Here is a 57,671-nt window from a genome sequence, read left to right as displayed (position 1 = left end):
AAGGATCATCGTCTTGTCGAACTCACTGTAAGACAGTTGTTCCTTTTTGGAAAGAGAAGTGTTCGAATAGTTCTCAGCGATAACCCGACTATGCTTCTCCTGGAGGAATTCACCATTCAATTCATGTGCAGATCTGTTATGTTTGGTTTGAAAATTGTAAACCACCAGAGGCTCAATCAATGTATGCAATTCGTTGTGCAGCTTACTTATGTCACTGGTCATCACATGTTGAAACAATGCAGGCAGAGATTGCGTGAACTGTTGTACCTGGGCAAGATGAGAAGGGCTATCACTGAGATCTGAATAGAGTCGAAGGAGTATCATCCCATTAATTACATCCTGGGAATTACCCTTCAGTCTGCTCTTTAATTCATCCAGAATTTCCTTTTCGCCAGCAAACCGATTGATTTTCTCCAAACGGTACAACAACCCGCCCATACGATCATCGTTTTTGCTCTTTCCACTCAGTCCATAAGCTTCCGAGTCGTTTCCGAGACACAGGGTAAAGCCATCGGTTCTCCACGAATTCCTTCTGGAATAATTGGATTCCATATGAATTACAATGGCTCCCGCCCGAAAAAAGATGTCTCCGTCATCTTTTTTGGCAATTTTCATAAGTACATCTATCGTCTGATAGGCATAATGGCTGGAACCTCCCAACATATCTGGGAACTTGTCCGTCGTTCCCATCACATAATCGATGATTTCCGAACTACGGTCCGTTTTCAACGAATATTCGTTAGAACACACCTCTGCAAATTTCTCCACCAAAGCCTCTACTGCGCGGTCTGCGGTAAGCATTACATATTCCTCCTTGACTATGAGTTTAATTATGATCTTGTATATAACCAATCAATTAATCCAGCATGATGCATCATTCGATTCACCTCGCTGTTTAAGTAATAATTTCGCCAATCCAATCCGCTAACTCATTGGGCGTAATCGCAGCTACATGCGCACCCATATTGGATAACGTCTGCGCAGCATGTTTGTTGTACACGGTATCCCCGTTAAAATCGAGTGCGGTCAGCACAAGCAGCTTGCAGCCTGTATCCAGAATATCCTTACATGCCTTGTACATGTGCTGGATAGGGTAACCCTCTTCCAAATCACTAACAAGAATGTATATCGTTTTCCCAGGATTTTCGATTAACGTCTCACCATAACGGAGTGCCTTGGTAATATGCGTTCCCCCGCCAAGCTGCACGTTCATGAGCACATCTACCGGATCTTCCAGCCTGTCACTCAAATCGACAACCTGTGTGTCAAAAATAAATAATTTCGTGCGAAGTGCATTCAGGCGATAAAAAATGCTGGCCATCACCGAACTGTATATCACTGAATCCAACATACTTCCGCTCTCATCCACACCAATGATAATGTCCCACTTGTTATGAGACTGGATATTCCCGTCAAAATAAAGACGTTCAATGACAAATCTGCGATTGTTTTTGTCATAGTTCTTCAAGTTCTTGGTAATGGTCTGCTTGAAATTCAGATTACGCAAGGAGCGCACCGAACTGGATGCATAGCGGCTGCGTTTGCCCATAATGCTCGCTCTGGTCTGAGATTCTAATTTGCGTCGCAGCTCTTCAACCACGACTCGTACGATTTCCTTGGCGCTCTTTAACACGTCGCCTTTCATTCGCCCTTTGAATTGCATAATATTCTTGAGCAGGTTCATATTGGGTTCGAGTGACTCCAGCAGCTTTTTGTCTGTTAACAATTCCGTAAGGCCATAACGGTCAAGCGCCTGCTTCTCCAGAATTTCCACCGTTGGTTTGGGGAACAATTCCCTGACTTTATGCAACCATTTGGGAACGGTCAGCTCCGAAGGACCTCGTCCTCCCCCTTTTCTGTAACCCTGCTCTTCACCGTATTCGCGATTATACAGATATCCCAAAATCTCATCGACTTCGGTATATTTAAAATCATCAGGGGAGTAATCTTCTGTATTGGACAGCCCTTCTTCAGCGGATTCACCCAGAATAAGGCGCCAACGGTTTAAGGTTTCCGCCCGGTTAAGCTTTGCACTGTCATTCACAATTTTCTTGGTTGTATCCAGCTCATTCAGATCAGCTTCCATGCGTCAAACTCCTTCCGAAGGGCTTCATCCCATGTTTTTGTCTGAATCAGCAGTCGCTCGTCAACGGGAGGCCATAACATCTCTTCGGCCTCTGTCTGATGCAGGTTCGCGACCCGATCCGCAATTAGGCCAGTCTCCATCGGTGTAAAGTAGGTAAACGCCAAGCGAAGTTCAGGGATCATGCGAATAAACTCTTCATAATCAAGTTGCTCGATCATATAGTCCAACTCTGATAAAAGCTGATTTTCATACAGAAAAGCGTCCCGCGCTACAGAGAACACTCCCTGTAAATAAAGTGCAGTCTGCCGGGTCTGTTCCTGGGATCCCCGGATATACCCGCGTGCCCGATCCACAATCTCCTCCTTATGCCTGTCTCCAAGTCCTGAAGATATGGCAATACATACCCCCTCCAGCTGTGCTGGGAGTTGGCTGTCTGACAGCAGTTCATCCAGGTGTGCCCGGAAGGTATCATCCCGAAAATGCTCTTCGGATGACTCTGCCAGCATGGCAAGCAGCTTCAGTCCCTGAACAATCGCTTCATGTTCATCCGGATTCGTTCTTGAGAGCTGCATCAGTTTGTCAACGGCATTGTTATAGGCTTCGGATACGAGGTTAAGGAGCTGCTGTTCTTCAGACAACCCAAGAAGTCTGCGATGCTGCTGAATTCGATTCAAAATATGAAGACTTCCACACAACGACAGGAAATTCCCGTCCTTTCGGAGCGCAGACTTCACTTGGTCATACAGCGTCATTGCTGTATCCTGCAGGCCCATGAGCAGAGCTTGAAGCATCGATTTGGCCAAGTCACCACTGTGATGATCCGGTATTCCCTGCATTTCTTCTTCCATCTTGCGCGTAGCGGCTTCCCAAATTGTGCCTCCATAGAGTGAATTCTCGATTAATCGAGCCTCAATTCTGGAGGAATAGGTATAGATCCATGTCTCCCGAACAAGATTCATGTCACGCTGTGCAATCCAATCCGGTCCCGATTGCCTCTTCGCAAAGTCCGGAACGAGATAAACCATAGATTGAAACAATTGACTTTGCCGACGATGATCTGGTTTGGCATATAGATCAAGTACTTTCTTATGCTGGCCTGTAGTACGAATTTGAAGTTTTGACTCAGTACAACGTTCTTTGAAATCTTCAACGATTGGAATACTGAATGGGTTAGGAGCTACTTTCCCTATGACATCTCCGGTTAGCAATTTGTGCAATTCTTGCAGCGGTTTATCTGAAGCTAATGTAAGTTCCCCCTTAACAAAGGAAGAAAGGGTTGCATCCATTAGCTCATAGACACCGCCTTCCCTTTTCCCCCTCAGTCCTGCGAGGCCCTGAACCATGCTATACGCCTCAATGGCGTCGCTGGTTGATACATGTTCATGCGCTTCCCTCAGCTTGCGGGTTACTCGGGATAACAAGTCCAAAGCGGTCAAATTATATACAGAGCTCTTTTGCCGAATCAGCTGGGTCCAGATTTGTTCGTAATAATTCACGTAAGGCATTCCGCTTGCATACCCATTCAGTCGATCAGCTTCGGCAAACGTGTAGACCATGGGATACATCTGCTGGTGCACCGACTTCTGATGCCCAACTTGAGCCTCCATCGCCACCCCTTCTGAGTCCGTTTCATGATTGTCTAGCGTCAGCAGTCCATACGTATGAAATCCGCCGGTGATAACAAGCACACGGTCATGTTCCTGTCGGGCTTGCTCAATCCGTCTCTTCATGTGTGCTTCTCTTGCCAGATCTCCTGTACTATGCAATCGCTCCGCTGAATAACACATCCGTGACAAGGTGCAATACGTGAATACATCCAGTACAAACGCCTGTGTTGACTTCTCCAGACCACCAATTTCAAATACGCTCTCCCACAATTCATCGAAACTTCGACAGTTTGTCTTTTGACATAAACGGTGGATAAACTCAGACCCTGCAAGCAATGTCTCGTCTTGAATGGAAATCTCCCGCTGTTCTGGCTTGTTGGGCTTAGAGAAATGATGGTAGTCCAGGTCGATAAATGTTGCAGGGATGTTCAGCCGAGCTGCTTCTTTGAGAGCCACATATTCAGGAGAGTAACGAAGCATCGGATAATAACAGGCCGCTCTCTCATCTTCACTCTCATAGGTGTAGTAAAGACTAACAGGAGGTATGGTCGCCTCGTCAGCCAAAACTTGAAGCAAAGGATTTCCGCTCTCAGGTCCTTCGATAAGAATGATGTTGGGTTTGTATTCTTCAATTAATCGCAGCAAATGATAGGAACAGGCTGGGCTATGATGACGTATGGGAAAATAAATTGTGCCGTTGTTCAGGTTATACACCCGGGACTCAAATAGCGTCTGTAACTGGGCAACATCCAGATCAGCCATTCCTGTTAACCGATCCATTTCTTCTCCTCGTAGTAATCCTTCCAGATCCCCTCTTCTCTGGAACGCTCCTTCACAACCTTGGAGAAGTAGGTTTTGAGAATGGACAGATCCTTGTCGCTTTCTTTTGCTATAGTACCCAGCATGTTTTGCACCAGCCGATCCAACGCGATTCCCTTGTCTTCGTAATAATACGAAGTCATTGCACTCTGTACATATACAGATACGGCTTCAGCTGTACTCATGGACGCTTGGGGAGTATCCAGCTTGTAACCTTCCCGCGTCATTCCGGTGCGAAGTTCCATAAATGTCGTGGCCAGCAATTCAACCACGTCCGAATTAATTTCGGTGTCTATTCCGCTATGTAATAAAAGACTGCGCGCTTGGGATTCAATAATTTTGGCTTCCATTTTCACGCTGCTAATCGGTTTGATCGTCTCAAAATTGAAACGGCGCTTCAGGGCACCACTCATTTCATTTACACCCTTGTCGCGAATGTTGGCTGTTGCGATCACGTTAAACCCTGGTTTGGCAAACAGCACACCGCCGTCCAGTTCAGGAATACTCATCACCTTGTCACTCAGAATACTGATCAGGCTATCCTGTGCTTCAGCAGGACAACGAGTAATCTCCTCAAAACGGGTAAGAATCCCCTTCTTCATTCCGTTATACAACGGTGAGGGAACAAGTGCCGCTTCGGATGGGCCTTTATCCAGCAGCATGGCATAATTCCATGAATATTTGATCATGTCTTCGGTTGTACCTGCCGTACCTTGAATCGTGTTCAGACTGGTTCCGGAAATGGCTGCGGTCAGCAATTCACTGAGCATGGTCTTGGCTGTCCCGGGTTCCCCTACCAGCATCAATCCCCGGTTGCCTGCCAGTGTCACCACTGCGCGTTCAATTAGAACATCGTTGCCATAAAATTTCCTCGTTATCGCGACCTCTTCTCCGTCCAATATGGCGGGCCTATCCCTGCCGATGATAAAATCACGCACATACGTTGGGGACAATAGCCAGTGTGGCGGACGCTTTCTCGTATCTTCCTCTCGCAGTGCCCTTAATTCAGCCTCATATAATGTCTCGGCAGGTGGCTTAAGTATCTCCATCGTCAAGGTTTCTCCTCTCATACAAACAGATCGTATGTTCTTATTAGTGCTATTTTATCACAGGGGCCTTTCAACGAACGAAGAAATCGATAAAAATGGTTGAAACGTCCTTCTTATCAGCATTCTTCATAAGTCCGTGGACATGGTTCATAGCACAATTGTGAATTACTTATATCATTGCATCATGACGACTGGATTCAAAACTAATTTGAATCCACGTTGTAGTTGAAGAAAACTTCATATTATAGGCCATACGTCCCTATGTATCATTAACCGATCCCTAATATGGTTCAAGCAGATTAAGTCCAATCTCACAAAAATACAGCCAAGCAGTCTGTGTGTCCAATCACTATTGATTGTATCTCTGTTTCCATGGGCTATTCTATTTGAAATATGTAGCCTTTCATACCATATTTGTTAGTCAAAAACAAGGTTTCAATCGCTCCAATATTGAATATATAGATGGTGCAGGCTTTTCGTATGAAGCCACCGAAATTAACATATGATCCCTTAGATAAGATGCGTAACATTACGAGCTGTTGATGAGAGGAGATTAACCATTTGAGTACAAATGAGACTTCAAAGCCTGAGTTTTTCACCCGAGAATTTACACAGAATCCTTACCCGGTATATGAAAAGCTGAGACAAAATGATCCCATTCACAGAGTCCTGTTCCCTCATGGTGATTTCGGTTGGATTATTACCCAATATGAGGATGCGGTCGAGGTGTTGAAAGATAATCGCTTCAGCAAGGATGTCATTAAACGTTACGGACCGGATCAAGATAATATTTTTGTGCATAACATGCTTTTTTCCGATCCGCCCGATCATCGTAGGTTGCGTGGACTTGTACAGAAGGCCTTCACTCCAAGGCTGATTGAGGGCATGAGAAGCCATATTCAGGATATTGCTGACGATCTTCTGGATAATCTTAAATCCCAGGACAAGATGAATCTGATCGATGAGTTCGCTTTTCCGTTACCGATTATTGTAATCAGCGAAATTCTCGGTGTACCTCTTGAAGATCAGGACAAATTTCGTCTGTGGTCGAATTCCATCATCGACGCGACAAGCGAGGAAAATTCCGAAGTGTTTGAGAAGCATGCCAAAGAGTTCATTGATTACCTGAATGCCTGGTTTGCCAAAGTACGTGAGCAGCCGGGCGACGATCTGATCAGCCAGCTCGTTGTGGCAGAAGAATCAGGTGAACAGCTTACTGAAAAGGAACTGCTTGGTGTTGTCGCTCTGCTAATCATCGCCGGACATGAAACAACCGTTAATTTGATTGGTAATGGTGTACTTGCCCTACTGGAGCACCCCGAGCAACGCGAGCTCTTGATCAAGCAGCCCGAGTTAATCCATAAGGCTGTTGAAGAAATGCTGCGCTATAACGGTCCAGTTGAATTCAGTACGTCCCGCTGGGCATCAGAAGACATTGAATTTCATGGACATCACATAGCTGAAGGTGAGCTTGTTATTGTTGCGCTGGATTCAGCCAATCGGGACGAAGCGAAATTTAAGGATGCGGATGTGTTTGACATCACTCGTGAGAAGAGCGCCCATTTGGCATTTGGCAAAGGCATTCATCTCTGTCTGGGAGCCCCCCTCGCGCGACTGGAAGGTGAGATTGCCATTAACACGTTAATTCGCCGCTTTCCCGATATGCAGCTTCAGGCGGATGTTAATGAACTTGAATGGAGACCTGGCATGATTGTTCGCGGTGTTAAGGAAATACCGGTACAGCTTAAATAGAAATGTATTTGGAGCAAGGAAAGCGAGGCACCTGGCTGTATGGAAATAAACACCATTGTTTTAGTCGTTTTTTTACTTCTTATTCTCATCTTATTGGTTCGCGTCATCAGCCTGCAGACCCAGCTGAATGAATTGAAAAGGGATGTTGAGCGTCTGGAGAATGGTTCAGGCAGTACCGTACATTCCCATCTCAGTTATAATGCTTCTTCTGTGAATGTGTCTCCACCTCCACTGTCACAGGCTGATCTGACTGAACTTGATAAAGAGTTGCAGGCACTTGCACAACAGGGCAAGAAAATAATTGCAATCAAAAAGGCTCGTGAAGCCAGAAACCTGTCGTTGAAAGATGCCAAGGAATACGTCGAGTCTCTTGAACGACTATAAGTAGTGAGATTAGATAGATTTCCCGACTTTCTGCAAAGATTGTTGCTTTCAGTTGATACGTTTCTGACTGAAAGCAATAATTTTCGTGGGGAGTTTACTTTTCGTCAAAGGCATGATAAAGTTATTTCAATATTTATAGAAATAAGAAATAAAGATGAAAGGACCGATTCTGATGGTACCCCATTCAATTGAAACTGAACAGGCTGTCAAAATTCATAAAGCTTTGGGCGAACAAACGCGTTATAAAATCATTCAGATCCTTTCGGGTGAAAGCAACCTGTGTCCTGCTGATCTGGAAAATCGCCTTGTAACAGTAGCGCTCTCCACTTTATCTCATCACCTGAAGCAACTATCCGATTGTGGTTTGTTGACATCACAAAAGAAAGGCACGTATATTTATTACAGCTTGAATACGGATACTGTACTGAGATTCGCTCCTTATCTGTTGACGAGATAAAATTTTTGCTTTATATTTCTATAATTCTAGAAATATAAATACAGAAATAACAATCATACATTGTGTTTTCGAATTGGACCGCAGAGACTCACCGTAGTCGAATACTATCCTTTCGCCAAAACATTCCGGTACATTTGATGGATTAAATACACTACCTTACTTCATTGGTGTATTAGTAATTTTGTTTTCACATTCTCTCGTCTTTATTTCTATATTTCTAAAAATATAATAATTATAATTGGAAAGAGGTTATATGCTCATGTCTAACACATGGAAAATCTATGTTCTCGCCTTGGTCAGTTTTCTTGTAGGGACCTCCGAATATGTTATTGCGGGCATTCTGGACAGGATCTCTGACACCATGAATATATCATTAATTGCTGCAGGACAGCTGATTACGATCTTTTCACTCGTTTACGCGCTCGGTACGCCCATCATTATCGCATTAACATCTCGAATGGACCGACGCAAACTGCTGCTCTACTTCCTTGGACTTTTTGTCATAGGTAACGTCTTGGCCTACCTGCTGCCCGGATATGGACTGTTCATCGCCGCACGAGTCTTGATGGCTCTTGGAGCCGGCGTCGTCGTTGTGACATCCTTGACCGTCGCTGCCAAAATAGCGGCTGTGGGCAAACAGGCCAGCTCCATCGCAACGGTCATTACCGGATTTACAGCGTCCTTGATCGTGGGAGTTCCACTGGGAAGAATGGTTGCTGCAGCTTGGGATTGGAAACTTATTTTTGCAGGTATCGCGATTCTGGGTGTCATGGCCATGATGGTTATTTCAATTACGATCCCGCCGTCTGAAGGCGAAGCACCGGTTCCTTTGAAAAAACAATTAGCCCTGCTTAAGCAACCTCGTATCGGATTTGCGCTGCTTGTCAGCTTTTTCTGGTTAGGAGGCTATTCCATTGCCTATACCTACATTTCACCTTACCTGGTATCTGTTGCGGGCATGAGCGAAACGTTGTTAAGTTCCGCTTTGCTGGCTTTTGGTATCGCAAGTCTGATTGGTTCCAAATCTGGAGGGTACGGCGCCGATCGTATGGGAGTAAAGCGAACACTCATCCTGGGAATGGCTTTGCATGTCGTAAGTTTGCTTATGCTGAATGTCACGGCTCATTCTGGCGTGGCCATCTTCATTGTACTGATTCTGTGGTCCTTTTCCGCCTGGTCTTCCGGTCCAACACAGCAATATAATCTGGTGACGATGGCTCCGGAATCGTCCGGGATTATGCTGAGTCTGAACAGTTCGGTTATGCAACTCGCGATGGCTGCCGGTGCCGGTATTGGAGGAATCGCCGTAAGTGCAGTTTCGTTGTCATCCATCACCTGGATTGGAGCTGTAGGGGTGGTGATTGCCATGATTATTATCATTCTTGCCTACCGTCCGGCGAGTGTCCGTGCAGCACAGACCGATTCTTCCAATGTGGCATGATGTAGCTGAGCTCTAGAATAACAATGGTAACACGCAAAAAGAGAGGCACTGTTGACATTACAGTAGCCTCTCTTTCTTATTCATTTTGATGGATGTCTTATTGTGCGGTTACAGCAAAATTCATCACATACTAAACATCTCAGAAAGGAGAACTCCTTAATAAAAGGGTGAACGTTCCCCTTCTTTTTGGATAGTTCAACATGGTGCGTTAATGCTAAGACGAACGTAAGACTTATCTAAGCAAATTGGTTTTTGCCAGCTCGATCAGCTCATCTCCACGTCCATTCAACACCGCCTTCATCATCCATAAGGTGAAGCCTTCGGCCTGTTTTATATTAATCTTCGGAGGCAGGGACAACTCCTGCCGGTTCACCACAACATCAATCAGAACAGGACCATCATGCTGCAATGCACGCTCTACAGCCCCTTCCAGATCAGCCGGATCTTCAACCCGTATTCCCTCCAGACCCATCGCTTGAGCTACCATGGCAAAGTTCGGATTCACAAGCTCGGTACCCGATTCAAGTAATCCGGCAGCTTTCATCTCCAGTTCAACAAAACTGAGTGCTCCATTGTTAAACACGACAACTTTAATGGGGAGATTATGCTGTTTAAGCGTCAGAAGATCACCCATCAGCATGGCGATGCCGCCATCACCGGACAAGGATATGACTTGTCTCCCCGGATCAGACACCTGCGCTCCAATCGCCTGCGGAAGAGCATTCGCCATGGTGCCATGACTGAATGAACCCAACAATCGGCGATTGCGACTCATTTCAATGTAGCGAGCCGCCCATACGGTAGGTGTACCTACATCGCATGTGAAGATCGCATTATCTGCTGCAGCATCGCTGATGACCTTGGTTAAATACTGAGGATGAATTGGCGTTTTTCCGGGTTTCCCAACGGCGAGTTCATCCAATTCTTTGCGAACTTTCTCGTAACGTTCCACACTTTTATGCAAATGTTTGTCACTATGCTCTTCTGTCAGATAAGGTAATAATGTTTCAATGGTGGCCTTCACGTCACCGCACACTCCATAATCCAGCTTTGTACGGCGACCAAGGTGTGAAGACTGAATATCCACTTGAAGCACAACCGCATCTTCCGGGAAGAATTGACGGTATGGAAAATCTGTTCCCAGCATCAAAAGCACATCACAGTCCATCATGGCATGATAACCGGAGGAATACCCGATTAATCCCGTGAGGCCCACCGAATACGGGTTATCGTACTCCAGATACTCCTTGCCTCGCAGTGCAATAACCATAGGGGATTTCAAGCGATCACAGAGCTGCATGAGAGGTTCACGCGCACCAGCGCAACCTGCCCCGCACAGCAAAGTGATTTTTTTGCCTTGATTCAAAAACTCCGCCAGTTTCTGCAGTTCAGGCTCAGACGGATGTACAACAGGGTGTGTGGGATGATATACATGCTCCGGTACAGGCAGATCAGCCGCTTCTAAAGCCGCTACATCCCCTGGTAATATAATGACGGATACGCCTGAACGCGCAACTGCGGTCTGCATCGCCATTGTAAAGGAACGTGGCATCTGTTTGGCTGTTGTAATGACCTCGCAATAATGACTGCATTCCTGAAATAAATACTCTGGATGAGTCGCCTGAAAATACTCACTCCCGATTTCATCACTCGGAATATGAGCAGCGATGGCAAGTACCGGCACTCGGTTCCGATGACAGTCATACAAACCATTAATCAAGTGCATGTTTCCCGGACCGCTACTGCCCGCACATACTGCGATACTTCCGCTCACTTGGGCATCTGCCCCGGCCGCAAAAGCAGCCACCTCCTCATGGCGTACATGAATCCATTCAATTTTACCCGAACGACGGATGGAATCGAGTACCGCATTCAAGGAGTCTCCAACGATACCATAGATGCGTTTGATGCCTGCGTTCAATAGTGCTTCGACCAGAACGTCTGCAATTGTTTTTTTCATAAAAGGTCGGTCTCCTTTATTCGCTTATTTTGAGTTATGTTTCCACCGCGTTAAACTACCTATTCTTTTACCCCAATCTTTTGAAATTAGAAACAAAATCATATGTATTTATGGATATATACAAAAATCCGCTTGTCATGGACTGACAAACGGATTTTTGTCTGCTATGGTATACAAAGCGGTTCATTGCATACTTAGTAATTCTTTCACATCAATAAATCAACATTAAATGGCAGGCATCACATTGCCACCACTGACCGGGATATAAGCTCCTGTAATAAATGAGGAAAGGTCGGATGCCAGAAATGCTACAGCATTGGCAATTTCCTGATCTTCTCCCCTGCGTTTTAACGGCACCGTTTGAATATAACCCTCATCATGTGCCGACTCACTGTTGCGGTCGCGCTCACTGATCGTCCATCCAGGCGCAACCTGGTTGACCGTAATCTGATATTCGCCTACCTCTTTCGCCAGCACACGGTACAAACCGTCCATGCCGCGTTTTCCCGCCGTATATGCAGACTGGGTAGCAAAATTCTGCATCGCACATTCCGTATTGATACCAATGAATCGACCAGCTCTGGCTTCTTTCATATAAGGGATGAACGCTTTGGCAAGATATACACTCTGCATCACACATGATTCGAACTGGCTTATATAATCGTCCGGTGATTGTTCCAGCACCGTTGTCCAGGCATATTGGATGACTGCATTGGCAACTACGATATCTACATCTCCGAGGCTGGATTGAATTTCATCCCGCATCCGAAATGCCGTATCCTGCTTCGTAATATCGCCCTGAACAATGACCGTTTTCCGACCGATGGCTTCGATCTCATCTTGAAGCTCTCTTGCCTTCGTTTCATTATTTATGTAATGCAGCGCGAGATTTGCACCACAGTCTGCCAACGTACGAGCGATGACCCTTCCTAATTGACCAGTTGCTCCAGTCACCAGGGCCGTTTTACCTGTAAGATCCAATTTCATAGGGATAGATCCCCTCCTTTGAGTCACATATGGTGTAGTAACGAAATTTAGCAATGAAGAAAGAAGGATTCCACAAATAATATGAAGCAAGCAATGCTCGAAAACGATTTCGAAGTTCATGCTATTTTTTTGTTTATTCAATATGATTCATGTTCATTATTTCCCGTGCTGAACGAGATCGATTTCCTGGAAGCGACTAACTTCCTTTTCCCACCGTTCTTCCACATATTTGCGATGAACCGGGTGATCATTATATGCATCATACGCAGCCTGATCTGCAAATACCATTGAAAAACTGTAGTCAAACTCATTTTTTTCGCTTACCTGACGTAGGACCTGGAATTGCTCCACACCTGGAATATTGGCCAGGGCATCCGCACTTTCTTTTAGAAATGCCTCTGCTTCAGGGGTATCTTTGCCTGCGTAAAGTGTAAACGTTACCATATGATTGATGCTACTCATCTCTATTTCCTCCTCAAGTATGATCTCACTCTGTTTCCTAGTGTACCTCCGTTTGATATGTAAGCGCAATAATTGTATGCAATTATTTATTTATCGTTGCCGATCAGGACAGGACATACATCCCATGCAAGCTAAGATATGGTCAGGACACAAAGAAACCCCGAGGACAAATCCCCGAGGTTTCTTCGCAATCTATGGACAGACTAGTTTTTGATGTTGTATTTACGGTTAAAGCGATCAACACGACCACCGATGTCCACGTTTCTTTGTTTACCTGTGAAGAATGGGTGGGATGCGGAGCTAGTGTCCACACGGATTACTGGGTAAGAGTTGCCATCTTCCCATTCCATTGTTTCGTTCGAGAATTTAGTCGAAGAACTCAGGAATTTGAAATCAGCACTTGCATCGAAGAAAATTACTGTTTGTGTCTTTGGATGGATATCAGCTTTTGGCATAATCTATTTACACTCCTTTAATATGGGTACTTCTTAGAATAGAACTAAATTTTATTATACTCTTTTTTTGGACGAAGTACCAGTCGGAATTGAACAAACGATAATTTTTTTTACAATTCACTGCGATCTGCACTGTTTTTTAGAGTTCAAGTTAAGCCCTTCTCCAGTACATTCAGCATATATTCCAACGCTTCAAGTTCATCTCTTCCCCGTGTCTGCAATCTCACCACACTGCCATGTCGAATGGGAAGAAGCGCCATTCCGAGCAGGCTTTTGACATCTACACGCTGCTCGTGGTCAGCATCCGTAAATGACAATGAAATATCCGAGGAAAAACGCGACGCTTGAGAAGATACAGACATCAGATCATCCCGGTGGAAATCAGAGTGAATCATAAATTCATGTGTTCTCACAACCTTCAGTTCCTTTCGCTACATTGCTATTTAACAAAATGGGTGTGTAAGATTTTATATATTAAAATCTTCAAGCATTACACCACGTTATAGAAGCTTGTTTAATCCTTTTATGGCGAAAAATACAAAAAAAAGAAACCCTAAACATTAGGGCTCCTTCAAATAGATTCATTTGCCGTTCGGATACACCATTACTTTCAGACTGCCACTCTTGTTGTGCAATGCCCGTTCCATGGCTTGTTGGGTTTCCTCAAGGGAATAACGGTCTGTAATCAGGGACATCACATCATGCTGACCTGAGCTCAGAAACTTAATTCCCGCAGGATAGGTGTTGGCATAACGGAAGATACCGTATATATCCACCTCATTGTCTGCGATAAAAGGAACATTCAGAGCAATCTCGTCCTGTGCGGGCAGTCCTACAATGGCAAGCTTGCCTCCTCGGCGGAGCGAATACAATGCAGACTGAAGCGCCTTCGGATTCCCCGCAGTTTCCCACGCCGTATCTACACCGACGCCGTTCGTTAACTCACGGATCACTGCCTGCGCATCCTCGTTACGTACATTAATGGTATGGGTGGCACCCATACGACGAGCAGCTTCCAACCGCACTTCCTCCAAATCTGTGACAATGATGCGTTCCACACCAAACGATTTGGCAGCTGCAACAGCCATCAGTCCAACAGGTCCCATGCCCATAATGGCAAGTGTCGTTCCCGGAGCCAGTTTACTGCGTCTTGCAGCATGAATGCCAACCGAGAAAGGTTCGTTCATGGCTGCCTCTTCAAAAGACAGATGATCCGGGATTGGGAACACCATATCCTCACGAATGGTCATGTACTGCACAAATGCCCCATCCACCGGAGGCGTCGCCAGAAATTGCACATCGGGACACAGATTATATCGACCTTCTTTACATGCTGTGCATCGTCCGCAGGTTACCCCAGGCTCAATGGCTACCCGGTCCCCTTCTTTCAGCCGTGATACTTTCGAGCCAACAGACGCTACAATACCTGCACATTCATGTCCGAGTATAATCGGTTTCTCAACCACAAATCGGCCAATTCTGCCATGTTCAAAATAATGCACATCCGATCCGCAGACGCCAACGGCCATAACCTGAATGAGCACCTCGTCTTCAGCCGGCTGTGGTACATCTTGTTCCTCAATAATGATGTTCCCAGGCTCTGTCATGACAGCAGCTTTCATGGTCTCGGGTAATTGATGATGTCCCATATGTTCCCTCCTTCTCGTGTATGCTAACGTTGTTCTTTCCTCCGAAGGTGATAAAGGTGAACGCTCCACTTCCTCAGATTTGTTCTGGCTCGCCGTTATCGTGTAAATGTTTAGTTCAACTTATATCACTCTCGTATCCAGATTAATATATCGTTCTTCCTTGTTCTTCCGCAATACCGCTTTTGCGATAGAAATACGTATTGATCATGTCACGCCATTCCTTGGCATGCTCCGCCTGCCCTGCCTGTAACTTAGCTACCTTATCAAAAACAGTCGGATCAATCTTGCCTTCCAGCTGTCTCCAGTTTTCTGCTAAAGATGCTGCCTGCTCTGCTCCAGCAAAATGTGTATCATAAATATGCTGAATGACCGTTTTGCCAGAATGCAGGACATGGGTATACGGGACATGATGGAAAAATAACAATAGCTCGTCTGGACAGGAATCTACGGATTCATATCTTTCGGCATTTTCCCGGTGGTATTGGGATGTATATCCCGTTCCACTGCTCACCGTCCGGTCCACACCAATGCCGTCACAATCGGCAAAGTGATACGTTCCCCATTTGGAATATTCATAGCCATCGACATTGGGTCCATAATGATGCTCCGGATTAACCATCCAGCCTACACCGAGCGGAGCCGTATAATTTTCATAGATTTCCAACGAATTCAAAAGCATACCATAGATTAGACGAACGACCTCTTCGTCATGTCCGAAGGTAAGTCTCACCCACTCTTCCGCGATCTCTTCCGATGACAACTCCGGATTCCAGGCAAGTCTTCCATATCCGTATAGATTCGCTTGAGCGAGCGGATGTCCCGTCCAGCAAGCGTCTGCACCGATATTGGAGACTGCGGCAAAGCCGCTATAGGGTCTGTTGTACAGAGAGCCGTCTGCAATACGTTTGATTTCAGAACCTGGCCCCTTGGCAAACGTATCAAAATCTAATACTTCTTTCCACTGTGGAATCAGATAACACAGATGCCGCTGCTGGCCCGTATACTCCTGCGTAATCTGAAATTCCAATACCTGATTTGTTTGCTCCATGGCCCCGAACAGCGGGGATACGGCCTCCCGAACCTGAAAGTCCATTGGTCCATTCTTGATCTGCAAAATGACGTTGTCTGCAAAGCGGCCATCCAGTGGCTTAAAGTGGTCATATGCCGCCCGCGCGCGATCCGTGGAACGGTCACGCCAGTCTTGTTTGCAGTTATAGACGAAGCAGCGCCAAATCACCAGTCCACCAAACGGGCGAAGTGCTTCGGCCAACATGTTCGCGCCATCCGCATGGTCCCTGTTATACGTAAAGGGTCCAGGCCGATTTTCCGAATCTGCTTTGATCAGATAGCCACCAAAATCCGGGATTGCCGCATAGACCTTCGCTGTCTGAATGTTCCACCATTCACGCACCTGCTCATCCAGAGGATCTGCCGTAAGCAATCCACCAATCTCTATCGGACTTGCGTAGTTTGCGCTCAGGAACAATCGGATGCCGTACGCTCTGAATTCTGCAGCAACCTTCGCAACATCGCCCAGAAAACGTTCTGTCAGGAACAGGCTCTCACACTGATGCACGTTTACGTTATTGATCGAAATGGCGTTAAGGCCTGTGGAAGCAAGCAATCTGGCATAATCCCGGATACGCCCGAGATCACGAGTGAATTCTCCATTTTCATAGAAAATGGACTTCCCGGCATAACCACGTTCAATGCTGCCATCCACGTTATCCCACTGATTGATCATGCGTAATGCATTAACGGGCTGCTCCGCAATGTAGCTTAATCTTCCCTCTGCAGGATGCACACCGTTAGAACTTTCTTGATCCAGGACAAGCTCCCTTAACAGATGAAATGTACCATACAGCACACCTTGAGGAGTTTCAGAACCAATAAACAGTCTCCCCTGCTCCTTATCTTCGCGAATGAGATAGCCTTCATCGTGTACAGCAGAGCGTTCTATGTCGCTGAAGGCCTGAGCTACAGCTTCTGAACCTGTCCAGGTCCCAAGCCATACCCCATGCGCCTCCTGACCGGTTAGATCCGACTCACTCGCTTGGCTGGCAGCTGAATGACTAACTTTTGGCTTGATGTCAAACAGCTTTTCCAATCCCTGAGTCAGTTCAGCTATTGCTGTTGATATCATTTCCTGATCTTCCGCCACCGACACGTTATGGCTCCAGACTGGAGCTGCCTTTCTGGCAGCTCCCTTCACCCCGGATTGACCTTGAAGATATCCAAGCCACGCATCATACTGCGGGCCGGAGATATTGGATTGAACGGTTGTGTTGCTCATTGTACAGCCTCCTTACTGGCATAGATCTGCTCCAGACGATTACTTTTGCCTTCGAGCAGCCATAGAATCGATGTTACACCGCGTGGGTAATACTTGCTTCCGACCGCCACACCTGCCAGGATCTGGTCACTCCAGCACCAGTAGGATTCCTCTGAATGCAACAGCCAGTTTACATGAGCAGCGTCAGAAGCTTTTCCTGTTTCATCCCATTCCACGCCCAGCAGTTCTCGTGCAATGAACTGGGACAGATATATTTTGCTGAGCCATGAGTTATTACTTGTTGAGGACAGCTTCCAACCACCATCTTCAAACAGACAAGTACCAGGTACAAGAACGGTTTTAAAGTGGGTTCGAAGCGCTCGCAGGTAAGGACCGAAACGGCCATTTATATCCAGCGCGCTTTCACAGCCTGTGAAGTATGGGAACACCAAGCCTTCAATGGCCGGAATGATGCGGGAATCATTATTTTCGGCAATAACTGCCGGAATGTAGCCACCGTCGGTTAACTGAGCTGCAATACTGGTTGCACAGCGATCCGCCTGACGTCCTGCGTGATGCGACAACTCAGCCAGTTTCTCCGCAGCAAACAGCTTCTCCAGTGCAACATAGACGGCCCAGCATTTGCCTGCCAGATAGATGTTATTCCGAGATTGTCCAAGCGATACATCCAGACTGTCATAGGTGGTAATTTCGGCTCCACCCTTGGTACGACTGCTATCCAGACCCATCAGGCCATTGCGTTGTTGTTCATCCGGATGATCCCGGTTCAACATGCTTTCAAAGCAATCACGAATGACGGGCAGCATCTCTTTAACAAACTCCCGATCCTGCGTCTGTTCAATATATACAGTCGCACAGCAAAGCCAGTTTACGAGTTCCTCGTGGCTCATTTGGGAGAAGCAGTCATCAATGCCCACCAGTTCATACGCCGAGTGTCCCGGACGCGAGAATACATTGGCTACGCCGATATCATGCGTGAACGTAATGCCACCCAGATATTCCTTCTCTTCGCCAGGGAATCGCACTTGATCCGTATAACTGTAACGCTTCACAAACCACTCCAGCTCATTACGCACAGTCCAAGGATTTAAGGCAAGTTCAAAATACAACTGATCTGCGGTCAGATCGAGTGTGTTCATCATCCGGTATTCACCTTCATTTACGATCCAGAACGGCTCGCCGTCCGCATCCAGCAGTTGTGTACTTGCATAGTAGCTGTGAATGGAATGGGCAAGCATAAATGACTGATCTTCACTCAATGCAGATACACCTAAACGTTGCTCAACTTCCTTACAGGAATCAGTCAACTCACTGAAACGGTCGAGCGCATATTTCCCGGCTTCCAGGATATCCGCAAAATAACGGGTATACCAATACGTTGTATCCATACCCGAAGTTACGATCCCGCCACGATAAAAACATACGGAAAATTGGTATGTACGCTTCTCTCCGGCTGGAACGTTCATCAACAACGCAGCTGTTTCGCCCAGTCCGAAAGCCAGATTCTCACGATGTTTCTCCTGTAATATCTTCTCCAGCGTGAAACCTCGAGCAGGCCATAGTCCCTCATCCGCAGACAGAATGGCGGTTAGGCGTCCTTGACCAACACCCGTTAAGGCTCCACCCTCTGGTCCTCCGATGATACGCATGGCAGAGTAAGGATCATTCCCCTGATAGCCAAAATAGGCTTTACGCGATTGCTGTCCTTGCGTGTTATCAATCGTCACCTCGACCAGCACTGCAGGTACAAGCGCATCCATTAACGCTTCGCGATCGCCGCTAAGCGGATCGGGTACAGGACGCACAGGTGAGTAAATACGGAAAGTCAGATCACCCGCTGTCCACGTATCTGTTCCCGAAGTGAATTCACGGGTAATATCTTCATCACGAAACGCTGAAATCAGCGGACGCGACGTTTGCGCTCCAACTCCCACTGGCGTGCTCGCTCCACTTTCCAACGAGGCCGACGAGGCCAGATCTGAATCCGAATTCTCCACTTTTTCAACATCGTACCGAACGCTCGCATCCTCAACGGCTTCGAAAAATGGTAAAGCTTCGTAGTTGTCACTGTCGCGAGATTGTAAACCGATATATACATTCTGATCTGCTGGCTTGCCAAGCTCCAGGCCTAGTCCGCCTTTGGCTCCTTTGTATCCAAGCGTAAAACTGGCAAAAGCCCCGATCGGTGAGTGATGGGCATTATAAAAGATAGATTTGGATGTGCTCATGAACGATGACCCCTCTCAAAATGGTTTGCATACGTTTTCATTAGCCCCATCCTACCATGGGCATTCCACGATAGACCATGGTCAAATCAATCGGATATTTACCCAAATCAAGCTAATAGACTATAATACAATAAAGCGGTTACATCTGTTTCGATTTTATCATATCTCCATCACTCCGTTCAGGAGCAACTATAGATTATTGAGGGGGTCTTCCATGTCATCCACCTATTTGCCTCCCGCCTTGGGAGAGAGTGTACATGAGGTATTTTACCCGGATGTACAAACAACGGTGAATTTGTTCGCTATTCATTTGCGAAGTGTCGGGGGGGACTGGGACTATCCAGCCCATGAACATCCGCAATATGAGCTGAATTATGTAACGGAAGGCGAACAACACATGACTGTGAATGGCAAGCTGTATATTCAAAAGGCTGGCGAATTGCTCCTGATTCCTCCAGGAAGCATTCATTCCAGCCTGAGCCATAATGGTAAGGGGTTTACGTATTTTTGCATGCATTTTGATATTGATGATCAGTTATTTCTCTCTTTGCTTGCACGAATCAAGCAGGTTTTGTTCGATGCAGATAGTCCAGTTACCCGCCAGATCGAGCCTGTACTTCGAAAATTGATGTCTTCTGCGGACAATCGGGCGGCGAGTACGATGGTACAGCGCATGCAGCTGCAATCGGCGGTATTTGAATTGTTCGGCCATTTATGGGAGGCCGTCTCTCAGGAAGCCGCTCAATTGTTCACGGACGGATATGAGAAAATCGAGCTGGCCCATCAAATTCGTAATCGGCTGCAAGGCCTGGTAAGTCAGCAGTTCAAGCAAGGACGTGAGTCAGACAGCCATTATGGCATTGATGATATTGCAGCCGAGCTGGGCATCAGTTCCTCACATTGTAACCGTGTATTTCGGCAGGTGTATGGTCAGTCTCCACGTGTATATTTATCTGAAATGGTTCTGCATGAAGCCAAAGTTCTGCTGGGTAATCCCAAGTTGTCGGTTCACAACATTGCTGCCATGCTTGGTTACAAGGATATTGCCCATTTCAGTCGTCAATTCAAGCGCTGGTCAGGTATTTCTCCTACACGCTATAGACAGGAGCAACCTGCTCCTGAATGAGTATCATTCATTGAACATCATTCTAGTATGGCATTTAATTTGTGTAAGATTAAAATGTCGGTTCTTTTATTTTAATAGACGTTTAATCGTCTTCAGCTTGTTATCGTAAGGCGGATATAAAATCGACAAGTTCAACCTGGTGCTCTTTTTGAGCACACTTTTCATATGAGAGAAGGTCTCCAGGCTGTAACGCCCATGATAAGAGCCAAGACCTGAATGTCCTACCCCTCCAAACGGCAGTCGCGGGTTGGCCACGTGGGTAATCGTATCGTTAATACAGCCGCCTCCAAAAGAAACCTCACGCATCACTTTATCCTGTAACTGGGTATCGGATGTAAAGAGGTAGAGCGCCAGCGGTTTCGGCCGCTTCACAATACCTGCAATCGCCTCATCAATATGGGTATAACTGATAATCGGCAGGATGGGACCAAAGATCTCGTCCTCCATCGTGGCCGCTTCCCACGATTCGGCATCAATAAACGTCGGTTCAATAAAGCGATCTTCCTCATCGGATTGACCACCAAAGATGATATGATCCTGATCGCGTTCAATAAGGGTCGTGAGACGTTTGAAATGGGCCTTGTTGACGATTCGCCCATAGTCTCGATTGTGCTGGATATCTGTTCCAAAGAACGACTTCACCGCTGCTTTCATTTCGGCAATCAATGGATCTTTCACCTGTTCATGTACAAGCAGATAATCTGGTGCGATGCAGGTCTGACCCGTATTGAGGAGCTTCCCCCATATAATTCGCTGTGCAGCGACTCTTAGATCTGCATGCTTATCCACGATAACCGGACTTTTACCGCCAAGCTCCAGTGTAACTGGAACGAGATTTTTGGCAGCAGCCTCCATGACGATTTTGCCCACTGGCACACTTCCAGTAAAAAAGATGTAGTCAAATGGGGCGTTAATAAGCGCGGTGGTTGTGTCTCTGGCTCCTTCAAGTACTTGAACGTAAGCTGGTTCGAACACGGAGGTAATCATCTCGCGAATAACAGCGGAGACGGCCGGTGTGTTCTCAGATGCTTTGAGGACTGCCGTATTGCCTGCTGCTAACGCGCCAACCAGTGGTTCAATTAACAGCTGGAATGGATAGTTAAAAGGTCCAATAATCAATACGGCACCATAAGGCTCAGGCATAATATAACTTTTGGAACCGATAAGCGCGAATTGGGTTCTAACTTTCACCGGCTTGACCCATTTCTTCACTTGCCGAATGGTGTGCGTGATACTATCCAGCATAAATCCGATCTCTGTCGTATACGATTCGAACTCACTCTTGCCCAAATCCTGATATAGCGCCTCAGTTAATCGGATCTCATACTTCTGAATCGCCTGTTTTAACCGGGTTAAATGTGCAATGCGAGCCTCGGCCGAACGGGTAGCCCCTGAGCGGAAAAATTCCCGCTGCTGTTGTAAAATTTCCTCGACTTCATGTTCGCTTAATTCCTGCATGACACTCATATAATCCTACTCCTCTTTCGAGTTAATGATGATTCGTTTAAACATACGAACGTAAAGCCCACATGCCTAGGCATGTTAACGTTTCTTGCTATAAGCACTCCTCTTCCAACGCTCCAACCAGTTCCTTCAATAGTTCCACCGAGGACCTTAATGAAGCGGAGTAATATCGCTGTGTCCCCTTTTGTTCCACAGAGATGAGCCCTTTCTCAAGCAACAGCTTGAGATGGTGGGATATAGCAGGCCGGGATAGGCTGAACTGTTCTGTAATTTCATTCACCGTCATGCTGCCCTTCTCGCTGAGAGCAAGTAAAATGGCCTGACGATGGTTGTCGCTTAATACCTGGAATAAGGGAATGCAGGTTTGAAAAATAGATAATGCTTTTTGTCCCATGGTTTCACCTCTAATAAGTTCTAAAGATATTATGTTTGTAGCGTCTATTCGTTTAAACATTTAAACCTAATAACTATATTTTACTCCTCGAACCTGCGAACAACAAGCCATGCCCGATAAATTATATGATAAGTTAGATAAAAGCGCTTCCATACTACCATACAAGTATGGTAGTATGTCTTTGAAGGAGTTGAATTTATGGAATATCCCCCAAGGTCTTCATCCAAAGCCGATTTATTATCATCCTTAATAAGCCCGTCTTCTCTGAACAAGCAGACATTCTCTTCGCGTGATGCGGTCTATACGACGTTGAAGCAGTTGATTTTGAGCTTGAAGCTGCCTCCCGGTACCGCCATCTCCGAGAAGGAGATTTCGCTTGAGTTCAATGTGAGTCGGACCCCTGTTCGAGAAAGTTTTGTCCGATTATCACAGGAAGGTCTGCTGGAAGTATATCCGCAGCGGGGTACCTATGTATCTCTGATTCAAGTGGATCTCGTGGAAGAAGCACGATTCATGCGTGAACAGCTTGAGCGTGCCGTCATACGGCTGGCCTGTGTGCAATTTCCGGATGAACACATGAAGATATTGGAACAGAACCTTGCACAGCAGCAGGAATGCATACTTGAACCGGATGATGATCGAATGTTCGGATTGGATGAGGAATTCCATAGTACTCTCTTTGCAGGCTGCAACAAAAGTAATACCTGGTCCGTGATCCAGCATATGAACGTGCATCTGAACCGGAGCCGGATGCTCCGCCTGTCTTCGGACCATCATTGGGATCACTTGCTTGAGCAGCATCGATCCATGGTTCAGGCGATACAACAGCACGATGCCCATACGGCGGAGCACATTATGCAGGAACATCTGCATTTAACCGTCACGGATCTGGCTGTCCTGCGGGATACATACCCTTCCTATTTTCAATAATGATGGATATACCTGTTCTTTAAACTAATCTTGATGAGGTGAATGTGATGAGAATGGTTTTTCGATGGTTTGGAGAAGGCAATGATACCGTAACACTTGACCACATCCGGCAGATTCCCGGTGTCGAAGGCATTGTATGGGCACTGCACGATGTTCCGGCAGGTGAGGAATGGCCCATGGACAAAATTCTGGCAGTCAAAGCCGCTGCGGATAAGGCCGGGTTACATCTGGATGTCGTTGAGAGTGTTAATATTCATGAAGATATCAAACTCGGTCTGCCTACACGTGATCAATATATTGAGAATTACAAAAAAACGATGGAAAAACTCGCCCAGGTAGGTGTTAAAGTCATCTGTTACAACTTCATGCCGATCTTCGATTGGCTGCGTACCGATATGCATAAGGAGATGGACGACGGCTCTACTGCCCTCTTCTACGAGCATAAGAAACTCGCCGATATTGAGCCTCTTGAACTGGTACGCCGGATTACCGAGAATTCAGCTTTAACCATGCCTGGCTGGGAACCGGAACGATTGCAGTATTTAACAGGTCTGTTCGAAGCCTACAAGGATGTAACAGAGGAAAATATGTGGGAACACGCCCGTTATTTCCTGCAGGAGATCATTCCTACTGCTGAGCGATTAGGTATTCGAATGGCTATTCATCCGGATGATCCGCCATGGCCGATCTTTGGTCTGCCCAAGATTATTACGAGCCAAGACAATATTCGCAGATATCTGAACCTGTATGATAGCCCTTATAATAGTGTGACTCTGTGCAGCGGTTCGCTTGGAGCCAATCCGAATAATGATATTATCGGCATGATCCACGAGTTCAAGGACCGTATCCCTTTTGCCCATATCCGTAATGTTAGAATCTATGATAATGGTGACTTTATCGAGACCTCTCACCGCAGTCAGGATGGAAGTGTCGATATCGCAGGTGTTGTGGAGGCCTATCATGATACTGGATTTGAAGGTTATGCACGACCTGACCACGGGCGTCATCTCTGGGGTGAACAATGCAGACCGGGTTATGGACTCTATGATCGGGCTCTGGGAATTATGTATCTGTGGGGCGTCTGGGATTCCCTGCAAAGGAGGTCAAAAGCATGAATGACTTTGCCAAAGAAAGATCAACCCGTTTGGAAGGCAGAACAGCCGTAATTACAGGCGGAGCAGGTGTTTTGTGCCGTTCTATGGCTGAAGAGCTTGCGTGGCATGGCGCAAGTGTAGCCATTCTGAACCGGACCGTATCCAAAGGGGAAGAAGTCGTTGCGGCAATCGAGGCTCAAGGCGGGAAAGCGATCGCTGTAGCTTGTGATGTAACCCAGGCCGATAGTGTTATAGCGGCAGCAGCTGTTGTACAGGAGAAGCTAGGCCCTTGCGATATCCTTATTAACGGCGCAGGTGGCAACCATGCCAGCGCCAATACCACGAATGAAATTTTCAGACAGGAAGATTTGGAGCAGCCGGATATCACTACTTTTTTTGATGTAAGTGTCGAGGGATTCCGTCAGGTGATGGATCTGAATTTTGTCGGGTCGCTCATCCCTACTCAGATTTTCGCAAGACAAATGATTGAACGTGATGTTCCAGCTACCGTCATTAATATTTCATCCATGAGTGCCCCCTCGCCCATGACTAAAGTTCCTGCGTACAGTGCAGCGAAAGCCGCGATTAACAACTTCACGCAATGGCTGGCGGTACATCTGGCAGAATCGGGAATCCGGGTAAATGCCATTGCACCAGGGTTCTTCCTGACTGAGCAGAATCGTAATCTGCTGCTTAAGCCCGACGGCTCGCCGACAGAGCGTTCAAGCAAGATCATTGCACACACGCCTATGCGGCGTTTCGGCAAACCGGAAGATTTGCTGGGTACGCTGATGTGGCTGGCTGATGAACGGCAATCCGGTTTTGTTACAGGTACGGTTATACCTGTGGATGGCGGGTTCATGGCCTATTCCGGTGTATGACCTCTGTTCTATTTCATGAATCATTTAAATCAAATCTATGTACCTCATCATCATCCGAAGCCTGGGTTACTATCCAGGTTTCGTTTTTTTTGCGTTCAAGAATAAGAATATCCAGCCTAGGAAAAGCTTGTATTAGTCCGCTAAACCGGAGTGTACATGAAAGATTGGACTCCAGCGTCAAGATTTCACATATCGTATGGCGAAGTGAAGGAAGGTGATACATTCATGATGGAAGAAACATGGGTTGTTGCTGTACGGTCTATTATCGCCTTTTTGACCCTGATCATCTATACAAGGGTGCTGGGCAAACAGCAAATGGGCAACTTGACGTATTTTGATTACATTAACGGCATTACGATCGGTTCCCTTGCAGGTACATTTGCGACGGATCTATCTTCCAAAGCGTGGATTCATTTTGTAGCCTTGACCATTTTCACAATCATCACGATCGTCTTTCAGTATATTACGCTGAAAAATCGTACGATCTCCAAACTGATGGACTCTGATCCTACACTGGTCATCCAGAACGGTAAAATTCTTGAACAGAACCTGCATAAAATGCGTGTGAAATTCGACGAATTGACCATGATGCTGCGACAAAAGGATGTATTCGACATCACTACGCTGGATTATGCCATTCTTGAACCGGACGGCAGTCTCTCTGTGGTGTTGAAACCGGAAAACCAACCGGTAACGGCAAAAGATATGCATATGCATCCTGCCAAGCGCAAGCTGATGACCGAGATTATCATTGACGGCGTCCTGATTAAGCAAAATCTGAAGGAACGAAACAAGGATACCAACTGGCTCAGTGAGCAGCTTAAGAAGCAAAAAGTAACAATACAGGATATTGCTTTTGCCGCCATATTGCCTAACGATAAATTGTATATTGATCTGTTCGAGGATAAGATCACCGATAAAATCGATATGGGCGATTATGAGGGGCCTTTCTAACCCTTTACATGAAGGAGGCGGTTGAATGAAAACGCGTTTCTGGTTGCTGTATGTGCTTCCGATCTGCCTCTTGCTTGTGTTCACAGCGATTATGGTTAGCGGGACCTTTCTCAAGAAGCCCTTTGGCGCTGATGATCGCTTGCTTGAGTCTATACACAAACTGGAAAAGCAGGTCGAAGGCAAACAATGGACGGAAGCCAAATCTCAAGTTAATTATGCAATGAATGCCTGGGAAAAAATCGTCAATCGCATCCAGTTCAGTGTGGAGCGTGAGACGATCTACGATATTCTCGGTACCCTGGCAAGGATCAAAGGCGGCGTTGCTGCAGAAGATGATAAGGCGATCATGGAAGAAATTTATTACTTTTATGTGCTATGGGACAATCTTGGAGATTGACCCGAAGACACGCAAGAAGGCACTCTCCTTTTATGAAAAAGGAAGTGCCTTCTCTGTTTTCTATACGTTACGCCCACGTAATCCACGAGATTTTGACGGCCTTGTCGTGCTTTCTTTTCGGAAAAAGAGCGTAAGTGCTCCCTTCGCACACCACAGTGCAAACAGTGCAAATAACGTTCCCCAGAATAGCGCTGGGAGGAATGTTTGCTGAGCCAGATTGGCTGCATCCCCTGCCCGGGACGGCTGTGTCCAAGACATTAGCCCAACGTACATGGCACTAACTACGGACTCTTCCAGTGTAAGAAAAGCCAGTAACAAATAATAGAATTTTGCGATTCTGGCGCCAAAAATCATAATCACAACATTCAGGGCACTAAAACCTGTAAGCCAGAGCATGCCGAATTCTCCCCTTACATAGAAGAGAAGCGACACAAGAGCTACACCAGTCATGATTCCGAGTCCCCACATGTGCCGTCCTTTCCGGTATAGATAGAATAACAGCCAGGCAAAGAGAGATGCCGTGACATAACCCGCCAAGGAAACTAATATAGATCTTCCTGGTGTCAACATGGATGAATATGTAACGCCGCTGTGATCAGCGTATAATTCAATACGCAATACTTTGCCGGATAACAACAGTGTTACCAGTGCATGGCCAAATTCGTGAATCATCGTATCCAGGTTGCGGAACAATGAAGAAAACGGGATAAAGCGGGTCAGTATTGCTGAACCCACCAGAAACAGTATGGTTTTGAGCCATTTATTCAATCCGGTCCTACCTCCCTGCCTCCGAGTAAAAATGCCTATCACTATACTACGTGACTACGCTGTAATCGTTTCGATCCATGAAATGTGCGGCGCAATATTGCATCCACCAGCAGAAACTCCGGTTATGACCGATGAAAAAAGAAGACAAATCATAACGCCCCGTTCCTGTCTCCAGTGTGACCAGTAATCTGTTGCGCATCTGTGTCAGGGCATAAGTCACAAATCGATCGGCTGCCTCATTTTGTACAAGTGTAACATAGGCATAAAGAGAATGATCCACCGGTTCATCGAGTGGGCTTACACCAGCACAAGAAAACTCGGTACGTACACCTGCTCTGTGAAGCAAAGTCAAGGCATCGACAAGCTCAGCATCCACTTCAACATCGTTCCAAATCTCCGTTCTCTTCGCTGCTACCGTCTGCTTCTCGCGTTCCGTCCACTGCATTAACTCCAGTTTGCGTCTTCTCCATAGATGGGCAGGCTGCTGGCTTAACAGCACTTCCTGTTCTTCATTTAAATCCATAAGCGTGTCCTCCCGTTCCCTCCGTAATCTCCGGTCACCTTGAACAACGAAAAGAGCACATCCCTGTGCTCTCTGCGTGGCAAAAGGCAAAGGAATGGCACAGCCATTCCTCAGCATGTTGTATTATTGTACCTTTTTCGATGACAGGCATCAAATGGATTATCTTATTCGTAAATTCCGCTTGTTAATGAAGTATAAAGTACTATTCATTCAGTGCCAGTTTCAACGCCTCCAAATTCTGTCGCATTACACCGATGTAGTCCATTCCTGCAGCGATTTCCTCTTCCGTCAACCCTTCGATCGGGTTCAACACAGCCGTTTTGGCCCCTACTTCACTGGCGATGGTCTCTGACACTTTGGATGAAACCAACGTTTCGAAGAAAATCGTCTTCACCTGATGCTCCTTTGCAAAATCAATAACGGCTGCCATTTGCGCTGCGGAAGGCTCTTGTTCAGGGGACAGACCGGCAATCGGTACTTGCTGCAGACCATATTCCTGTGCAAGATAGCCGAATGCAGCATGTTGTGTGATGAAATCTTTCCGTTTGCTGTCCACTACAGCCGTTTTGAAATCCTGATCCAGTGCCTCCAGTTTGGCAACGTAGGCGTCGGCATTTTGCTTGAATTGCTCAGCATGTTCCGGTGCAGCCTGTGCCAGTCCAGCCTCGATATTACGTACTTCCTTCACGGCCAGTGCAGGTGACAGCCATACGTGGGGATCAAGTCCGCCGTGATCGTGGTCATGTGTATGTCCTTCTTCTGCCTCGGCGGCATGATCGTGATCATGCTCCTCTGTCGTGGCTTCATCCGCATGGTCATGCGTGTCCGTTGTATCGGCATGTTCGTGTTCATGCTCATCTTCTTCTGAACCTTCCAGCAGATCGATCCCATGGCTCGCTTCCACTTGAATGAGTTTGGCATTGGTCAGACTATCCGTAACTTGATCGATCCAGGATTCCATACCCGCCCCATTATAGACAAGTACATCCGCTTTCTCGATGCTCGCAATATCCTGTGGTGTTGGCTCCCAATCATGCGGCTCCATACCCGCAGGAACGAGTGTATGAACATTGGCCAGATCGCCAGCCACATTTTTGGTGAACTCATACATCGGATAGAAGCTGACTTCAACGTTCAGTTTGGCCTCTTCGGTCTTTGCTGGTGCTGGCGTGTTAGCCGGGTTGGTACTGGAATCGGATGCTGCCTGTTTTTGTCCACAACCCGCTACGATGAGTGTAAGACTGAATAATAGTGCAAGAGCTGATTTTTTATTGAATTTCATGTGTTGTATTCTCCCTTGAATGTATGAATAGAGTTGCGCGTTGTTGTTTTCTCTCTTTACGATGACGTTTACGGTTATATCGTGCAATCAGCTTTTGTGCTGATATTCCAATCAATAGAAAGACCAACAGGATGAGAGCAATGGTTCCTCCCGGCGGTGTGTTTAAATGGTATGAGGTTGTCAGTCCACTGAAAATACCTATTAATCCGGTGACGACGGCGATAACAATCGCTGCTGCAAAGCTGCGTGACAATCTTAGTGCGAGCGCAGCGGGCAGTACAATTAATGCAGACACAAGCAATACGCCGACAATCGGCATGGCTGAAGCAACGGTCATTCCTGTCAGAACGGCAAATGCAAATGATAAACCTTTAACCTGAATGCCTCCGATGGAAGCTGTCTCTTCATCAAACGTCAAATTGTACAATGGCCTTCTGAGCACGATGAAAAAAATCAGTCCGATAACGCACACAGCCGCCATAATCCATAGCTGCATATCACTAACTGCAACGATGGAACCGAACAAGTAGGAGCTGAATGTCTTGGACAGATTGGTTTTCAGACTCATGAGCACCACAGCAAGGGCCAGCCCGGATGTCATAATGATCGCTACAGGGACCTCGCTATAAGTCAGGTAATTTCGCCGGAGTTGTTCCACCAGCAATGCACCGATAATCGCAATCGCAAATCCACAGATCACCGGATCCAGGTTCATTACGGAACCCAGGGCAACCCCAGCCAATGAAACATGGGATAGCGTATCCGCCATCAGCACCTGACGTCGAAGCATCAGGTAGACTCCCAGAATCGGAGCAATGACTCCAATCAGTCCACCTGCCCAGAAAGCACGCTGCATGAATTCGTACTCAAACACTGCCATTCCTCACTTTCTTGCCGTTCCAGGGTAATGGTCCGGTCCAATCGGTTGCCCATCTCTTCCAGTCCGTGGGTTACCATAATAATGGTCAGCCCATGGACATCAGCATAATGGCGCATCAGATCATAGAACCCTTCACGGCTGCGCCGATCCATCCCTGTAGTCGGCTCATCCAGAACGAGTACCTGCGGCTCGCCTGCCAAGGCTCTGGCAATACAGATTCGCTGCTTTTGTCCACCCGACAGTTCGCCAACCCGGGCGTTGCGGTATTCCCACATGCCGACTTCCCGCAAGCTGCGCTCCACAATGGCTTCCTGCTCGGATGTGAATCTGCGGAACAAGCCGAGTTTACGGTAACATCCGGATCGCACCAGTTCGATCACCGTACTGGGAAATCCACTATTGAATGATGCGACCTGTTGGGGTACATATCCGATGTTCAGCTTGCTGCCACGTACGGACTGTGCGTTCATATGTACCGTGCCGCTCCATGGCTGTAAAAGCCCCAGCAGCAATTTCAGCATGGTTGTTTTCGCAGAACCGTTGGGTCCTGTAATGCCCACAAACTCCCCTACATGGATATCCAGCGACAGTTGGTCAATGACAGGCTCTTTGCCGTATCCGAATACCACATCACGCATGGAAGATAGAATCATGGTTTTTCCTCTTTTCGTAAATATTACGATGTAAAAATGACAAAAAAAATTATCTTGTTTCCCGGTGAATCGTCATCTTCTTCAATCGTGGTGAATACTTCTTCAATTCGATCCGTTCCGGATGGTTACGCTTGTTCTTGGTTGTTGTATAGTTGCGATCTCCGCACTCGGTGCAGGCTAAAGTTACAATGACTCTCATGGATATGGCCTCCTTTGTTCTATTTATTCGTAATTATTACTATTTAATGATATTAGCCTATGCTTTTTCTTTTGTCAACTCCATGCTGGAAATGGATCTTTCAGTTCTCGCCAGTTCGTATGCATCTCAGCGTCGGTAAGAAGTGTCTCATCCAGCGTCCGTTCAATCTCCGCACGGTCCATATCAATCCCAATGAACACCAGTTTCGTTACCCGATCTCCCAACTGCTCATCCCAATCCGGAATAGGTGGAAGTGTATTACCAAAATGCATTTGTCGCTCTTCCTCACTCATCGCACCTACCCACAATCCGGCAGGTCCTAACTGCTTCGATGTTCCCGCGTGACTGAATGACACCGCCATATGATTACGTGTTGCCAGCCACATTAAGCCTTTGGAACGTACGATAGTTTCGGGCCATTTCGCAATCCAGCGCAGCAAACGTTCCGGATGGAACGGACGTTTTCGGTGGTACACAAAGGAGTGAATGCCATATTCCTCTGTTTCGGGTGTGTGTTCTTCCTTCATTAACTCGCGGATCCAACCCGCAGACTGGCTTGCTTTTTCAAAGTCAAACCGTCCGGTATTCAATATCTCCCTCGGGTCGATCTGTCCATGGGTTGTACGAATAAGTCGGGCTTCCGGCTGCATCGCATGCAGTGCTTTCTCAAGCTTGAGCAGTTCGTCCTCAGACACCAGATCACACTTGTTCAAAATCAGCACATCACAGAATTCAACCTGATCCGTCAGCAGATGAACGATTCCCCGTACATCGTCCTCTCCGGCTTCCTGCCCCCGATCCTTCAACGTTTCTTTGGAATAGAAATCGCGCCAGAACTGGGCAGCATCCACTACCGTTACCATCGTATCGAGCCGCGTAAACTTCGTTAAATCATTCCTCAGTTCTTCGTCAATGTACGTAAATGTCTGGGCAACGGGTACAGGCTCCCCAATGCCTGTCGATTCAATCAATATGTAGTCAAAGGAACCGTCCAGCGCAAGCCGCTCTACCTCTCTCAGCAAATCCTCACGCAACGTGCAGCAAATGCAGCCATTGGACATCTCTACCAGCTTCTCATCAATACGTGATAATCCACCGCCATCCCGGATCAAGTCAGCATCAATATTAACTTCACTGAGGTCATTCACAATTACAGCAACTCGCATGCCCTCTCGATTATGGAGCACATGGTTAAGCAAAGTCGTTTTGCCTGCCCCAGATATCCACTTAATACGGTCACTGGAGCTCGGGGTTGTACCTGTTGTTCTGTCATTTCAATGACTCCTTTCTATTTATCCTCTCAAAACTAAAAACGGAATGCTATGTAGCTTCCACTCGACCAATAGGCTGAAAATAACAATTATTTAATAGTAATAGTTACGATTAACAACTCAAAATATACCTGCACCTTGTTTCTTTTGTCAACATTATCAGTTTCTAAAAGCTCTATACCGAAATCGAGTCTGGGAGATCGTTCGCACTTACGTGGAATGTAGCTCATTTCAGGGCAAATATAACGTAACTGCATGCTCAGACGTGTAAATCGTAAAAATGTTGATTAATTAAAGGGATCGAGTATGATGCGTAAGGTACAAGCATATATTTTACCAAAGTCCTGGTTCTGGAGGTCTATCCCATGAAATTGGCAGCCAATCTAAAGCTCCTGTCATTCCTTATACCTTGTGCATTTCTTGTTCCCGTGTTGATCACGTTGGCTCCCGATCTGAAAGAGGCATGGAACAGTGAAGCCTTACAAAATATGAAAACGATATTCATCAGCATTTTCCTCGAAGCGGCTCCATTTCTGCTCATAGGGGTGTTGTTATCTTCATTTATGCAATGGTTTGTTTCTGGAGAAATGGTACGAAGGCTAACTCCCAAAAACCCCGTTGGAGGGGTCCTGGTAGCCGGTCTGCTAGGAATCGTTTTTCCGATCTGCGAATGCGGGATGATTCCGGTTGTCCGCCGATTAATGCACAAAGGTATGCCCGCCTACATTGCGGTCACGTTTATTTTAAGTGGTCCTGTCGTAAATCCAATTGTATTTACTGCAACCTTACTTGCATTTCCGTCCCATCCGGAAATTGTGATTGCGCGTATGTTGCTCTCTTTTGCCGTGGCTGCCTTAATAGGCATTTTGACGTATGTGTTTGTTCATCATAATCCGTTGAAAACACCTAAACGACGTGGATCAGCCATGGTACAAACTCATCCCAGATTTAAAATGGTAAAGCCTCATTCACATTCAGCCGATCATGATCACGCGCACGATAAAAACTGGCGCAGCTTTTTCATCCATGCGGGTGACGAATTTGTCGATATGAGCAAATATCTGGTGATTGGCGCTCTAATTACAGCCTGTATCCAGACATTTATCAGCCGCAGTGATCTCATCTCTCTAGGTAACGGGCCTGTCGCCTCCTATTTATTCATGATGGGCTTTGCGTATGTATTGTCTCTCTGTTCGACATCCGATGCATTCGTAGCCTCTGCCTTCTCTCACACGTTTGCGTTAGGACCGTTGTTATCCTTTCTCGTTCTCGGTCCAATGCTTGATTTCAAAAGCACACTGATGCTGCTCTCCACCTTCCGTACCCGGTTTGTTATTGGCTTGAGCCTGGCGATTATTATGTTGGTTTTCGCAGGGTCGTGGTTGATTAACCTTTTGGCATGAGCACTTATGAATATGTTTAATGACATTAATTATTAAGTGTATGAACTTTCATACGGGTACAATGGGTTCGTTCGCCCGCGTATCCGAGAGAGCATTCACGAAGTCACGATCTGATCAAAAGAGGTGATTACATGAACCATTCTGATTATATGATGTCTCAAGCTTCTGTTTCAAAATCTCCCTCCATCCAATGGCATAACCTGATTCGTGCGCTTTGGATTGGCGGGTTGGCTGTATACATCATTCATTTGAATTCAAGCGATTCTCTTCATTATTATCTGGCACCAACGATGCAACGATTGCTTCTCTGCTGTCCTGTTCCCTTTTTGTTTATTGCCGCTATCATGGCCTGGCACGGACTGTTTGGCAATAAACAGCTCCATTGTGACTGTGAGCATCCGCCTCCTTCAGGATTAGTACGCAGCTTGCTGATCTATGGCTTGATTGCCATCCCTTTAGTACTTGGCTTTCTTTTACCCGATCAGGCACTAGGTAGTTCCATGGCCAGTCAAAAAGGCATGTCACTATCCTATGGTCCTCCGGAGATTCGTCGGAAAGAGACTTTGCCTGATGCCACAGAACTGGACATTAAAGATCTTTCAAAAAAAACAGCAACTGTTGAATTATCTGCGCCTGCCGCGAAAGTACAATTCATTCCCCCGGATGAGTACAGTCGGGAATTCGCCGAACTGGCGGAAAAGTTATATGCGGAATCGGTCATCAAGGTATATCCCGAAATCTTCTCCGAGACATTGGGTTCCATCGACATGTTCCAACGACAATTTGCAGGCAAGGCTATCTCCCTTACCGGGTTTGTATATCGAGATAAAAGTATGGATCATGAATCGCATTTTGCATTAGGACGATTTCTGGTGATGTGCTGCCCCGCAGACGCGGCCCCCTTTGGCGTGATGATTCATGTACCGAATGCAGACAGCTTCTCTACAGACAGTTGGGTACAAATCGATGGCACGATTGGATCGGCTCAAGTGAACGGTGAGGACACCATTGAGATTCGGGCGACGAAAGTAACGCCTGTCGATCAGCCATCCACTCCATACATTTATACCAGTGCAGATTCAGTTATGGCATATGATATGATAGAGGACAAATGAGAAAAGACCCGAAGCTAAGGAATGCATAGCTTCGGGTCTTTGAATTTCAATCAGACATTAGGTTGTCTGCCTTGTGTATTATTCCGTTACGATATCATGTACCAGCACAGGAGCATCAGCATGATCCGAAATCGTAATGTTCTCTTTAATTTTCGCAATAACGTCTGCCACATCTTCACGATTGGCATGGATCGTTACGAGGGATTCGCCAGCTTTAACCTGGTCGCCCACTTTTTTATTGAGCATCAAGCCCACGGCGAGGTCGATTTCGGATTCTTTCGTTGCACGGCCTGCACCAAGCAACATTGCAGCAGTACCGATTTCGTCAGCGACGATACCAGCTACATATCCGTCTTTATCCGCTGGTACTTCAACCAGATATTTCGCTTGTGGCAAGCGATCCGGGTGATCTACAACTGAAGCGTCTCCGCCTTGGTTTGCCAGGAAGTCCTTGAATTTCTCCAGTGCTTTACCATTCTGGATCACTTCTTTCAATTTCTCCTCTGCGTGCTCCAGGGAGTCTGCTTTGCCAGCAAGGAATACCATTTGACGTCCAAGCGCCAGACAGAGTTCTTCCAGATCTTTCGGTCCTTTACCTTGCAGCGTGAGAATGGCTTCTTTCACTTCAAGCGCGTTACCGATAGCGAGACCCAGTGGTTGGGACATATCGGAAATGACAGCCATCGTTTTACGGCCTACATTGTTACCGATGCTTACCATGGCATGTGCCAGTTCTTTCGCATCTTCCTTAGTCTTCATGAATGCACCAGCACCTGTTTTAACATCCAGTACGATGGCATCGGCACCCGCTGCAATTTTCTTACTCATGATAGAGCTGGCGATCAGTGGGATGGAGTTAACAGTAGCTGTAACGTCACGCAAAGCATAAAGCTTTTTGTCCGCAGGCGTGAGGTTGCCACTCTGACCGATAACGGCCACTTTATGTTCGTTAACGAGTCGGATGAACTCTTCTTTCTCCAGCTCTACATGGAAGCCTGCAACGGATTCCAGTTTATCTGTTGTACCACCTGTGTGACCCAATCCACGTCCGGACATTTTGGCAACAGGAACATCCAGAGCAGCAACGAGTGGTGCCAGTACTAGCGTTGTGGTATCGCCCACGCCTCCTGTGGAGTGTTTGTCTACTTTGATGCCTTCGATTGCGGACAGATCGATTGTCTCGGGCGAGTTCACCATGGACATGGTCAAATCTGCGCGTTCCTTGTCCGTCATATCCTTGAAGAATATTGCCATCGCCCAAGCGCTGACTTGATAATCCGGGATTTCTCCTTGTGTATATCCTTGAACAACAAAATCAATCTCAGCTGTTGTCAGTTCTTTTCCGTCGCGTTTTTTGGCAATAATGTCTACCATTCTCATGATGATCTCTCCTCGTGTAAGTGATTTGTATAGAACACTTTGTTGTTGGTCCGTTCCGACCCCGGATCGTTCTTTCGATCGCTGTTGTCTCCAAATTTCTTTGAATAACCTTTGAAAGGTTGAAATTCGGAGGCAAAGGCGAACGCTTCGCTTCTTCAGAATCGATTCCGGTTCCTCCACTACGCTCGTGGAACAAAAGTTTCGATTAAAATCATTAAATATTTATAATAAACTACAATGTAATTGCTGTTTCCAGTGCGACAACCATCATGTCGTTGAACGTTTTTTGGCGTTCTTCGGCGGAAGTTTCTTCACCTGTCAGCAAGTGATCACTTACAGTAAGGATGGTCAGTGCGTTCACACCAAATTTGGCAGCGAGTGTGTACAGTGCTGTTGTTTCCATCTCAACGCCCAGTACGCCGTGCTGCATCAATTTCTCAGTCACGGAACGGTCATCACGATAGAAGGAATCGGAGCTGAATACGTTACCGACGTGGATCTTCATGCCTTTTGCTGTTGCACGGTCAAAAGCTTCTTTCAGCAGGGAGAACGTCGCGATCGGGGAAAAATCATATCCGCCAAATACGAGCTTGTTCATGCTGGAATCGGTACATGAAGCTTGAGCAAGGATAACATCACGAACACGTACGTGTTGCTGCATGCCTCCACAAGTACCTACACGAATCAGGTTTTTCACACCATATTCGCTGATCAGTTCGTTGGCATAGATGCTGAACGATGGAATCCCCATGCCCGAGCCTTGCACCGAGATACGGTGTCCTTGATATGTACCCGTGAATCCGAGCATTCCGCGAACCTCGTTGTAACAAACGACATCTTCAAGGTACGTATCTGCAATAAATTTTGCACGCAATGGGTCTCCTGGCAAAAGGATTGTTTCAGCGATATCTCCCGGTTTAGCTCCAATATGTGTACTCATGATTAAATCTCCTCCAGTTATCCATAGGTTTGAATGAAGGCCAGGGACCGGAGCAGCCGAAGCTGCCCCAAAGGTTATCCTGTCCAATTTTATGTTCCAAGAAAATAACAGCTTTCCCCAAGTTCAGTTAAAGATCAGAAATCTGACTATTTCAAATCCTTCAGGAAGCTTGTGCCGTATTCCGGCAGTTTCACACCGAAGTTCTCGGCTACCGTTGCACCAAGATCGGCAAACGTACTGCGCAATTCAAGCTTTTTACCCTCGCTGAAGCGCGGGGAGTACACAAGCAACGGTACATACTCACGTGTATGGTCTGTGCCGCGGTACGTTGGGTCATTACCATGGTCTGCTGTGATGAGCAGGAGATCATCGTCCGTCATTTTGCTGAAGATCTCAGGCAGACGAGCATCATACTCTTCAAGCGCTTGAGCGTATCCTTGTGGATCACGACGGTGACCGAACAAGGCATCGAAGTCAACCAGGTTCAGGAAGCTGATCCCAGTGAACTCTTCGTCCATCGTTTCAGATAGTTTGTCCATACCATCCATGTTAGAGACGGTACGTACGGACTTGGTTACGCCTTCGCCATCGTAAATATCTGCAATTTTCCCCAGTGCGATGACATCAAATCCACCGTCTTTGAGTTCATTCATAACGGTACGACCAAACGGTTTGAGCGCATAATCATGACGATTGGATGTACGTTTGAAGTTCCCCACTTCACCTACGAATGGGCGTGCAATAATGCGGCCCAGCATGTAAGGATCTTCGAGTGTAATCTCACGGCAGAACTCACAGATTTCATACAGTTCTTTCAGTGGAACAACGTCCTCGTGTGCTGCAATTTGCAGAACCGAATCCGCGGAAGTGTATACAATCAAGGCGCCAGTTTTGACATGCTCTGCACCCAACTCATCCAAAATTTCAGTGCCGCTGGCCGGTTTGTTACCGATCACCTTGCGGCCTGTTTTTTTCTCAATGCGCTGAATCAATTCATCCGGGAACCCGTCAGCGAATACGCGGAAAGGCGTATCAATGTACAGACCCATTAGCTCCCAGTGACCTGTCATGGTGTCTTTCCCTCTCGATGCTTCCTGCATCTTGGTATAAAAGGCCTTTGGTGCGTCCGCTACAGGGACACCTTCAATTTCCTTAATATTGGACAGTCCAAGACTGGCCATATGAGGCATTTTCAGCCCTCCATGTTCACGTGCAATGTGTCCAAAGGTGTCGACATCGAAATCATCGAATTCCGCCGCATCCGGCGCTTCACCTATTCCCACTGAATCCATAACGATCAGATGTACTCTTTTAAATGTTGACATAACTTAAGCACTCCTTCCAATAATCCGGCTTTACAAGAACAGTCCGGCGATGATCGCAGACAGCACGCTGACAAGCGATGCACCGTAAAGCAGTTTCAGACCGAAGCGGGCCACCACATTACCTTGTTTCTCATGAAGTCCCTTCACCGCGCCGGCAATAATACCGATTGAGGAGAAGTTGGCGAACGATACGAGGAAGACGGATACGATCCCTGTTGTTCTTGCAGACAATGTAGTCTGTTTGGTCAGATCAAGCATGGCAACGAATTCGTTGGATACCATTTTGGTAGCCATAATACTTCCCGCTTGAATCGCTTCCTTCCACGGAACACCCATAATGAAGGCAAATGGCGCAAACACATAACCAAGCAGTTCCTGGAACGAAATACCGAGCACTGCACTGAAGATCCCGTTAACAAGTGCGATCAAAGCAACAAAACCGATTAACATCGCTGCTACGACGATAGCAACTTTGAAACCATCCAAAATGTACTCGCCCAGCATTTCGAAGAAGGACTGTTTTTCTTCTTCCTGTACTTCCAATATATCTTCTTCCTCTGAAACCTCATAAGGATTCACGATGGAAGCAATGATAAAACCGCCAAACAGGTTGAGCACAAGTGCCGTAACCACATATTTCGGATCAATCATGGACATATAGGCACCGACAATTGACATCGATACCGTGGACATCGCCGAAGCACACAAGGTGTACAGCCGATGTTTAGGCAACAACCCAATTTGTTTCTTCACAGAAATGAACACTTCAGATTGCCCCAATACAGCCGAAGCAACCGCGTTATATGATTCCAGTTTGCCCATTCCGTTGACTTTGCTTAATACCAGACCAATATATTTTATAACAAAAGGCAAGATTCGGATATACTGCAATATCCCAATGAGCGCTGAGATGACAACGATCGGCATCAATACACTGAGGAAGAATGGTGCGCCCCCACTGTCTGCACCAACGGTAGTCAAGCCACCGAATACAAATGAGATACCGTCATTCGCATAGCCAAGCAAACTTTCAAATACAGTCGCGAAACCGCCAATCAAAAAGGTACCGATTTCTGTGTTCAACAATGCGTATCCCAATATTACTTGTAAAACAATCATGATGATTAGTGGGCGATAACGGATCTTCTTCTTACCGTTGCTGACCAGATAAGCTAGTCCAAAGACAACAAGTATACCAAGAAGGGCAATTAGGAATTTCATTCTATCTCTCCTTTGAAGGTAGTCAAGCCGGATGTTCATTCAGCTCAAAGGTTTCCCATGTATGCGATGAATTAACCTTTCAGAAAACGAGTGAAGCGCTTACAATAAATTCGGCCTTTTGTGATTCTATTCTAAATTATAATATGGAAAAACTTGCTCAGCTTTAAAGCTTGTTCTTCACATCCATTCAGAGATATGAAGAACAAGCTGATACCCTTATAAAGCTTTCAAGCATTCATCTAGTGAAATTTAATCGAAGCAAGCTTTTCACGAATTAATAATTAGATGAAGATTGTTCGCCTTGCATGATTTTCACACCGGAACTTGCGCCAATGCGAGTTGCTCCTGCATCGATCATTTTTTGCATATCTTCCAGGCTACGCACGCCGCCAGAAGCTTTAACACCAACATCTGGACCTACGGTACGGCGCATCAAAGCGATATCTTCTGGCGTTGCTCCACCCGTGGAGAAACCTGTAGACGTTTTGACAAAATCAGTTCCAGCTTTTACTGCTGCCTGACATGCACGTACTTTTTCATCATCCGTCAACAGACAAGTTTCAATAATGACTTTCACCAAAGCTTTACCCGCTGCTGCTTCAACAACTGCACGGATATCCTGTTCCACAACATCATCTTTTCCGTCTTTCAAAGCACTAATGTTGATGACCATATCCACCTCGGTAGCACCTTTGGCGATGGCGTCTTTGGTTTCGAATACTTTCGTCTCGGAAGTGGAAGCTCCCAGAGGGAAACCGATAACGGTACAAATATCTACGCCAGTACCTTGAAGCTGTTCAGCAGCATAAGCAACCCAGCCCGGGTTAACACATACAGAAGCAAACTGATATTGTTTCGCTTCTTCGGTCAATTTGGCCATTTCACTTTGTGTTGCATCTGCACGAAGCAAGGTATGATCTATCATTTTGGCTAATTGTGGTGTAGTCAATTGAATCTCCCCTTATCTGAACTAGTTATTTTCTATATCCATACCCTAACATGAACATATGTAAAAATCAATATGAACTTTTGTTCACCCTTGAAATTTTAACACATTCCATGGAAACTTCATTAAACAAAAGACTTCCCTTATCGGGATTAAATCGTACAATATAGCTTCTGCCTAAGAAAGCAAAACATCCGCCCATGTTGCGTGGCAGATGTTGTCATCCATTGAATTATAATCGGAGCAAAGCTTGAGCAGTGTATTGGTCTGTTACCAAAATGTTGGCGTAATGACCTTTGAGTGCAGCATGGATGGCTTCTATTTTGCGCTTTCCCCCTGCCACAAGGATGGATTTTTCCTTATTTCGCAACTCGGCCAGATCAATTCCGACGGTTCTGTTGTTAATTTCTTCACTGATCAACCGTCCCTCGGCATCAAAAAAACGTGAACAAATGTCACCCGCACCTGAATGCATCAGCAACTGCTGTTCTTCATCGTTGAAGTAACCCAGTCTGAACAAAAGTGCATCTTCCTTCACGGTACCTACCGTGAACATGGCAATATTCGCCTGTCGGCCAAGCTCCACAATTCTGCCAATATGTCGGTCTGCTTCTACCATTTTTTTGACTTCAATATTGTCGAAGATCACGGGCAATGGCAAATATCGGGGAACCGTATGGAAAGCTTCCGCAAATAAATGAACAATTTCTGCCGCATACGTATTCACATGGGAATGGCTTACGCCTCCCTTAAGTTGAACAACTTCCACTCCTTTAACCTGCTTGGGACGAAGTTGACGGGCTACGGCGTTCATCGTTGTCCCCCAGGTTACGCCAATAATGTCTGCATCCTGCACCGTATCCTGTAAGTAATCTGCTGCTCTCTTGCTAATATGTTTCAAAATTTCTTCATCACTCTTCAACGGGGCAAAACATACAAGCGCAGTATCCAGATTATACTTGGCCTTGAGTTCCCCGGCAATAATATCGATATCCTCCAGCGGGTCCATGATTTCAATGCGAACGTAACCGCGATCTTTCGCATACTGAAGTAATCGTGAAACGGTTGGACGTGACACGCCCAGCCTGACCGCAATATCCTGCTGGCTGTAATCCGACTGATAATACAATTTCGCTGCTTCAATGCTTAATCGTTGCTTCTCCAGATCCATTCCCATATGCGCTCATCTCACTCATTCCTATTATCGTTCGAATTCACCTTACACCAATGTATTATACATGATTGAGTACCAGGTCACTATCCAGGTATAAAACGTTAAAAAGGATGCATACTACATCGGTCGCTTACTAATGTGGGCCCTTTTTGGCAAAAAACATCATAGAGAGGAAGAACCGCATGTCTACATTATTGTATATTACTGCCCATCCTCATGATCATGAAACCTCCTTCAGTATGGCTGCAGGCAAAGCATTTGTTGATGCATATCGTGAAAGCCATCCCTCGGATGAGGTCATCCATCTGGATTTGTATCGCTCAGATATTCCTCATATTGATGCAGATGTGTTCAGTGGTTGGGGTAAACTTCAATCCGGCAGCGAATTGACTTCTGAAGAACAGGCCAAGGTACAACGTTTGAATGAATTATCCGATCAATTCGCCTCAGCTGACAAATATGTTTTTGTGACACCGATGTGGAACTTCTCTTTTCCTCCAATTATGAAAGCTTATATCGACTCCATCTGCGTGGCTGGCAAAACGTTCCGGTATACGGAACAAGGCCCGGTCGGATTACTTTCCAACAAAAAGGCATTGCACATTCAGGCCCGTGGCGGCATTTATTCTGAAGGACCTCCGGCCCAAATGGAATCCGGCCATCGATATTTGAGCATCATTATGTCTTTCCTGGGTGTTCCGAAGCTTGAAGGTATATTTGTGGAAGGACATAACCAGTACAAGGAACGCGCAGATGAGATCAAACAGCAAGCCATAGAAGAGGCACGTACGCTCGCCAAACAGTTTTAAGCCTTAAATAAACAAATACAGCAACAAACACAAAACCCGCTTGCCGACCCAGAACAGATTTCATAGGTCAGCAGGCGGGTTTTATTTTTTATAATAAATTATAGAGCTTATTGATGTCCAGCGCTGGCACGGCTCATGGTTTCAAGTTTACGAGTAATGGCATTGCGGTCCACTTTCAGTCCCCAGATTGCTTCAATAATCTGTTCTTTCTCTTCGGGACCATCGGCATGTTTCAGTTGCATTAACAGATCATGCATTTGTTCGTTAATACCTTCAAATTGACTCCAAAGATCCTGTCTGACCTCGGTTGAATCCAGATGATGATTAGCATCCACTTCTTCTTTCAGTGCTTGCAGAATGGCCTGTTTCCACTCCTCATCACCCAGCTGTTTCGCTATGTTCAGGAGATCCAGATAATCGTCAACAAGAAGTGAGTTCAATTCAGCGTGTGTTTTCATCGTTTATTGCATCCCCTTTGCATCTATTTACCCAGTATTATACTCGGTATTTCGGGATATGCAATACTTGTCGAAAAAAGTTGTGGTTCTTTGTGCTTATAATAATAATTTACGACTTGAGTTGTTGCAGCAGCTGCACGCGATAGGCTTCACTTTCAAGAGACTGGATCTCCTTGTATTCTTCTGCAGTAAGCACTTTGGGCTCCCCTGCTGCCTTGGCGATCATATACACCTTGGCACTTTCCTCCACTACCTGGGTACGGTAGTAGGCTTCGCGCAGGTTTTTACCTGTGGTAACCAATCCATGATTGACCAGAATGAGCGCCGTATGCTCTTCAACCTTGGCAGCTACTGCATCGGCAAGAAGTTTGGTCGTGGGCAGAACATAAGGGACAAAGCCAATATCGCCCACTAGGGCCGACTGATCAGGGAACAGATGAGGCAATTCATCGAAAACGAGACTTAGGGCGATAGTGTAAGCCGGATGTGTATGCACAATGGCCTGAATATCAGGATTCACACGATAACTGTACAGATGCATTAATACTTCGGAAGAAGGACGTGTCGATCCGGCACGTGTCTCTCCTGTCGCAATATCAATTGCAATCCATTCGTCGGGCTCCAGATCCTCTAGTGCATAACCACTCGGCGAAAGCAGCATCGTGCCCTCGGAGCGTGCGCTCAGATTCCCACCTGGTCCTACCACCAATCCCTGAGCAACTGCTCTGCGGGCATATTTGGTCAGTTCTTCCCTTATATGTTGTTCAGACATGATTTTCTCCACTCCTTTGACTTTTTCTATTTCAGCAGTTTGCAGAATCCATATTTTTGCCCAGGGCACAAAGCTGGTTGGAAGTTGCAATTGAATTAATGCAAAATGCCATCTAATTGGATCTGTTCGCCAATGTTTGATTCAGGTTTTGATAGCTTTCGTAAGCCTCCTGCCACCTTGCGGTGCCTTCCGGCTCATAGGTTTCAGGGGAAAAAGAAGATGCCATAACCTCCCGCACCTCGGACAAGCTGCTCACTTCTCCATGGGCCAGGAATTGCAGCATGCAATTGCCGGCTGAGGTTGCCTCTGCAGGGCCCGCTATCACCGGAACACCTGCTGCATTTGCCGTAAATTGGCACAATAAGTGATTATGCACGCCGCCACCGACCATATGAATCAACCGTGGACGCGTGCCTGTAATTAGCTCCAGTTCATCCAGAGTCTGTCTGAACTCCAGCGCCAAACTTTCGAGAATACAGCGCACAATGGCTCCGGTCGTTTCCGGTGTTGTTTGCCCGCTGGAACTGCACTGTTGCCGGATTCGCTCAGGCATGTCACCCGGTGCCAAATACACTCCATCTCCAGGTGATACATAACATTGATGAGCGGTTGCCGATGCAGCGAGCTGAACGAGTTCCTCATGGGTAAAACATTGATTTTCCCGTTCCCACTGTCGTTTGCACTCCTGCAATAGCCACAGGCCTGAGCGATTCTTCAAGGTTCGCACTTTGCCATTTACCGTACCTTCATTGGTGAATCCCAATTGGCGGCTACGATCATCCAATACAGGGGTATCACGTTCTACGCCCATGAGTGACCAGGTACCACAGCTTATAAAGGCAAATTCCGAATCTGTCGCAGGAATAGCTGCCAGTGCGGAGGATGTATCATGTGAACCTACAGATATCACTTGCATCGGTCCACTCCGCAACTCCGCACACAAGTCATCTGTTAACTGTCCAAGCACCGTGCCTGGCTGAACGAGAGGTGGGAATAGGGTCTCCGGGATACCCAGACGGCCAATCAACTGTTCATTCCAACGGGCCTCCCCGGCATGCAACAGTCCGCTTGTACTCGCAATCGTGTACTCACAGGCCTGCTGACCTGATAGATAATAGTTAAACAAATCCGGCATTAACAACATTCGCACATCCGGTCGAAGAGTCTCGGAGTGCTCGCGCACACTTCCAAGCAGTTGAAATACGGTATTGATCTGTTGTGGCAGGACGCCAGACATGGAATACAGCTCTTCTTCATTCACCATGTGCACTACTTCTTCCATCCACTTCGCATTACGTGATTCCCGGTAATGACGTGGATTGAAGCACAATCTTCCCGCCCCATCCACCAATCCATAGTCGACTCCCCACGTATCCACAGCAATGGAACGGACCGGATGCGAGATGCCTTGCATGCCCTTCACAATACCTTGTTTTAATTCGTGGAAAAGTCGCAGGAAATCCCAATACAATTCATCCCCCAGCTGCACAGGTTCATTGCTGAATCGATGCATTTCCTGTAACGAGAGCTTACTCCCGTTAAAAGTCCCCCGGACCACCCGACCGCTTCCGGCGCCGTAATCGGCTGCAAGCACATGTGTTGCCTGAATTCGCATCTCTCATGCCTCCTTCGCTTCAGCGACAAGCCGTTTGGATGTTAACGATACAAAGGTCCAAAGACGCTGCAAGCCCGATAATCGGCACTTTCCGGTTCACTTGTGCCAAACAGTCCCCAGGCACGCGGACGGAAAATCTCGGATTCCGGTACATTATGCATACTCACCGGGATGCGAAGCATGGAGGCCAGTGTCAGCAAATCCGCTCCGATATGTCCATAAGAGATGGAGCCATGGTTCGCGCCCCACTGATTCATCACTTCATATACCGAGGTGAAGGCCCCTGATCCCGTCAGAACAGGTGCAAACCAGGTAGATGGCCAAGTCGGATCTGTCCGCTGATCCAGCGTATCATGCACATCATCAGGCAGATCAACGGTGTAACCTTGAGCCAATTGCAGCACCGGACCAAGTCCTTTTACCAGATTCAGACGCGTCATTGTAACAGGCATGCCGCCTTTAGTCAGGAAATCAGCCGAATAACCGCCGCCACGGAAATATTCCACGGATGCTGGCCGCCATGAGGTCGCTTTCAGGCAGTCCTGAACTTCTTCATCTGTAATTTCCCAGAAAGGCTTGAGCACAGGCTTACCTTCTTTTGATTGTTGCCCTGTACCATCCAATGCTGCAGAACCGGAGTTGATCAGATGCAGAATGCCGTCCTTTGCGTTTCCTTCCAGCTGATGCCCTGTCACGCGTTTTACCGAATCCGTGCTCCAATAGGTACGTACATCTGCAAAGATCTGCGCGGTATGTGTAAGCAGGGAACCAAATAACATCGACACGCCATTCAGGCTATCGTTCTCTGTTGCCACCAGATAAGGTGAGCGTTTGCCATTCCAGTCAAAGGAAGAATTCAGGATGGATTCCAGAAAATCTCCGTTGGGTGAATGATCCGTCCACTGTCGTTGTCCCTGAAACCCGGAGACAATCGCGTGGTGACCCATGGATTCCTCAGTGAATCCCAGCTCCGCCAGCTTCGGATTGCCTGCCATCAGGTCACGTACGATCTGGGTCATTTTTACAACCGTTTCCCATTCATACTCTTTACGTTTGCGATCTGTCTGCAGATGGGCAGGATTGTTATCCTGTCCTTCACTACAGTTCTCCTTCACCCAGGCCAGTGCCAGCTTATACTCCTCAGGATCGTAAATTTCCTCTTCTATACGACGAGTCAGTTCACTCATATCCACATATTCGTTGCGCATGCCCAGATATTCTTGGAAAAAAGAATCGTTCACGATGGAGCCGGCAATGCCCATGGATACCGAGCCGATGGACAGATAAGCACGTCCCTTCAAGGTTGCAGCGGCAAGACCCGCACGGCTGAACCGAAGCAATTTTTCACGAACGTCATCAGGAATCGTCGTATCTCCTCCATCCTGAACATCCTCTCCATAGATTCCAAAAGCCGGAATCCCCTTCTGTGCATGTGCAGAAAGTACCGCTGCCAGATATACTGCGCCCGGACGTTCAGTCCCGTTAAAGCCCCAAATGGCCGTAGGAATGGAGGGTGACATATCCATCGTTTCTGTTCCATAACACCAGCAAGGTGTAACGGTAATGGTCACGCCCACGTTGGAACGACTGAATAGTTCTGCGGCAGCGGCAGCCTCGTTCACACCGCCAATACAGGACTCGGCAACGACGCATTCTACCGGCGATCCATCGGGATAACGAAGCTCTGACGCGAGCAGCTCGGCAACGGACGTCGCCATACGCATGGTTTGCTCTTCCAATGATTCGCGCACACCCTTGCGTCTTCCGTCAATTGTGGGACGAATACCAATCTTGGGAAATGCCTGTTTATAACGGTAATCCTGATGTGTCATACTAAAACGTCCTCCTTCAATGGTTTCATAGAATAGGTACGAATGACTTGTGACTTATCCGTGTGCAATTTGATGGGGCAAATTAGGAATTCTATTCCCTCTGTTCACCGATACCCGAGGTAACACACTACCATTGCAAGCGGGTAGCCAATCCATTTTCTTGTTATGAATGCGTTTACAAATACTCAATTGAATAAACCGCTCTATTTATTGACTCCGTTATGCTGTCCTGTGATTAAGTATGAAGGAAGCGAAGTGAGCAAAAATGAAGAGCGGTTAGACCAAAAAAAATCATTTTTTATTCATTAGGGTTATCGGTAACCCTAACATAGCATGAGCCTATGTTGCTGTCAATCGGCATTATCCTATAGAATGGAAAGACTATGTTGCGGAAAGGTTAGATTCCATTGATCACCATTTATGATATTGCAAAAAAAGCCAACGTCTCCGCCATGACCGTCTCCAAAGTCATTAATCAAACAGGTCGTATCAGTCCGGCAACACGAGAGCGTGTACAACAGGTCATTGAAGAACTCGGCTACATCCCTAACTCCAATGCACGCAGTCTGGTACTGCAACGGACCCAGATGCTGTCACTACTGATTACGGATATTACTAATCCCTTCTACACAACGTTGGCCCGGGGAGCTGAGGACGCAGCCAATCAGCGCGGTTATCGCCTCTTGTTCAGTAACAGCGATGAGGATTACGGAAAGGAGAAAAATTATGTGGAAACCATTCTGTCTACCCGCGTCGATGGTGTGTTGTTTGCACCTGCTGGAGACCGTTCGCTGAATCACTTGAAGCAGCTGCAGGAACGTAACATTCCGTTTGTCATTTTGGACCGCACTGTCCCGGGAATCACGTCTGACGTAATCGCCGGGGACAGCCGGGAAGGTGCACTGCAATTGATTCGATATCTGACGAATCTTGGGCATCGCCACATCGCTCTGGTCAATGGTTCTTCCGAAGTTTCGACTGCGCGGCTGCGAGAAGAAGGATACATGGAGGGACTGAGGGAAGCCGAGCTTCCTTTTGATTCAGGTTTAATTCTTCGAACAGGCTATCGGGATTTCAGCGATGAAAAGGGTATCGACAGGTTGCTAGCACATCAGCTCAAACCTACAGCCATTTTTGCAGCAAACAATATGCTTGCCATCGGGGTCATTCGACTTTTGCGTAAACGGGGGGTGCGAGTGCCTGAGGACATCTCGGTCGTCTGTTTTGATGATCTGGATCTGGCTTCCGCTTTTGATCCCTTTCTCACCGTTGCTGCACAGCCTGCCTATGATTTCGGTGCCATCGGCATGCAAATGCTGATCGATCGAATTGAAGGCAAGGCTCCTGAGCAACCACAGACCGTCATTATGCCATCTGAGCTGCGTATTCGCGCGTCGGCCTCTGTGCCCTCCGAATAAACAGGAAAATCAATCGAAGGTCAACCGTAACTTGAGAGAACTGTTTTGTTGAAGCAAATACACAAACAGGACGCATCAGAGAAAATCTCTCTGACTGCGTCCTGTTTTCTTTGTATGAAAAGTAACTCTTATATATATTTAGATTCTAGCCCTCGGATTGAAGTGCCAGAGCCACTTCCCGAACCAGACCCGGGAACCAATCCATCAATGCTTCGAACGTATATCCCGCCTGCTCTGCTTTGGAAGTATCCATTGTCCAGGATTCCGAAATTCCGAAGGGTGACATATCTTCTTTGATTGTTTCGGACAGTACCTGGGATTGCATCCCCGTTACCGTTTCGATCAGTTTCATCATGGATGAGAGTGTTATAGCCCCTTTGGACGCTGCATTCACAGGGCCTGTAACGGATGAATGTCCGAGCCAGGCGAGAAATCTCGCGGCTTCCGTGGAATTAATGAATCCAATCTCGGCGTCCGGATTTGGCATGCCGATTGGTTTTCCTTTTTGCACATGTTCAATATGAAAATGAAGTCTTCGTGTGTAGTCATCAATACCGAGCACAATTGGTATACGCATCGCCGCCACAGGGAAATCTGCTTCCTGGAAAAACACAGCTTCCGCAAGACGTTTGCCCTCACCATACGAGAAATCCTCATGGTTTCCATATTGCAGCGGATAGGTATAAGGATCGAAATCGGCTTCCGTAAATCCAGGTTTGGGATCTCCATAAACCGAGAGCGTTGAAGTCAAAATGTATCTTTGAGTACGTCCTGCAAAAGCTTCGCATGCCGACTTCGCCGCATCCGGCGAGTAACAGATGTTATCATAGACAATATCCCACATGTCGGTCTGTGCAACCTCGGCGAGAGATTTAGGATCTTCACGATCCATTTTAATCCGGTTAACCTCGGTTCCAAAATCTACATCTGTTTTGCCGCGAGTTGCGACTGTGATCTGAGACTTACCTTCCCATAGCAAATGATCAACCAGACGTTTGCCGAAGAAACGTGTTCCACCAAGTATAAGTACTTTTTTCATCGGATAAAACCTCCTAACCTGTTCTGGTCATGCGTATCTTATTCCTTATTAAAACCTTCATGAATGAAGTGCTGGCTGTATTGTTGCAACTCGGGTATTTTCACCGAGATTTCACAATATGGAGCATCGTATGTGCTCCCCGCTGGAATTCGTATGAAGTTATCTCTTCAGAAGTGATATATCCGCGTTCTTCCAGTATAGCCTTTAGTTCATCCATATGCTCATAACGTTTGCCAGACAAGTCTACTGTAGGGAAAATCCGCAGCTCCCGCTTGGTCACACGCAACAGCTCAAGAATCGTCTGAAGATGAAAATCGGTATCGAGGCGATCTGCATAAGTAAACAGGAAATGCGCAGACAATGTCAGATCGAATTGTTCATCGGAAAAAGGCAACTCCGGCAGTATAGAGGCCACATAACGGTCAGGAAAACGTCTCATATCGGCTACACAGTCGGTGATTGCACGTCTACGTTCTTCTTTCAGCCCATGGATTGAACCAAAATCATCCCATCTATATTTATTCTGTACCTGTTCCATTTGCTTCATCGTATGTTCAATATCCTGAAGTCCCTTCACTTCCAGTTGGCTGCTCTCATGTTCATAGGCAATATCGGCTGCCATGGGATCTGCACCTAACTCTCGTGCATGGCTACTGAATGAACAAGCCCCGCCCGGACAATCGAGAATGGACTTACCTTTAATCTCTTTCACGGTCAGGTTGAACATCTTCATATATTCCTCGAAGGTTCGCCCGATAAAAATAATCTGTGCCAGCTCCAGGCCGGCAACTCTGTTCTTCTGCTCATCTCTGCTCATCTCGTCTCAGCTCACTTTTCAGAATTAATCGTTAGGAAAAACAAGACCAATCTGCTGCCGGATCTGATCCATCACCTGCATGGTAACATAGGAACGTTCATACGTGTTCATGTCCGATTCCCTTTTGCCCTGCTGAATCAGATTCACAAATTCCTCTACCTCATAATACATCGACGGATGAATTTGCTCGGCAGTGAGTTTCTCCACCGTACCATCATTGTAGCGTATCTCTGCATGTTCGGGTGAACCAATTTTGTCAATGATGATGCTGCCACGTTCGCCCATAATTTCGCTTGGAACATGAGAATTGGAGATTTTGGAGTACGTCACTACCGCTTCCATCTCATCATAATTCAGGATGACACTGCCTTGTCCGTCTACCCCTGATTCCAGCATCATCGCCTGGGACTGAACTTGGTTAGGCTCACCAAACAGTGTAATCAATGGATAGAGACAATACACACCAAGATCCATTAATGCACCGTTAGCGAGATCGGGTTTGAACGCATTCAGGACGATTCCTTCTTTATACTTGTCGTATCTGGAAGAGTATTGGCAGTAACTCGCCACATATTTACGTACCGGGCCAATCTTATGTAGGTGAGACTGTACCATTTTGAACAAGGGAACAAGGGTTGATTTCATGGCCTCCATGAGCAGAACTTCATGTTCTCGTGCTGTATCAATCATACGACGGACCTCTGCCCCATTAGCAGCCAGAGGCTTCTCGCACAAGACATGTTTGCCGTTTCTTAGAAACAACTCTGCCTGTTCGGCATGAAAGGTATTCGGTGTAGCAATGTACACGGCATCGAACCCATCACTCGCCGCCATCTCTTCCAGATTGGTGAATCGATGTGCAGCATGATATTGATCTGCGAATGCATTAGCCTTATCTTCAGTTCTTGAATACACGGCGGTCAATTCGAATCCTTCGACTTGTGCAGCGGCCTCAAGAAGCCTCTCTGTAATCCAGTTGGTACCTACCACTCCAAAACGAACCATTCAATCTACCTCTTTCGTAAATAAATTACACCCTATTACACGTTTAAACAGCTTGCCATCCTGTACATTGTAGCCTATATTTCATTCAGATTGAAGGGAAGTACATTTTCCAACATATTGATATCTTGCTTTTTTGTATGATAAACCCTCGATTTCAACGAATCAGGGGTATAATGAGAGTTGAGGTGATCTCTATGGAAAGTCATAACCCCTATCAAACAGATTCTGTTCCTATAGATGAAAAACAGTGGAATGCCATTATCCACAACGACAGCAACTTCGATGGTAAATTCTATTACGGAGTCAAGACAACGGGCATTTTTTGCAGACCTTCCTGCAAGTCGAAAACACCCAAATATGAGAATGTCTCTATATTTAACAACCCTGAAGAAGCATTGGCACGACATTTCCGTCCATGCAAACGGTGCAAACCAACGGGTGAGCGAGTCCCCGATCAGGAGTGGATTTCCGTTGTAACAGACTATATTGAGCATCATTTTGCCGAGCCCCTAACACTTGATATCCTTGCGAATGTTAGTCACGGTAGTCCGTACCATCTGCATCGGGTGTTCAAACGGATTACAGGTTTAACACCAGTGGAGTACATTCAGGAAAAACGAGTCACCGAAGCCCGGAAATTGCTCGAAAGCACCAGTTTTACCGTCACAGATATCGGTCGACAGGTCGGCATAGCTAATCCGGCGTATTTTATTACTGTATTTCGAAAACATACAGGATGCACACCTACCAATTACCGTGAACAAAGGCGTGATCAATCATGAAGACCAGCCTGGTATACAAAGTACCCAAAACGTTGCTGAACAAAGGAACAGGGTTCCTTAATGGTTATACACATACGCTGAATCCCTACACAGGCTGCGTTTTTGGCTGTTCCTACTGTTATGTAAGGCAAATGCCCGTATCTTTGTTTCGCAAAGAGCCTTGGGGAAGCTGGGTTGATGTGAAACAGGAAGCCGCCAACGTGCTTGCCAAAGAGCTGAAGCGTGCGAAATCGAAAGGTAAAGTCACTATTTTTATGTCATCCAGTACTGATCCGTATCAGCCCGTTGAGTATAAGGAGCAAATCACGCGTTCATTGCTAGAAGTCATGGTTGAACATTCACCCGATTTTATATTGGTTCAAACCCGAAGTCCTTTGGTGACTCGTGATATCGATCTGCTGCAAAAGTTGGGTGAACGTGTGCGTGTCAGCATGACAGTGGAAACGGACCTTGACGATATCCGCAAACAGTTCAGTCTGGCAGCTCCACCAATCGCAGGCAGATTGCAAGCACTAGAACAACTGCGGGATGCCGGTATCCCCACACAGGCTGCTATTGCACCAGTATTGCCCAGCAGCGAAAGCTTTGCAGCCCTCTTGAGGCCGCTTGTCCAGCGTATATGCATTGATGATTACTTCATGGGAGATGGAAGTGAGGGCAAGCGAACCCGGAGACTTGGCATGAAATCACTTTACGAACAAGTGGGCAAGGAAGATTGGTTCAGTCCTGAGGCATACAAAATAGTAGTCCAACGAATGAAGGCGCATTTTGAGGAACATGAAATTTGGATTAGCCAGGCCGGATTCGAACCCTAATGATGTCTTGATATAAAATGAAAATAGCCCTGCTTCCCGTATCGGGAGTCAGGGCTATAGCTTTTTCTTGATCGATTATTGATCCAGCGTGTACAATGGCAGATTTTCCGGCAGTGCAGCAGGGCGCTGACACGTGCTGTCCATTTTATAAAAAGTCTGTTCATCCGAAGAATCATGGAACGCCCACATTGCTTCAAGCACATGATAGGCCAATTCTCCACTCGCCCGGTGAGCGCGACCGCTACCCACTGCATAAGCCATATCTGCGACGCCGATACCGCGTGTATTTTCCTGATATCCCGGCAGAAGTGGTACCTCTGTCCACTCCTCATCACCCAGCAAACGGTAACGAACCGGACCGCCGAATGTATTTGGATCAGGAACCTGAAGGGTTCCATGGGTGCCATATACTTCAATCGGTGGCAATACACTTCCGCCAAATACGTCAAAACTCGTAATCAGCGTGCCGATGGCTCCCTGCTCAAATTGCAACAATCCAGCTACATGCGTCGGAATTTCAACGGGGATGCTCTGACCTCGCTTTTTCTCACTCGTGATCGTCCGCTGTTCCATCGCTTTGCCCGTCATGCCAGCAATTGCCTTGATTGGCCCGAGCAATTGCACGAGCGCAGTCAGGTAATAAGGCCCCATATCAAACATAGGCCCGCCACCGGCTGCATAATAGAACTCCGGATCGGGATGCCAGTGTTCATGTCCACGGCTCATCATAAATGCGGTGGCCGCGACAGGCTTGCCGATGACACCATCCTCTACCACTTTGAGTGCCGTCTGAATCCCTGAACCGAAGAACGTCTCTGGCGCACAGCCCACGAGCAGACCTTTGCGTTTGGCTGTTTCCAAGACCGCTTGACCCTCTTCACGTGTGACAGCGAGTGGTTTTTCCACGTAGACATGTTTGCCTGCTTCGAGCGCTCGTAAGCATACATCCGCATGAACAGCAGGGATCGTCAAATTGATGATCAGATCGATCTCGGGGTCTGCCAAAATCTCATCTACCGTGTACACGTTAGGAACATTATAAGCCGCCGCCTGCTCCTCTGCCCTGTTCCGATCAAGATCTGCAACCGCAACAAGATCGAGCACCTCAAATCGGTGACAGTTCTCCATATAAATACCGCTGATTTTACCGCAGCCAATAATGCCTACTTTCATTGTTTTCATGCTTGGACTCCCTTCGTGTTCCCACTTGGTATAGCGCTTCCAAAAAAACCTCTAGACCGCTGTAATGTGGGTCAATATATTTATCTCAACGGATACGAATTAGAATTAAATTAGTGATTTTGGTTATCTGCCATTCCTGTGTAAACCTCAGCTACTGCTTCCGTGCGGCTCTGCGCGAGCGCTTTGCCTGCCGCAGTCCATTTGAAACCACTACGCATCATTTCAGTAACTTGTTTCATCTCCACGATATCTGCATGGTGTCCGAGCGAATTGTAGAACACGCGGCCAGCACCCCAGCGTTTGGTCCAAACGACTGGCATATCCACTGGGCCATTCGCTGCATGAGGACCGTTAACAATTGGGAAACGTGTCGTAGCCAGCACTTCCACAGCAGGGTCCACATGCAGGTAGTACTGTTCACTTTTTACCTGGAAATCTTCAATATGATCCAGCAATGGACTGGAACCACGCTTCATGTTGACCGTATACTCCACGCCGTCGTTCCCCGGATGCGCAACCCACTGTCCCCCCGTCATGAACTGCCAGTCAACGTTGTTGCGGAACGCATCGCACATCCCGCCATGAAGACCCGCAAGACCCACGCCGCTCTGAACAGCCGCAGATACGTTATTGACCAATTCCTGTTCAATCTGTCCCATCGTCCACAGCGGAACGATCAGATCCAGGCCCAGCAGTTTCTCTGCATCTGCATATGCATCCAGTGTGTCTGAGACTTCAACCTCGAATTGTTCTTCCTTCAGAATGCGCTCAAAAATCGCTGCTACCTGCTCTGGTTCGTGTCCATCCCAGCCGCCCCATACGATTAGTGCTTTGCTCATCACCCATCACTCGCTTTCCGGAAATTAAGTTATTGTCATTCTAACAGACCGTGCGCAAACTCAAGACCTCTCAGAGGTCAGCATCCTGGCTTATATCTAACTCATATATTTCAAATGAGTGGCCATATGACGTGCACTTCACAATTCCAATGGTAAAACAACACTTACATTTCTTCTAACGACACCCAGCGGCGCTCTGTAACGGAACGTTCAACCGCTTCCAATACTGCCTGACAGGCAACGCCATCGTGGAAACTTGGCTCAGGCTGACGTCCTTCGGAGATTGCAGTCACCAGCTCCAGCATTTCATGTGTGAACGTATGCTCGAATCCAATTGTGTGTCCCGCAGGCCACCAGGCCTCTGCATATTTGTGTGCCGGATCCGTCGCCAGAACACGGCGGAAGCCCTGCACATCTTCATCGTCCTTCGTAAAATACACTTCCAGTTCATTCATCCGTTCAAAATCAAAGCGGACGCTGCCCAGACTGCCGTTGATCTCAAACGAGTTGGTACTGCGATGACCTGCTGCAAAGCGTGTAGCCTCGAAGCTTCCCAGCGCACCATCTGCAAACCGTGCGAGGAACAAAGTGGCATCATCGACCGTCACTTCGCCTTTCGGAGCATCTGCGTTCGAGCTGCCTTTGGCGCTAAGTCCGGTCATTTCCGAAGCAAGCGGCCGCTCCTTAATGAACGTTTCGCTCATCCCGATCACTTCCTTGAATTCGCCGACCAGGAAGCGTGCCAGATCAATCAGGTGTGCGCCGAGATCGCCATGTGAGCCTGAACCTGCCACTTCCTTTTGCAACCGCCATACCAGCGGGAAGGAAGGGTCCATAATCCAGTCCTGAAGGAAAAACGCTCGGAAATGATAGATTTTGCCCAGACGTCCGCTTTGCACCAATTCTTTGGCCAGCTGCACAGCCGGAGAGAAACGGTAATTGAATCCGACCATGTGCGCAACTCCTGCTTCTTCTGCAGCCTGGAGCATTTCACGCGAATCAGCGAGCGAGAGAGCCAGTGGCTTTTCACAGAACAGATGTTTACCCTGACGAGCAGCTTCCAGCGCGATTTCCTTATGAGCATCACTTGGAGCGTTAATATCGATCAGATCGATATCATCACGCCGTACCAGCTCACGCCAATCCGTTATACTCTCAGACCAGCCGAACTGGCTGGCAGCCTCCTGAACTCCCTGCTCGTTGCGTCCGCAGATTACCGACATCTCGGGCTGCAACGGGGCAGACGGGAAAAACATTGGCAGGCTGCGATAAGCATTGCTGTGGGCTTTACCCATAAATTTGTATCCAACCATTCCGACACGAAGACGATTTGACATGGTCATTTCCTCCTTTGGAATATAGCTTGTAATGTATTAATTACGGATTGAAGATGCACGGATAATCAGCTCCGTAGGCAACAACTGCCTTGCGGTTTCTGAGGGGAATTCGGTATTCACTGATGAAGCTGTTGCCCCCAATGATCCATGAATAAGCTTGGATGCAGCCAGTTCTCCCATTTCATAAAAGGGAACCCTGACGCTGCTCAGCGGAGGAACCGCCATCTCGGCAGCGTCGGAGTCATCGTAACCCACGAAGGCGGGGAAATCCTGAACCTTGATACCACGCTCTCGCAAACCATGCATAACACCGATCGCCATCCGGTCATTCGCAGCAAATACAGCATCAATCTCGTCAAGCCGGGCTGCAATGGTAGCAGCTGCCTCCACCCCGCTTCGTCTGCCGTAATTCCCCTCCAGCAACAGGCTGGAATCCACATTCATTCCGGCCTCATTCAAGCCGATCTGAACGCCCTGAAGCCGCTCCTGACTGTTGGAATAACTATCCGGACCATTGAGAAAGGCAATTTTCCGGTATCCTTGATCGGTAAGGTGACGGATTGCCAGCCTGCTGCCCCCCACATGATCGGCATCCACTTCCATGAATGATTCACCTGCAAAGTGCTGACTCATAATGCAAAAGGGATGTCCTTCCTGCTGAAGCTGCTGCATGGCAGCCAGTTCGCCATGATCATCTCGCGCGCCGAGAATGATGCAAGCATCCACTTTCTGACGGCGGAACAGATCCGTATAATTCATTACTTCTCCTGGTGTCCTGAACATGACCAGCAGGTCCATGCCGCTGTCCCTGGCTTTGCTCCCAATGCCGCTCAGCATTTCCGAGAAGAAATACGCCGAGAACAAGTGTGCCTTCGGAACGTAGGGCAACACCACGCCAAGGTTACCGCTTTTACTTCTCGCAAAGCTGCGGGCCAGTGCGCTGGGCACGTAACCCAACTGCTCGGAAGCTTCAATAACCTTGCGGCGGGTTTCCTCTTTAAT

Annotated in this window: 53 protein-coding genes and 1 pseudogene (1 of these 54 only partly in view); 16 read left to right on the top strand and 38 right to left on the bottom strand. The window is 47.0% G+C overall.

Features of this window, described 5'->3' with window-relative positions:
• The 4 genes from AMS66_RS09795 to AMS66_RS09780 all read right to left on the bottom strand — a co-directional run.
• Positions 1-801, bottom strand: partial view of a DUF4132 domain-containing protein gene (locus AMS66_RS09795; RefSeq protein ID WP_053780620.1) — the start only. The gene continues 2,715 nt to the left of window position 1, outside the view; 801 of the gene's 3,516 nt are visible here — the first part of the coding sequence; its start codon is at positions 799-801; its stop codon lies beyond the left edge, outside the window.
• A 94-nt stretch (positions 802-895) separates the two neighbouring features.
• The gene (locus AMS66_RS09790; RefSeq protein WP_053780619.1) at positions 896-2,086 is read right to left on the bottom strand and encodes a VWA domain-containing protein; all 1,191 of its coding nucleotides are present in this window, start codon (positions 2,084-2,086) and stop codon (positions 896-898) included.
• Positions 2,071-4,473, bottom strand: coding sequence for a DUF5682 family protein (locus tag AMS66_RS09785; protein WP_053780618.1), 2,403 nt, complete (start codon positions 4,471-4,473; stop codon positions 2,071-2,073). The genes AMS66_RS09790 and AMS66_RS09785 overlap by 16 nt, the downstream gene beginning before the upstream one ends.
• Positions 4,461-5,561: an ATP-binding protein gene (locus AMS66_RS09780; RefSeq protein ID WP_053780617.1), complete on the bottom strand. Its 1,101-nt coding sequence runs from the start codon at positions 5,559-5,561 to the stop codon at positions 4,461-4,463. The genes AMS66_RS09785 and AMS66_RS09780 overlap by 13 nt, the downstream gene beginning before the upstream one ends.
• 561 nt (positions 5,562-6,122) lie before the next feature.
• Between AMS66_RS09780 and AMS66_RS09775 the strand changes: the two genes are divergently transcribed.
• From AMS66_RS09775 to AMS66_RS09760, 4 genes are all read left to right on the top strand, one after another.
• Entirely contained in the window at positions 6,123-7,313 is a 1,191-nt protein-coding gene (locus AMS66_RS09775; protein ID WP_053780616.1) for a cytochrome P450 family protein, read from the top strand.
• A 39-nt stretch (positions 7,314-7,352) separates the two neighbouring features.
• The gene (locus AMS66_RS09770) at positions 7,353-7,697 is read left to right on the top strand and encodes a hypothetical protein (RefSeq protein WP_053780615.1); all 345 of its coding nucleotides are present in this window, start codon (positions 7,353-7,355) and stop codon (positions 7,695-7,697) included.
• Positions 7,698-7,851: 154 nt separating this feature from the next.
• Positions 7,852-8,154, top strand: coding sequence for an ArsR/SmtB family transcription factor (locus AMS66_RS09765; RefSeq protein ID WP_236703306.1), 303 nt, complete (start codon positions 7,852-7,854; stop codon positions 8,152-8,154).
• A gap of 259 nt (positions 8,155-8,413) precedes the next feature.
• On the top strand, positions 8,414-9,595 hold the full coding sequence (locus tag AMS66_RS09760) for an MFS transporter (RefSeq protein WP_053780614.1): 1,182 nt from the start codon (positions 8,414-8,416) through the stop codon (positions 9,593-9,595).
• A gap of 232 nt (positions 9,596-9,827) precedes the next feature.
• Here the strand turns inward: AMS66_RS09760 and poxB are convergent, their stop codons facing one another.
• The 8 genes from poxB to AMS66_RS09720 form a co-directional block, all read right to left on the bottom strand.
• Positions 9,828-11,555: a ubiquinone-dependent pyruvate dehydrogenase gene (gene poxB, locus AMS66_RS09755; RefSeq protein WP_053780613.1), complete on the bottom strand. Its 1,728-nt coding sequence runs from the start codon at positions 11,553-11,555 to the stop codon at positions 9,828-9,830.
• 225 nt (positions 11,556-11,780) lie between these two features.
• Positions 11,781-12,542, bottom strand: a complete 762-nt coding sequence (locus AMS66_RS09750) for an SDR family NAD(P)-dependent oxidoreductase (protein WP_053780612.1) — start codon at positions 12,540-12,542, stop codon at positions 11,781-11,783.
• A 156-nt stretch (positions 12,543-12,698) separates the two neighbouring features.
• Positions 12,699-13,004: a Dabb family protein gene (locus tag AMS66_RS09745; protein WP_053780611.1), complete on the bottom strand. Its 306-nt coding sequence runs from the start codon at positions 13,002-13,004 to the stop codon at positions 12,699-12,701.
• 203 nt (positions 13,005-13,207) lie between these two features.
• A complete protein-coding gene (locus AMS66_RS09740) occupies positions 13,208-13,459 on the bottom strand; it encodes a type B 50S ribosomal protein L31 (RefSeq protein WP_053780610.1) in 252 nt (83 codons plus the stop codon).
• A gap of 146 nt (positions 13,460-13,605) precedes the next feature.
• Complete coding sequence (locus AMS66_RS09735; protein WP_236703303.1) at positions 13,606-13,872, bottom strand: HPr family phosphocarrier protein; 267 nt, start codon at positions 13,870-13,872, stop codon at positions 13,606-13,608.
• 168 nt (positions 13,873-14,040) lie between these two features.
• The gene (locus AMS66_RS09730) at positions 14,041-15,108 is read right to left on the bottom strand and encodes an NAD(P)-dependent alcohol dehydrogenase (protein ID WP_053780609.1); all 1,068 of its coding nucleotides are present in this window, start codon (positions 15,106-15,108) and stop codon (positions 14,041-14,043) included.
• Positions 15,109-15,250: 142 nt separating this feature from the next.
• Positions 15,251-17,401 (bottom strand): alpha-glucuronidase family glycosyl hydrolase, encoded by a 2,151-nt coding sequence (locus tag AMS66_RS09725; protein WP_053780608.1) that lies wholly within the window; start codon positions 17,399-17,401, stop codon positions 15,251-15,253.
• Positions 17,398-19,629: a glycoside hydrolase family 52 protein gene (locus AMS66_RS09720; RefSeq protein ID WP_053780607.1), complete on the bottom strand. Its 2,232-nt coding sequence runs from the start codon at positions 19,627-19,629 to the stop codon at positions 17,398-17,400. Before AMS66_RS09720 ends, AMS66_RS09725 begins: the two co-directional genes overlap by 4 nt.
• A gap of 214 nt (positions 19,630-19,843) precedes the next feature.
• Between AMS66_RS09720 and AMS66_RS09715 the strand changes: the two genes are divergently transcribed.
• Entirely contained in the window at positions 19,844-20,755 is a 912-nt protein-coding gene (locus AMS66_RS09715; RefSeq protein ID WP_053780606.1) for a helix-turn-helix domain-containing protein, read from the top strand.
• 66 nt (positions 20,756-20,821) lie between these two features.
• Here AMS66_RS09715 and AMS66_RS09710 read toward each other — a convergent pair whose 3' ends face one another.
• Positions 20,822-22,213 (bottom strand): aldehyde dehydrogenase, encoded by a 1,392-nt coding sequence (locus AMS66_RS09710; RefSeq protein ID WP_053780653.1) that lies wholly within the window; start codon positions 22,211-22,213, stop codon positions 20,822-20,824.
• A 97-nt stretch (positions 22,214-22,310) separates the two neighbouring features.
• Positions 22,311-22,613, bottom strand: a complete 303-nt coding sequence (locus AMS66_RS09705) for an ArsR/SmtB family transcription factor (RefSeq protein ID WP_053780605.1) — start codon at positions 22,611-22,613, stop codon at positions 22,311-22,313.
• A 198-nt stretch (positions 22,614-22,811) separates the two neighbouring features.
• Between AMS66_RS09705 and AMS66_RS09700 the strand changes: the two genes are divergently transcribed.
• The 5 genes from AMS66_RS09700 (at position 22,812) to AMS66_RS09680 (ending at position 26,869) form a co-directional block, all read left to right on the top strand.
• The gene (locus AMS66_RS09700) at positions 22,812-23,543 is read left to right on the top strand and encodes a GntR family transcriptional regulator (protein ID WP_082350635.1); all 732 of its coding nucleotides are present in this window, start codon (positions 22,812-22,814) and stop codon (positions 23,541-23,543) included.
• Positions 23,544-23,590: 47 nt separating this feature from the next.
• Positions 23,591-24,658 carry a mannonate dehydratase gene (gene uxuA / locus AMS66_RS09695; protein WP_053780604.1) on the top strand — a complete coding sequence of 356 codons (1,068 nt, stop codon included), beginning with the start codon at positions 23,591-23,593 and terminating at the stop codon, positions 24,656-24,658.
• Entirely contained in the window at positions 24,655-25,518 is an 864-nt protein-coding gene (locus tag AMS66_RS09690) for an SDR family oxidoreductase (protein ID WP_053780603.1), read from the top strand. The genes uxuA and AMS66_RS09690 overlap by 4 nt, the downstream gene beginning before the upstream one ends.
• Before the next feature lie 225 nt (positions 25,519-25,743).
• Positions 25,744-26,472, top strand: coding sequence for a DUF421 domain-containing protein (locus AMS66_RS09685; protein ID WP_053780602.1), 729 nt, complete (start codon positions 25,744-25,746; stop codon positions 26,470-26,472).
• Between the two features lie 25 nt (positions 26,473-26,497).
• Positions 26,498-26,869 carry a DUF4363 family protein gene (locus AMS66_RS09680; RefSeq protein ID WP_053780601.1) on the top strand — a complete coding sequence of 124 codons (372 nt, stop codon included), beginning with the start codon at positions 26,498-26,500 and terminating at the stop codon, positions 26,867-26,869.
• Between the two features lie 60 nt (positions 26,870-26,929).
• Here AMS66_RS09680 and AMS66_RS09675 read toward each other — a convergent pair whose 3' ends face one another.
• The 7 genes and pseudogenes from AMS66_RS09675 to AMS66_RS09645 form a co-directional block, all read right to left on the bottom strand.
• Positions 26,930-27,637 carry a M50 family metallopeptidase gene (locus tag AMS66_RS09675; RefSeq protein ID WP_053780600.1) on the bottom strand — a complete coding sequence of 236 codons (708 nt, stop codon included), beginning with the start codon at positions 27,635-27,637 and terminating at the stop codon, positions 26,930-26,932.
• A gap of 46 nt (positions 27,638-27,683) precedes the next feature.
• Positions 27,684-28,160, bottom strand: coding sequence for a hypothetical protein (locus tag AMS66_RS09670; RefSeq protein ID WP_053780599.1), 477 nt, complete (start codon positions 28,158-28,160; stop codon positions 27,684-27,686).
• Between the two features lie 202 nt (positions 28,161-28,362).
• A complete protein-coding gene (locus AMS66_RS09665) occupies positions 28,363-29,442 on the bottom strand; it encodes a metal ABC transporter substrate-binding protein (protein ID WP_053780598.1) in 1,080 nt (359 codons plus the stop codon).
• Entirely contained in the window at positions 29,429-30,322 is an 894-nt protein-coding gene (locus tag AMS66_RS09660) for a metal ABC transporter permease (protein ID WP_053780597.1), read from the bottom strand. Before AMS66_RS09660 ends, AMS66_RS09665 begins: the two co-directional genes overlap by 14 nt.
• On the bottom strand, positions 30,268-30,975 hold the full coding sequence (locus tag AMS66_RS09655; protein ID WP_053780596.1) for a metal ABC transporter ATP-binding protein: 708 nt from the start codon (positions 30,973-30,975) through the stop codon (positions 30,268-30,270). The genes AMS66_RS09660 and AMS66_RS09655 overlap by 55 nt, the downstream gene beginning before the upstream one ends.
• Before the next feature lie 49 nt (positions 30,976-31,024).
• Positions 31,025-31,174 (bottom strand): 50S ribosomal protein L33, encoded by a 150-nt coding sequence (rpmG, locus tag AMS66_RS09650; RefSeq protein ID WP_024631975.1) that lies wholly within the window; start codon positions 31,172-31,174, stop codon positions 31,025-31,027.
• 74 nt (positions 31,175-31,248) lie between these two features.
• Positions 31,249-32,447 (bottom strand): annotated as a pseudogene (locus AMS66_RS09645) (GTP-binding protein).
• A 363-nt stretch (positions 32,448-32,810) separates the two neighbouring features.
• Between AMS66_RS09645 and AMS66_RS09640 the strand changes: the two are divergent.
• Positions 32,811-33,848, top strand: coding sequence for a permease (locus tag AMS66_RS09640; RefSeq protein WP_053780595.1), 1,038 nt, complete (start codon positions 32,811-32,813; stop codon positions 33,846-33,848).
• Between the two features lie 131 nt (positions 33,849-33,979).
• The gene (locus AMS66_RS09635) at positions 33,980-34,963 is read left to right on the top strand and encodes a TIGR03943 family putative permease subunit (protein WP_053780594.1); all 984 of its coding nucleotides are present in this window, start codon (positions 33,980-33,982) and stop codon (positions 34,961-34,963) included.
• A gap of 78 nt (positions 34,964-35,041) precedes the next feature.
• On the opposite strand, the gene AMS66_RS09630 is transcribed toward AMS66_RS09635, so the two are convergent.
• From AMS66_RS09630 to AMS66_RS09605, 6 genes are all read right to left on the bottom strand, one after another.
• Positions 35,042-36,343 (bottom strand): pyrimidine-nucleoside phosphorylase, encoded by a 1,302-nt coding sequence (locus tag AMS66_RS09630; RefSeq protein WP_053780593.1) that lies wholly within the window; start codon positions 36,341-36,343, stop codon positions 35,042-35,044.
• 232 nt (positions 36,344-36,575) lie between these two features.
• A complete protein-coding gene (deoD, locus tag AMS66_RS09625; protein WP_053780592.1) occupies positions 36,576-37,283 on the bottom strand; it encodes a purine-nucleoside phosphorylase in 708 nt (235 codons plus the stop codon).
• Positions 37,284-37,429: 146 nt separating this feature from the next.
• Positions 37,430-38,608, bottom strand: coding sequence for a phosphopentomutase (gene deoB / locus AMS66_RS09620; RefSeq protein WP_053780591.1), 1,179 nt, complete (start codon positions 38,606-38,608; stop codon positions 37,430-37,432).
• A 30-nt stretch (positions 38,609-38,638) separates the two neighbouring features.
• A complete protein-coding gene (locus AMS66_RS09615; RefSeq protein ID WP_053780590.1) occupies positions 38,639-39,829 on the bottom strand; it encodes a NupC/NupG family nucleoside CNT transporter in 1,191 nt (396 codons plus the stop codon).
• Between the two features lie 274 nt (positions 39,830-40,103).
• Positions 40,104-40,754 carry a deoxyribose-phosphate aldolase gene (gene deoC / locus AMS66_RS09610; protein ID WP_053780651.1) on the bottom strand — a complete coding sequence of 217 codons (651 nt, stop codon included), beginning with the start codon at positions 40,752-40,754 and terminating at the stop codon, positions 40,104-40,106.
• Between the two features lie 253 nt (positions 40,755-41,007).
• Entirely contained in the window at positions 41,008-41,946 is a 939-nt protein-coding gene (locus tag AMS66_RS09605; RefSeq protein WP_053780650.1) for a sugar-binding transcriptional regulator, read from the bottom strand.
• A 185-nt stretch (positions 41,947-42,131) separates the two neighbouring features.
• Here AMS66_RS09605 and AMS66_RS09600 point away from each other — a divergent pair, with 185 nt between their 5' ends.
• Complete coding sequence (locus AMS66_RS09600) at positions 42,132-42,758, top strand: FMN-dependent NADH-azoreductase (RefSeq protein WP_053780589.1); 627 nt, start codon at positions 42,132-42,134, stop codon at positions 42,756-42,758.
• Positions 42,759-42,865: 107 nt separating this feature from the next.
• On the opposite strand, the gene AMS66_RS09595 is transcribed toward AMS66_RS09600, so the two are convergent.
• The 4 genes from AMS66_RS09595 to AMS66_RS09580 form a co-directional block, all read right to left on the bottom strand.
• A complete protein-coding gene (locus AMS66_RS09595) occupies positions 42,866-43,216 on the bottom strand; it encodes a hypothetical protein (protein ID WP_053780588.1) in 351 nt (116 codons plus the stop codon).
• Between the two features lie 109 nt (positions 43,217-43,325).
• Positions 43,326-43,988 carry a class II aldolase/adducin family protein gene (locus AMS66_RS09590; RefSeq protein WP_053780587.1) on the bottom strand — a complete coding sequence of 221 codons (663 nt, stop codon included), beginning with the start codon at positions 43,986-43,988 and terminating at the stop codon, positions 43,326-43,328.
• Positions 43,989-44,100: 112 nt separating this feature from the next.
• Complete coding sequence (locus AMS66_RS09585; RefSeq protein ID WP_053780586.1) at positions 44,101-45,603, bottom strand: rhamnulokinase; 1,503 nt, start codon at positions 45,601-45,603, stop codon at positions 44,101-44,103.
• 41 nt (positions 45,604-45,644) lie between these two features.
• Positions 45,645-47,435 (bottom strand): L-fucose isomerase, encoded by a 1,791-nt coding sequence (locus AMS66_RS09580; RefSeq protein WP_053780585.1) that lies wholly within the window; start codon positions 47,433-47,435, stop codon positions 45,645-45,647.
• Positions 47,436-47,842: 407 nt separating this feature from the next.
• Between AMS66_RS09580 and AMS66_RS09575 the strand changes: the two genes are divergently transcribed.
• Positions 47,843-48,853 (top strand): LacI family DNA-binding transcriptional regulator, encoded by a 1,011-nt coding sequence (locus tag AMS66_RS09575; protein WP_053780584.1) that lies wholly within the window; start codon positions 47,843-47,845, stop codon positions 48,851-48,853.
• Positions 48,854-48,998: 145 nt separating this feature from the next.
• On the opposite strand, the gene AMS66_RS09570 is transcribed toward AMS66_RS09575, so the two are convergent.
• From AMS66_RS09570 to AMS66_RS09560, 3 genes are all read right to left on the bottom strand, one after another.
• Positions 48,999-49,892, bottom strand: coding sequence for an NAD-dependent epimerase/dehydratase family protein (locus tag AMS66_RS09570; protein ID WP_053780583.1), 894 nt, complete (start codon positions 49,890-49,892; stop codon positions 48,999-49,001).
• Positions 49,893-49,992: 100 nt separating this feature from the next.
• Entirely contained in the window at positions 49,993-50,709 is a 717-nt protein-coding gene (locus AMS66_RS09565) for a class I SAM-dependent methyltransferase (protein ID WP_053780582.1), read from the bottom strand.
• 24 nt (positions 50,710-50,733) lie between these two features.
• Positions 50,734-51,714 carry a Gfo/Idh/MocA family protein gene (locus AMS66_RS09560; RefSeq protein ID WP_053780581.1) on the bottom strand — a complete coding sequence of 327 codons (981 nt, stop codon included), beginning with the start codon at positions 51,712-51,714 and terminating at the stop codon, positions 50,734-50,736.
• Positions 51,715-51,908: 194 nt separating this feature from the next.
• On the opposite strand from AMS66_RS09560, the gene AMS66_RS09555 reads away from it, so the two are divergent.
• Both AMS66_RS09555 and AMS66_RS09550 read left to right on the top strand, forming a co-directional pair.
• Positions 51,909-52,496 (top strand): bifunctional transcriptional activator/DNA repair enzyme AdaA, encoded by a 588-nt coding sequence (locus AMS66_RS09555; RefSeq protein ID WP_053780580.1) that lies wholly within the window; start codon positions 51,909-51,911, stop codon positions 52,494-52,496.
• The gene (locus tag AMS66_RS09550; protein WP_053780579.1) at positions 52,493-53,311 is read left to right on the top strand and encodes an SPL family radical SAM protein; all 819 of its coding nucleotides are present in this window, start codon (positions 52,493-52,495) and stop codon (positions 53,309-53,311) included. The genes AMS66_RS09555 and AMS66_RS09550 overlap by 4 nt, the downstream gene beginning before the upstream one ends.
• Before the next feature lie 75 nt (positions 53,312-53,386).
• Here the strand turns inward: AMS66_RS09550 and AMS66_RS09545 are convergent, their stop codons facing one another.
• The 4 genes from AMS66_RS09545 to AMS66_RS09530 form a co-directional block, all read right to left on the bottom strand.
• Entirely contained in the window at positions 53,387-54,493 is a 1,107-nt protein-coding gene (locus tag AMS66_RS09545) for a Gfo/Idh/MocA family protein (RefSeq protein ID WP_053780578.1), read from the bottom strand.
• 110 nt (positions 54,494-54,603) lie between these two features.
• Positions 54,604-55,332: a ThuA domain-containing protein gene (locus tag AMS66_RS09540; protein ID WP_053780577.1), complete on the bottom strand. Its 729-nt coding sequence runs from the start codon at positions 55,330-55,332 to the stop codon at positions 54,604-54,606.
• Between the two features lie 164 nt (positions 55,333-55,496).
• On the bottom strand, positions 55,497-56,669 hold the full coding sequence (locus AMS66_RS09535; protein WP_053780576.1) for a Gfo/Idh/MocA family protein: 1,173 nt from the start codon (positions 56,667-56,669) through the stop codon (positions 55,497-55,499).
• Between the two features lie 36 nt (positions 56,670-56,705).
• On the bottom strand, positions 56,706-57,671 hold a 966-nt coding region (locus AMS66_RS09530; protein WP_144424464.1), incomplete at its 5' end, for a LacI family DNA-binding transcriptional regulator.

It is taken from the genome of Paenibacillus xylanivorans, assembly GCF_001280595.1.
Classification (GTDB): domain Bacteria; phylum Bacillota; class Bacilli; order Paenibacillales; family Paenibacillaceae; genus Paenibacillus; species Paenibacillus xylanivorans.
This window is presented reverse-complemented; position numbering and strand designations above follow the sequence as displayed.

Bases quoted from the DNA above. Each gene is read 5' to 3' on its own strand.
- AMS66_RS09655 (WP_053780596.1), bottom strand. From the start codon at position 30,975: ATGATTCTATCTTCCATGCGTGATGTGGTATTCGGATACGGCAAAGAG.
- AMS66_RS09680 (WP_053780601.1), top strand. From the start codon at position 26,498: ATGAAAACGCGTTTCTGGTTGCTGTATGTGCTTCCGATCTGCCTCTTG.
- deoD (WP_053780592.1), bottom strand. From the start codon at position 37,283: ATGAGTACACATATTGGAGCTAAACCGGGAGATATCGCTGAAACAATC.
- AMS66_RS09785 (WP_053780618.1), bottom strand. From the start codon at position 4,473: ATGGATCGGTTAACAGGAATGGCTGATCTGGATGTTGCCCAGTTACAG.
- deoC (WP_053780651.1), bottom strand. From the start codon at position 40,754: ATGATAGATCATACCTTGCTTCGTGCAGATGCAACACAAAGTGAAATG.
- AMS66_RS09740 (WP_053780610.1), bottom strand. From the start codon at position 13,459: ATGCCAAAAGCTGATATCCATCCAAAGACACAAACAGTAATTTTCTTC.
- AMS66_RS09660 (WP_053780597.1), bottom strand. From the start codon at position 30,322: ATGGCAGTGTTTGAGTACGAATTCATGCAGCGTGCTTTCTGGGCAGGT.
- AMS66_RS09690 (WP_053780603.1), top strand. From the start codon at position 24,655: ATGAATGACTTTGCCAAAGAAAGATCAACCCGTTTGGAAGGCAGAACA.
- rpmG (WP_024631975.1), bottom strand. From the start codon at position 31,174: ATGAGAGTCATTGTAACTTTAGCCTGCACCGAGTGCGGAGATCGCAAC.
- AMS66_RS09790 (WP_053780619.1), bottom strand. From the start codon at position 2,086: ATGGAAGCTGATCTGAATGAGCTGGATACAACCAAGAAAATTGTGAAT.
- AMS66_RS09545 (WP_053780578.1), bottom strand. From the start codon at position 54,493: ATGAAAACAATGAAAGTAGGCATTATTGGCTGCGGTAAAATCAGCGGT.
- AMS66_RS09640 (WP_053780595.1), top strand. From the start codon at position 32,811: ATGAAATTGGCAGCCAATCTAAAGCTCCTGTCATTCCTTATACCTTGT.
- AMS66_RS09570 (WP_053780583.1), bottom strand. From the start codon at position 49,892: ATGAAAAAAGTACTTATACTTGGTGGAACACGTTTCTTCGGCAAACGT.
- AMS66_RS09565 (WP_053780582.1), bottom strand. From the start codon at position 50,709: ATGAGCAGAGATGAGCAGAAGAACAGAGTTGCCGGCCTGGAGCTGGCA.
- AMS66_RS09540 (WP_053780577.1), bottom strand. From the start codon at position 55,332: ATGAGCAAAGCACTAATCGTATGGGGCGGCTGGGATGGACACGAACCA.
- AMS66_RS09745 (WP_053780611.1), bottom strand. From the start codon at position 13,004: ATGAGTAGCATCAATCATATGGTAACGTTTACACTTTACGCAGGCAAA.
- AMS66_RS09715 (WP_053780606.1), top strand. From the start codon at position 19,844: ATGTCATCCACCTATTTGCCTCCCGCCTTGGGAGAGAGTGTACATGAG.
- AMS66_RS09765 (WP_236703306.1), top strand. From the start codon at position 7,852: ATGAAAGGACCGATTCTGATGGTACCCCATTCAATTGAAACTGAACAG.
- AMS66_RS09770 (WP_053780615.1), top strand. From the start codon at position 7,353: ATGGAAATAAACACCATTGTTTTAGTCGTTTTTTTACTTCTTATTCTC.
- AMS66_RS09580 (WP_053780585.1), bottom strand. From the start codon at position 47,435: ATGACACATCAGGATTACCGTTATAAACAGGCATTTCCCAAGATTGGT.
- AMS66_RS09725 (WP_053780608.1), bottom strand. From the start codon at position 17,401: ATGAGCAACACAACCGTTCAATCCAATATCTCCGGCCCGCAGTATGAT.
- AMS66_RS09665 (WP_053780598.1), bottom strand. From the start codon at position 29,442: ATGAAATTCAATAAAAAATCAGCTCTTGCACTATTATTCAGTCTTACA.
- AMS66_RS09780 (WP_053780617.1), bottom strand. From the start codon at position 5,561: ATGGAGATACTTAAGCCACCTGCCGAGACATTATATGAGGCTGAATTA.
- AMS66_RS09750 (WP_053780612.1), bottom strand. From the start codon at position 12,542: ATGAAATTGGATCTTACAGGTAAAACGGCCCTGGTGACTGGAGCAACT.
- AMS66_RS09685 (WP_053780602.1), top strand. From the start codon at position 25,744: ATGATGGAAGAAACATGGGTTGTTGCTGTACGGTCTATTATCGCCTTT.
- AMS66_RS09615 (WP_053780590.1), bottom strand. From the start codon at position 39,829: ATGAAATTCCTAATTGCCCTTCTTGGTATACTTGTTGTCTTTGGACTA.
- AMS66_RS09550 (WP_053780579.1), top strand. From the start codon at position 52,493: ATGAAGACCAGCCTGGTATACAAAGTACCCAAAACGTTGCTGAACAAA.
- AMS66_RS09600 (WP_053780589.1), top strand. From the start codon at position 42,132: ATGTCTACATTATTGTATATTACTGCCCATCCTCATGATCATGAAACC.
- AMS66_RS09720 (WP_053780607.1), bottom strand. From the start codon at position 19,629: ATGAGCACATCCAAATCTATCTTTTATAATGCCCATCACTCACCGATC.
- AMS66_RS09595 (WP_053780588.1), bottom strand. From the start codon at position 43,216: ATGAAAACACACGCTGAATTGAACTCACTTCTTGTTGACGATTATCTG.
- AMS66_RS09760 (WP_053780614.1), top strand. From the start codon at position 8,414: ATGTCTAACACATGGAAAATCTATGTTCTCGCCTTGGTCAGTTTTCTT.
- AMS66_RS09605 (WP_053780650.1), bottom strand. From the start codon at position 41,946: ATGGATCTGGAGAAGCAACGATTAAGCATTGAAGCAGCGAAATTGTAT.
- AMS66_RS09700 (WP_082350635.1), top strand. From the start codon at position 22,812: ATGGAATATCCCCCAAGGTCTTCATCCAAAGCCGATTTATTATCATCC.
- AMS66_RS09535 (WP_053780576.1), bottom strand. From the start codon at position 56,669: ATGTCAAATCGTCTTCGTGTCGGAATGGTTGGATACAAATTTATGGGT.
- AMS66_RS09555 (WP_053780580.1), top strand. From the start codon at position 51,909: ATGGAAAGTCATAACCCCTATCAAACAGATTCTGTTCCTATAGATGAA.
- deoB (WP_053780591.1), bottom strand. From the start codon at position 38,608: ATGTCAACATTTAAAAGAGTACATCTGATCGTTATGGATTCAGTGGGA.
- uxuA (WP_053780604.1), top strand. From the start codon at position 23,591: ATGAGAATGGTTTTTCGATGGTTTGGAGAAGGCAATGATACCGTAACA.
- AMS66_RS09705 (WP_053780605.1), bottom strand. From the start codon at position 22,613: ATGGGACAAAAAGCATTATCTATTTTTCAAACCTGCATTCCCTTATTC.
- AMS66_RS09670 (WP_053780599.1), bottom strand. From the start codon at position 28,160: ATGGATTTAAATGAAGAACAGGAAGTGCTGTTAAGCCAGCAGCCTGCC.
- AMS66_RS09730 (WP_053780609.1), bottom strand. From the start codon at position 15,108: ATGGGACATCATCAATTACCCGAGACCATGAAAGCTGCTGTCATGACA.
- AMS66_RS09560 (WP_053780581.1), bottom strand. From the start codon at position 51,714: ATGGTTCGTTTTGGAGTGGTAGGTACCAACTGGATTACAGAGAGGCTT.
- AMS66_RS09585 (WP_053780586.1), bottom strand. From the start codon at position 45,603: ATGCGAATTCAGGCAACACATGTGCTTGCAGCCGATTACGGCGCCGGA.
- AMS66_RS09590 (WP_053780587.1), bottom strand. From the start codon at position 43,988: ATGTCTGAACAACATATAAGGGAAGAACTGACCAAATATGCCCGCAGA.
- poxB (WP_053780613.1), bottom strand. From the start codon at position 11,555: ATGAAAAAAACAATTGCAGACGTTCTGGTCGAAGCACTATTGAACGCA.
- AMS66_RS09630 (WP_053780593.1), bottom strand. From the start codon at position 36,343: ATGAGAATGGTAGACATTATTGCCAAAAAACGCGACGGAAAAGAACTG.
- AMS66_RS09710 (WP_053780653.1), bottom strand. From the start codon at position 22,213: ATGCAGGAATTAAGCGAACATGAAGTCGAGGAAATTTTACAACAGCAG.
- AMS66_RS09635 (WP_053780594.1), top strand. From the start codon at position 33,980: ATGAACCATTCTGATTATATGATGTCTCAAGCTTCTGTTTCAAAATCT.